Raw genomic sequence first — 57,671 nt, forward strand, 5'->3', positions numbered from 1 at the left:
GAAACACTTTCCCCAACCCACCGCACATAACTCTCCGCCACCTGCTCCGGTTTGAGCGCCACGATCTCCGGCACGTCGTAGGGATGCAGTTCGCGGAGGCGTGATTCGAAGCGGGGCCAGGCGGCGGGCGTGGTTTTGAAGAGGGCCAGCACTTCGGCGGCGGTTTCGACCTTGCCCTCCCAGCGGTAGATGGATTCGACGGCTGGGATGAGATTCACGCAGGCGGCGAGTTGCGATTCCACCAGCGCCGTGCCAGTCTCGCGCGCCTTGCCGATGTCCGGGAAGGTGCAGAGGACGATCAGGATGTCGTTCATGACCGCCAGTGTATGAGATCCGCCTTCATCGACAAGCTCATCAAACGCATGGACCGCCTGGAACCGGGCGAGGTGCAGGGCATTGTTCTGGAACTGGCGCGGGAGAAGAAGTTTCAGGAGAAAGTGTTCGAGGCGCTCCAAGAGGGAGTCATCCTGCTCGATACCGAGGGGAAGGTGACCTATGTGAACCGGGCGGCCTGCACGTTTTTCGGCCTGCAGCAGGTCCAGGTGATCGGCCAGCGGCTGGCGCAGGGCGTGCGCGGGCTGGATTGGAACGAACTGCTGAAGCCAGGTACGGTGGTGAGCCGTGACCTGGAGATTTTTTATCCGGAGAACCGCTACCTCAATTTCTACATCACCAGCATCGATGATGATTCACAGCTCGGCTTCGTGATGCTGATCCGCGACGTCACCGAGACGCGGAAGCGAACGGAGGAGCAGATCGAGAGCGAGCGGCTGAACGCCTTCACGCTGCTGGCGGCCGGGGTGGCGCACGAACTGGGCAATCCGCTCAATTCCTTGACCATCCATCTCCAACTCCTCGAACGCCGCCTGAAGAAGATGGGCGCGAAGGGCGAGGCCCTGCGCGAGCACCTGGATGTGGCCACAGGCGAGATCAAACGGCTGGATTTCATCATCGGGCAGTTCCTCGCCGCGATCCGCCCGACCCAGCCGCAGCTCCAGCGCGTGCAGTTGCGCGAACTGATCGAGGAGTGCGCGCGTTTCCTCCAGCCTGAGCTGGAACAGGGCAAGGTGAAGCTGAAGCTCGATCTCCGTGCCGACCTGCCGATGATGCCCTTGGATGCGAACCAGATGAAGCAGGCGATCTACAATCTCATCCGGAACGCCTGCCAGGCGATGCCGAACGGCGGCGCGCTGACCATCGTCGGCACGTTCACGGACTATGAGGTGCGGCTCAGCTTTGAGGACACGGGCAAGGGCATCAGCCCGGAGCAGATGGGCCGTCTTTTCCAGCCTTTCGCGACCACGCGCAGCACGGGCACCGGTTTGGGCCTGCTGATCGTGCGCCGCATTATCCGCGAGCACGGCGGCGAGATCGACATCGAAAGCCGGGAAGGGCAGGGGACGCGTGTGAGCCTGTGGCTGCCGCTGGTGGAGAAAAGTGTGCGGCTGCTGGAAGGGGGGGGCGACAATAACGAAACCAGAATGAGGAATGACGAATGAATGTCCAATTCGGGTTTCGTCATTTTTGTTCCGTGAAACAGAAAATGCACGGAACCACCTTCAAGGCATCCGGGGTTGACCTGCTGCCTATCAGCCGCCAGCCTCTCATCCCTATGTCCGACTCAACCAATTCCAAACCCGCCCGCAAACTCAATCCCGCCCTCGCCAAGCCCGTCCAGCCCGACGAAGTCCTGGCCGCCGTGGTGGGCTCGACACCGCTCTCCCGTGGTGAACTGACCAAAAAGCTCTGGGACTACATCAAGGCGAACGGCCTTCAGGACCAGGCCAAGAAGACCAACATCAACGCTGACGAGAAGCTCAAGGCCGTTTTCGGCGGCAAGAGCCAGGTGACGATGTTTGAGATGACCAAGCTCGTCTCCGCGCACATCAAGGCCTGAGTTTACAGGCAAAGCAGCAGCGATTAACCGATTGGCCGTCCTCCGGGACGGCCAATTCTTTGTTGCAACAACCCTCCAGCCGTTTCATCTCAGACGAACCCGCCTGTCTCACCGCCTTGGCAACCTCAGACTCCTCCCGCACACTCGTCGCCATACCAGCCCGCTGGGGTTCCACCCGCTTCCCGGGCAAGCCGCTCCACCTCATTGCCGGGAAACCGCTGGTGCAGCACGTCTGGGAGCGCTGCCAGGACTGCAAGCAGATCGACGATGTGATCATCGCCACCGATGACGCCCGCATCGCCGAGGCGGCGGCCGGTTTCGGCGCGAAGGCCGTTTTGACCTCGCCCGACCATCCCAGCGGCACGGATCGCATCGCCGAGGCGGCGGAATCGTTCCCGGATCATCGCGTGGTCATCAATGTGCAGGGTGACGAGCCGCTCATCTCGCCCGCGCTCATCGACGAGCTGGCCTGCACGATGCGCAACGATGCCGGCATCCAAATGATCACCGCCGCCGCCCCGATTCACGATCCGGCGCAGATCACCGACGCGAACGTGGTTAAGGTCATCTTCGACACGCATGGCGACGCGCTCTATTTCTCGCGCTCGCCGCTGCCTTTCGTGCGGAATCCGGCCGCCTGGCCGCGCAGCTACCGTCACCTCGGCATCTACGGCTTCCAGCGCAGCTTCCTCTTCCAGTTCGTCGCCTGGCCGCCGTCGCGGCTGGAGCAGACCGAGTCGCTGGAGCAGCTCCGCGCGCTCGAAAACGGCACGCGCATCCGCGTGGTGCTCACCGACGAGCTCTCACCCGGCGTGGACACGCCGGAACAGGCCGCCGCCATCGAACATCATCTTCAAAAACAATCTTCTTGAACTGGGAACCGGAAACCGCGAATCGAGAACCATCATGAAATACATTTTCGTCACCGGCGGCGTTGTCAGCTCACTCGGCAAAGGCCTTGCCGCCTCCTCCCTCGGCACGTTGCTCGAACTGCGCGGCCTGCGGGTCATCATGCAGAAGTTTGACCCGTATCTGAACATCGACCCGGGCACGATGAACCCCTATGAGCACGGCGAGGTGTATGTGCTCGATGACGGCGCGGAGACGGACCTCGATCTCGGCCACTACGAGCGCTTCACACACACAAATCTCTCCAAGCTCAACAACCTCACCTCCGGCCAGGTTTATCAAAGCGTTCTCGACAAGGAGCGCGCCGGCAAATACAAGGGGCGCACCGTACAGGTCATCCCGCACGTCACCAACGAGATCAAGGCGCGTATCCATGAGGTCGCCGAGAAGATGGGCGGCGACGTCATCATCACCGAGATCGGCGGCACCGTCGGTGACATCGAGGGGCTGCCGTTCCTCGAAGCGATTCGCCAGTTTGCACAGGAGGCCGGTCCGGGGAATGTCATTTTCGTTCACGCCACGCTCGTGCCCTACATCAAGGCGGCTCAGGAACTGAAGACCAAGCCCACGCAGCAAAGCATCGCGAAGCTGCGGGAGATCGGTATCGCTCCGCACATCATCCTCTGCCGCACCGAGCATCCGCTCGACTTGGATGTGCGCGAGAAAATCTCCCTCTTCGGCAACGTGCCGATCGAGTCCGTCGTCGAGGTACGAGACGTGAAGAACACCATCTACGAGGTGCCATTGAAGCTGCATGAGGAGCGCCTCGACGACAACGTGTGCCGCCTGCTCGGCCTGAACACCCCGCAGCCGGATCTCGGTCGCTGGCGCAGCTTTGTGCAGCGTGTGATCCATCCGTCGCATCACGTCCGCATCGGCGTCGTGGGGAAATACATCGAGCTCCAGGACGCCTACAAGTCCATCTACGAAGCGCTCACCCACGCCGGTGCTGCGAACGACTGCAAGGTGGACATCGTGCGTGTCGATGCCGAGAGCATCGAAAAGGCCGGCCCGGATCTGTATCTCGCCGGATTGCAAGGAATCCTCATCCCTGGCGGTTTCGGCGACCGCGGCACGGAGGGGAAGATCAGCGCCGCCCGCTACGCGCGTGAAAAGGGCGTGCCTTACTTCGGCATCTGCCTCGGCATGCAGATCGCGGTCATCGAGTTTGCGCGCAACGTCTGCGGTTTGAAAGGCGCGACGAGCACCGAGTTCGACAAGGCCACGGAGCACCCGGTCATCAGCCTCATGGAGGAGCAGAAAAAAGTGAAGCAACTCGGCGGCACCATGCGTCTCGGCACCTGGGTGACCGATCTCGTGCCTGGAAGCAAGGCGTTCGAGCTCTACCACAGCGCCACCATCACCGAGCGCCACCGCCACCGCTACGAGTTCAACTCCGACTACAAGGAGCGGCTGGAGGAGAAGGGAATGCTCATCTCCGGCACCTCGCCGAAGGGCGACCTTGCCGAGATCATCGAACTGCCCGCGCATCCTTACTTCGTCGCCTGCCAGTTCCATCCTGAGTTCCTCAGCAAGCCGAACCACCCGCATCCGCTCTTCCACGGCTTCGTGAAGGCGGCCGTGCAGCATCACAGCACGCCTGAGCCGGCTTGTTGAGGTAAAGAGGGCGCAAAAGAGGCGGATTGACCGGCCTGCCAGATGTCTTGTAGTCTGCTGGTGAATTCCGAATCAAATCATGCGCACCTCAAATCCCGCACTCAACGAACATGTTTTTGAACGCTCCCGCAGCGGCAATCCTGCCGACGGCGTGATGACGCTCAACGGCACCGTGATTAAAACCGCCATTCTGACCCTGCTGCTCGTCACCGCAGGCAGTTGGAGCTGGAAGCTGGTTTCAGGGGCGGAAGCTCCGTCATGGTTCGGAGCCGCTTTGAAGTTTGGCTGGTTTCTTCCCTTTGGCCTGGCCCTGATCATCGGCTTCGTGCCAAAAACGGCTCCGGTGCTCGCGCCGGTCTATGCGGTGACGAAGGGTGTCCTCGTCGGCCTCGTCTCGGCCATTTTTGAGGCGCAGTTTCATGGCATCGTCCTGACCGCCGTCATGCTGACCTGCGGCATCCTTTTCGCGCTGCTGGCCGCCTATGCCACAGGATTGATCAAACCCACGGAGAACTTCAAGCTCGGCCTCTTCGCCGCCACTTTTGGCATCGCCATCTTCTACCTCGCCACCTGGGTGCTGGGCATGTTCGGCATTCAGATTCCCGGGTTGTTCGGGAATGGCTGGATTGGCATCGCCTTCTCCGGCTTTGTCGTCGTCATCGCCGCGCTGAATCTCGTGCTCGATTTCGACTTCATCGAACATGGCTGCGCCGCCGGTGCGCCGAAGCACATGGAATGGTATGCGGCCTTCGGCCTGCTCGTCACACTGGTGTGGCTCTACCTCGAAATCCTCCGCCTGCTGGCCAAGCTGCGCAGCCGCGATTGAACAACTCTCATCTTGATCTCACCAACCCGACTCCTCACCATGAAACACGTCATTCTACTCAGCCTCGTCCTTGCCAGCGCCTCGCTGCTGCGCGCCAACCCTGAAATTGCCACGGTCATCGACCAGGAATATGGCGCCGCTACCTCCGAGGGCATCCTGCTGCTGCAGTCGCCCGCGTCTTCCGGCGACCCTGATCAATGGACCGTCTATGCGCGTGATCCTTTCCGCCAGGGAGAACTCGTCCGCGCGGTGCTGAACGCTCAGAACCGGAGCTGGGCGCCCAAGGCGAACGGCGCCGGTGCCAAACTGCTCAGCCGCGTGCCGCCGCAGCCGATCGCCTTCAATCGCATCAATTTCCGCTCGTCCGACGCGCGCAAGATCGCCCAGCAGAACGCCGCGCTAGCGAAGGTGAATTTCGTCGCCGCTGCTTATCAGCTTGCCGCCAACGCCACCACCGGCGCGCCGGAATGGGGGCTCGCGCTGAACGACGCGAACGGAGCGGAGGTCGGCTTCATCGTCATTTCCGCCGAAAACGGCGCGGTCATCCACCAGCAATGGTTCAACGGCCTCTCCAGCAACGTGCCCGGCGGCCCGGCGACCTCTTCCCAGCCGGGCACTCCCGGCGAAAAAGCCGCGGATGACGTGAAGCGCACCGCGCGCCGCGCCTGGGAATGGACGGGTGACACCGGTCTCGAAGTCGGCCGCTTCTTCAAGCGCCTCTTCAGAAACGATTGAGGTGAAGCGGGCGGAGCGCCCGCATCACTGATCACAGCTCCACTTGCTGGTTCAGCACAGCCACCTCGACGCTGCCGCCCTGATGCTTCTCGTCGAGCGCAGCCTTGAGCGCCGTGGAGCGCTCCGGTTCGCCATGGACGAGGAAGATGCGGCTCTTCGGCCCCTGCACGCGGTCGAACCATCCGAGCAACTCGTCGTGGTCCGCGTGGCCTGAAAAGGAGTCGAGGATCTCGATGTCGGCATTCACCTCGAACTCGTCGCCGAGGATGTTCACCTGCTTGTACCCTTCCCGCAGCTTCCAGCCGAGCGTGTTTTCCGCGCAGTAGCCGACGAAGAGGATGATGTTGCGCTCGTTCTCCACGTTGTTGCGCAGGTGGTGCAGAATGCGGCCGGACTCCGCCATGCCGGAGGCGGACATGATGATCGCCGCGCCCTTGATGCGGTTCAGGCTCTTCGAATCATCGACGCTGCGTACGAGCTGCAAGCCTTCGAAGCCAAAGGGGTCGTTCCGCATGAAGATGGCCTCCCGAACCGAGGGCTTTAGGTCGTCGATGTGCAGGCGGAAGATTTCCGTGGCCTTCACGGCCAGCGGACTGTCCACAAACGTCGGGATGACCGGGAAGCACTCCTCATGACGGAGATGATCGAGTGTGTAGAGAAGCTGCTGTGTGCGCTCGACCGCAAAGGCCGGGATGATGAGCTTCCCGCGCTGCTGCAGGATGCGGCGGATGATGCGGCACAGATGCTCGCGCGCGTCCGTGGCCAACTCATGCTTCCGTCCGCCATAGGTGCTCTCCATGATGACGAAATCCACCTTCTCGCTCGGTTCCGCGTCGAGCAGGAGGTCGTTGCCTGGACGGCCGATGTCGCCGGAGAAGAGAAGTCGCGACTTTTTGCCCGTCTGCTTGTCGTCGATGTCCAGGATGACCTGCGCGGAGCCCAGCACGTGTCCGGCGTCGATGAAGGTCATCTTCACGCCGTCGGCGATGAACATCGGGCGGTGGTAGCCCACGGAGACAAACTGCCGCATGCACTTCTCGGCGTCCGCCATCGTGTAGCTCGGCTCCAGAAGCGGCAGCTTGTCCTGCTTTCGGTGGCGGTTCAGCCAGGAGATGTCGTTTTCATGAATGTGAGCCGCGTCCGGCAGCATGATGCTGCACAGGTCGCGCGTGGCCGGCGTGGCGAAGATGTTGCCTGCAAAGCCGCGCTTGCAGAGTTGTGGCAGGTTGCCGCTGTGGTCGATGTGCGCGTGCGAGAGCACCACCACGTCGATCTTTGTAGGATCAAAAGGGAAATCATGATTGCGCTCCAGTGCCTCCTTGCGCCGTCCTTGATACAGGCCGCAGTCCAGCAGGATGCGCTGGCCGTTGACCTCGATGAGATGCTTGGAGCCGGTGGTGGTGCCGGCGGCGCCGCAGAAGGAAAGTTTCATGGTGGGTTGGTTGGGTTGCCCGTTAGCTGCACCACTGGTGCTGCGGAATACGCGGGACGGCAAACGCTTTGCCGCCCGTCAGCGCCGGGGTTTCCTGCAAATCCACGAAAGATGCCGGCGCCAAGCTGCTCGATCGTCTTGGTCGTCATCGAGCTGATGATCCGGCCGAGGTAAACGCGTGACCGCCCGCTCGAAATGCGCATTTGAAGATTTTTCAGCCTCGCCACGTTCAAGACATGCGCCTGTCAGGGCCAACTTCAACTCAACTCACCTTCACCACTCCATGAAAACCCTCCTCACCCTCGCCACGCTCGCTTTCGCCTCCGCCACCTTTGCGGCCGAAAAATGCCCTGTCAGTGGCAAAGACGTGGACATCAACGTCAAGAGCAAGACCGCCGACGGCAAAACGGTCTATTTCTGCTGCCCGAAGTGCAAAGTGAAATACGACAAGGCCAACAAGACCAAGTAATCGCCCCTCGTTCTCTCAACTTTCACCCGACGCGGAGCCGGTCATCCCGGCTCCGCTTTTGTTTGGTCCCGACAGCCACCCAACAGGCACTCAGCCAATCGCTGAGTTCCATTCGACCGGATTCCCGCGGGTGTTCATCGGCTTCCTGATGGCGGGGAAAGCCTGGACGGCGTTTTACTTCCAGTGCGGATCGTCCGCCCGCTTTGAACTTCACCTCAAACCCTATGACTACCGAACATCGCATCATCCACCTTGTGGAGAAAAACTGGCAAAAGATCGCTGACCTCGCTATCCGGCGCGTGCAGCAGGATCCCGAGACGCCGAACTACAAGGCGCTGACCGATGAGGAACTCCGCTCCCGGGCGCATGACCTTTTGATCAACCTCGGAAGCTGGCTCGACCGCCGATATGAAGAGCTTGGCCGCGTGCGCCAGCAGGACGGCTTTCCATTGCACGAGGTGGTTTACAAGCTGCAGTTGCTGAAGCGCACCATCCTCGAACATGCGCGGGAGCAGCACCTCGAGATGAACGCCATGGAGCTCTACGCCGAGCAGGAGTTCCTCCAGCGGCTCGACCGCTTCTTTGACCGCATCATCTACCGCGTTGTAAAAGGCTACAGCGAGCAGGCGATGAATGCAGCTCCCGCTGTGAGGTCTGCGTCGGCGAGGCTCGGCACCACGGCGGAGACGGGCAAACGCGCTGCGTAGGGCCTCAGGTGCTCTCCATCGAGAATCAGCCGATGCCTGAGTTGACGTGCGGCGGCTCTGCGCCCATGCGTAGCCACCCCGCATGACTTCCCTCACGTTTCTTTCCTGCCTAGGAGGCCTCTCATGACCTCTGGACTCATCGCCTTGCTCGATGACATCACCGCGTTGGCCAAAGTCGCCGCCACCTCGCTGGATGATGCCGGTGCGATGGCCGCGAAGGCCGGTGGGAAGGCTGCGGGCATCGTCATCGACGATGCGGCGGTCACACCGCGCTATGTCGTGGGCTTGTGCGCGGATCGCGAGCTGCCCATCATCGGGAAGATCGCCAAAGGCTCGCTGAAGAACAAGCTGCTGATCCTGCTGCCGGGTGCGCTGGGGCTCAGCCTCGTCGCGCCGTGGAGCATCACGCCGCTGCTGATGGCCGGTGGGGCGTTTTTGTGCCTGGAGGGCTATCACAAGGTCATGCACCTCGTGCGTCCCGGGCATCATGAGGACAAGGGCGATGCCTCGACGGCCACCACGGCGGAGGAATTGGAGCAGGAACGCGTTTCGAGCGCCATCCGCACGGATTTCATCCTTTCGGCCGAAATCATGGCCATCACGCTCGCCGCGGTGTCCACCTCGCCGCTGTGGATGCAGGCTTTTGTGCTCGCGGTGGTCGGCCTGGGCATGACGCTGCTCGTTTACGGAGCCGTGGCACTCATCGTGAAGGCGGATGATGCCGGTGTGGCGCTGGCACGATCCGGCACGGGCCTCGTGAGCACGCTGGGCCGGGCTCTCGTGCGTGGGATGCCGGTTTTTTTGAAGGTGCTCAGCTTCGTCGGCATGATCGCCATGCTGTGGGTCGGTGGCGGCATCCTTATCCATGGATTGCATGAACTCGGCGTGCATGGACCGGAAAAGGCGGTGCATCACGCGGCGGAGGCCTTCGCGGCTCTCGTGCCCGCGATGCATGGCCTGCTCGTGTGGCTCGGCCAGGCTGGCATTGCTGCGGTGCTCGGCGTGATCGTCGGTGCCGTAGTCGATCCACTGGTGAATCACGTGCTGCAGCCGCTTTGGGCGCGTTTTCGGGCGAAGAAGGCGTGATTCAGAAAGACTCGCCCTTTCCGCCATCACTACCGATTTGCCAATCGACAGGTTTTCAAACACGGCCTAACTTCGGCTCGCGTTTCTCTTTTGTCCCCCCATGCAAACCACTTCTGAAAAGCCTGCCACGGAGAAGAAGGTCGAGAAGACCGAGGCGGGAAACTACTTTGTCTCCAATTACCCGCCGTTTTCCTTCTGGAAGCCGGATCAGGTGCATGTCGTCGAAGAAGTGCTCCAACGGCCTGCGCCGAAGGACATCCCGCTCGGCGTGTATTTCCACATCCCGTTCTGCCGCAAGCGCTGCCACTTCTGCTATTTCAAGGTGTACACCGACAAGAACGCGGGCGAGATCAAGGCCTACATCGACGCCGGCATGCGGGAGATGGAGCGCCTGTCATCGCAGCCGTATCTGAAGGGACGGAAGGCGCAGTTTGTTTATTTTGGCGGCGGCACGCCGAGTTATCTTTCCGTGCCGCAGCTCAAAGACCTCTCGGACCGCATGAAGGCGCTTGTGCCATGGGATGAGGCTGAAGAAGTCGCGTTTGAAGCCGAGCCTGGAACGCTGAACGAGGTGAAGCTCACCGGAATCCGCGAGATCGGCGTGACGCGTCTGAGCCTCGGGGTCGAGAACTTCGACGATCACATTCTGGAATCGAACGGTCGCGCTCATCGCAGCGGGGAGATCGGCAAGGCCTACAACTTCGCCCGCAGTCTCGGCTTTGAGCACATCAACATCGACCTCATCGCTGGCATGATGAATGAAACCGAGGCGAACTGGAAGGTCTGCGTGGCGAAGGCCATCGAGATGCAGCCGGATGCGGTGACAATTTACCAGATGGAGGTGCCCTACAACACCACCATGTATCAACAAATGAAGGCCGAAGGGAAGGTGACGGCCCCTGTGGCCGACTGGCAGACGAAGCGCGACTGGGTGAGCTATGCCTTCGATGAATTCCAGAAGGCCGGCTACACGGTGACGAGCGCCTACACGGTCGTGAAGGATCCGAAGCGCATCAAATTCGTCTATCGCGACTCGTTGTGGGACGGCGCGGACTTGCTGAGCTGCGGTGTGGCCTCCTTTGGCCACCTCGCCGGCGTGCATTATCAAAACCAGGCGGATGTCGGCCCTTACATGCAGGCGGTGGATGCCGGAAAGCTGCCAATCTTCCGCGCTTATGAGACCACCCACGAGGATCGCTTCGTGCGGGAGTTCATTCTCAAGCTCAAGCTCGGCCGCAGCGAGTGGGCGCACTACATTCAGAAATTCGGCGAGGATCCACGGAAGCATTTTGGCCCGCAACTCGACTATCTGGCCAAGGAGGGCTTTGCCACGCTCGACGCGGACGGCATCTCGCTGACGCGTGACGGATTGCTGCAGGTGGACCGTTTGCTGCACGACTTCTTCCTGCCGCAACACCGCCAGTATGCCCGTTACACCTGATGGAATGACGAATGAGGAATGACGAATGACGAATGTGTCCAACGAGGCTCCCAGGCAGGATGAGGACATCCTGGCACCGATCATCTTTTTTTACGGCATCGGCAGCACGCGCCCGAGGGTGACGTTTGTCGAGCCGGACCTGCTCGCCGAGCAGGAGCGCAGCCTGCTCGTGCATGAAAAGGACATGACGCCGCGACTGCGTGAATTCCACGGCTGCGAGATCGACCTCGATGTCGCAGCCCGGGCGCGCATCGGCAACTATCTCGTCCGCGCCAGCGTGCTGCACCGACGCAGCGATGGAAAACCGGTCGAATTCGGCGCGATCGGCATTCATCTCGATCTTCTGCCGGAGGAGGCACAAAGGCTCGTTTTGGAGGGCCGTGTGCCGTTCGGGGCGATCCTCGAAAAATTCGCGGTGCCGCACTCCAGCCATCCGCGCGGCTATTTCCGCATTTCTGTCGATCAACGCCTCGCGGACCTGCTCGGCGCGACGAGCGGGCAGATGCTCTTCGGGCGTTGCAACGAACTGCGCCATGGATCAGGCCGCGTGCTGGCGGATGTGGTCGAGGTTTTGCCGAGAGTGGCTTGAATTTGGTATTGCGCCTAAAAGCTGTTCTGGCTTAAAACGCCGGAAACGTATGAACCTGCAAATCAACTGCCCGTTCTGCCAGATGCTTCTGGCGATTAATCCACGTTTCGCCGGACAGCAGATGCAGTGCCCTTCCTGCCAGCAGTTGTTCATGGTGGCTCCGCCCCCGGTTCCAGTTGTTCAGGCCCGGCAGGTGTCCGCGCCTTCACCGCAGCAACGACCCGCCGCCAATCCACAACCCGGACGTGCTCCTGCCCCGCGCACAGCACCAAAAAGCACGGCCAAAACTCCGGAGGCGGCAGGTGGCGGCGGGATGGCCGCGGCGATCATGATCGGCCTGGTGCTGCTGGGTGTGGGAGTCGTCGGTGGTGGATTTTATTATCTCAACAGCGCGTTGAAAAAGCGTCAGTTGGCTGAAAAAGGCCTGGGATCGGAGATCAAGAGCCAGCTTGAGGCCAAACGTGCCGCCAACGCCAAGGTGAAGGAGGAGGAGGCCGCGAAGCGCACCGCCATGCTCACCGCGCTGCGCAAGTTCCTCACGGAGACGCTGTGCGAGGGGAATGACAAGGTGGCCGGCGAGATTATGCGTGAAGTCGAGGAAGTGGGGAAGGAGGCGGACAAGCTCTTTGCCGACGCGGACTCCAACAACGATCCGAAGGACATGGGGGCGTTCATGGCCGAGAAAATGGAGCCGCGGGTGAGTTCGAACCCGGTCATCTTCAACTGGCTTGGTGGTCGAGCATCTCCGAAGCAGTTCTGCGCCATGCTCTTTGGCCAGGAGCGTGAGACGATCAAGGAACGCGGCAAGGTGGCGGACTTCCTGATGGCCGGAAATTATGCTGGGACCGGGACTGGATTTTACATTTCGCGTGATGGATGGCTGCTGACGAACCAGCATGTGGTCAAGGACGCCACGGAGGTCGATGTGCGCGGGGGCGATGGAGTGATCCGCAAGGCCGTCGTCGTGAAGACTGATCCAGAGGGAGATGTGGCCGTATTGAAGACGAAAGAGCCGGCCTCCAAGTGGCTGTCTTTGGCAGGGACCGAGGGAGCGATGGGCGCGGCGGTCTTCACGGTGGGATTTCCAGATGCCGCGGTCCAGGGGGTGAAGCCGAAGTTCACTGACGGCCGCATCAGCAGCCTCTCGGGCATCCGTGATGATCCAGACAACTACCAGATCACCGTGCCCGTGCAGCCCGGGAACTCCGGCGGCGCTCTTGTGGATGTGAAAACCGGCGCGGTGGTCGGTTTGGTGGCATCGGTTCTGAGAGGGCGTGAAAACGTGACGTATGCGGTCAAAAGCCGTGTGGCCATGGCGCTGCTCAAGACCGTGCCCGGCTATCCTTCGAACACGGCCATCGTTCTGCCCGCCAACACAGAGATGGAGGCACTCGCCGCCGAAGTTGGCGAGGCAACCGTTTTGGTGATGACGCCGGACAAATGAGTTTTGCTTTAACCACGCATTGAATGCCCTCCTTCGGGCGTGGATTGCGCGCCATCGGTTCTCCCCCGGTCAAACCAGTTGCGACACGAGGGGATCACGGCTTGATTCCAATCGTATCAAACCCGCTTTCCACATGAAAAAACCTGTCTTTGCGTCTGCCCTCGTCGGACTGGCCCTCGGAACCCTTAATCTCACTGCCGCGCCGCAGGGCACGAAGGGGGTCGAGGAATTCGATCCGCTCGCTTTTCCGGGCAAGGTGGTCGATGACGTGGTCGTCCCGGTGCCGAGCGAGGTTTTCTCCGTGCTCGACAAGCTTGGGGAACCGAACTGGCGTGCCGAACTGCGCAAGGCTGAAATCCCGACGACCAGCGACCGCACGAAGCTCTCGCTGCTCTTTGGCTACACCGTGGCGGAGGGCTTTGTGGCTGTGGAGGCGGAGGACAAGGACGCGGTGAAAGATCTCGGACGAGATGTGATCGACCTCGCCAAAAGCCTCGGCCTGAGCAAATCCGTGCTGCCGCACGCGCAGAGCATCCTGGACGCCGCCGACAAATCGAACTGGAGCGCCATCCGCAAGGAGTTCGACCAGACGCAGAAAACCGTGCGCGACACGATGGAGCAGATGAAGGACATCGACCTCTCGCAGTGCGTCAGCCTCGGCGGCTGGCTGCGTGGCACCGCCTCGGTGACTTCGGTGGTCAAAAAGAGCTTCTCCGCCGACCGTGCCGAGCTGCTGAACCAGCCGATGCTCGTGGAGCATTTCGTGAGCACCATCGAAAAAATGCCCGCCAGCACCCGCGATCACGACGTGGTGAAGTCCATCCGCAAGGGACTCGGCTCCGTGCTTCAGCAGATGGAGGGCGCGGTGGACGGCTTCTCGAAGGACGCCGTCTCCGAGATCGGCAAGACCTGCGACAGCCTGCTGGCGGAGATCCTCGCGAAGAAATAAACCGTGACCGCCTTTCCCATGAATTCATCCTTTGCAAAAACCGCCTTTGCCGTGCTGGCCCTCGCCCTGGCCACGCTGGTGCATGCGACGGTGGACGAGTCGCATGATTTCGCGATGGAGGCTGCCATGCCGTTTGTCGAGCAGGGCTTCATCGTGCGCGAAGACTACTGGAACGGCGAGGTGAAGAGCGGCCAGAAGCTCATGATCACGCACCAGCTCTTCAAAGGCAACGAATACGCCTTCTGGCTCGGCACGGCGAACGAGGGCGTGGCGCTCGACATGAAGGTTTTCGATGAGAAAGGCCAGCCGGTGCAGATCAACGCGAAGGCGGACAAGTTTTTTATGAGCGTGCGCGTGAATCCGCCGAAGACCGGCACCTACCGCATCGTCTTCGAGCTGAAGTCGAAGAAGGAGCCCAGCGTGATGTGGGCGCTGGCGTATGGATACCGCTGATGCCCGTCGAAACGCTCACCTACGAGACGCCGCAGTTTCTGCAGAAGCTGATTGGCAATGACCTCGGCAGTCTGCGGCTGGTGGCGGAGGTTTTTGGCGTGGCTTTGACCAGCCGTGAAGGTTGGGTGCGGATCGAAGGCGACGCGGACAAAATCGCCTCCGCCCGCGAGGTGTTTGTGCAGCTCGAACGAGTGCGCCGTCAAGGCGGCGAGATCACCCCGGGCATGGTCCGTCTCGTCACCGAAGGAGTGCAACGAGAGACCGGTGACGCGCCTGCTGAGGCGATCATGCAGCTCAAGATGCTCGGTTCCGGCAAGCGTCCTGCGGTTCTGGCGAAAACACGCGGCCAAATCGCTTACGTCCAGGCCATGCGCGAGTGCGAGGTCGTCTTTGGCATCGGTCCTGCCGGCACGGGCAAAACTTACCTCGCCATGGCTCAAGGATTGCACTGGTTGAAGGAAAAAGCCGTGCAGCGGCTCGTGCTGACCCGTCCGGCCGTCGAGGCGGGCGAGGCGCTCGGCTTCCTGCCGGGTGATCTGAAGGAGAAGATCTTTCCCTACCTTCGTCCGCTCTACGACGCGCTCTACGACATGCTCGAACCCGAGGAGGCAGAGCGCCTCATCGAGCGTGGCAGCATCGAGATCGCGCCGCTGGCCTACATGCGCGGCCGCACCTTGAAGAACGCCTTCATCATTCTCGATGAAGCGCAGAACACGACCACCGAGCAGATGCTGATGTTCCTGACCCGCCTCGGCGATGGAGCGCGGTGCGTCGTCACGGGCGACCCCTCGCAGGTGGACCTGCGCCGTCATGTGAAATCAGGCCTCAGGGAGGCCGTCGAGCTGCTTCAGGATGTGGAAGGCGTCAAATTTGTGGCATTTGCTCCAAAGGACATCGTTCGCCTGCCGGTCGTGCAGCGTATCATCGAGGCTTATCAGGCCGGTCGCAGCCAGAATTCTGTGCCACAACGGCCCAAGTCGGGTGAAGGCGAGGGGAAAGCTCCTTGTCCGACCCGGGATGTGTGATAGGCTCAGTTCCACTTTCGCCCACAAATCATGTTCGAGTCCATTCGTCGTGCCCGCTTGCAACGCGAAGGGCTTTCTTGCGGCAAAACCCGCCGGAAGCACCAGGAGGGCGATCTTTTCGACGAGATGCGCACCCATCCCGCAGGGACGGTCGGTGTCTATGTCCTCTTCTTCGCCGGTGTCGCTGTTTTGATGCGCCTGGGAACCTTGGTGGAGGACGGGCTGCCAGCCCTGAGCTGGCTGCATGCCTTATTTGCCGCCGCCATTGGCTTTGCGATGGTTTCGCACGAGCGCGTGGCATTGCGGGAACAAATTTCCGACAACAGCATCCTCCTCCTCGTCCTGGGGATAATCCTGATGCACATCGCCCTGATCGTGCTGATGCTGGACATGTCCGCAGGCCTGAGCTGGGGCAAGACGCTGAAGGCTGTCGTTCTGCCGCATGCCTTTGGTCCGCTCGTGCTTTCGGTGATTCTTGGCCGGCGCATCGGCCTCTTCGCGGCGATTTATGCCACCCTCTTTGGCGTGCTCGTTTGCATCTCAGTTTCAGCGCCGACTTTTCTGGCCACCTCGGCCTTGATCGGTTTCACCGGCGTGCTGCTCACGAAGCGTGTCCGCCGCCGCAACCGTCTCTTCATGGCCGGACTTTATGTGGGCCTTGTCGCGATGGCTTTCTCGCTGCTCCTGCATGAGGCCGCGGGTGTCATCATGGATGAGAAAATCAGCCGCATGGTGGGCCTGCCGCTCATCATCGGCATCGTCACGGGGATGGTGGTCGGTGGACTGCTGCCGGTGCTGGAGAGCGTCTTTGGCGTCACGACAGATGTCACCTGGCTGGAATTGGGCGATCTGAACCATCCGCTTATGCGTCGTCTGAGCATCGAGGCTCCGGGCACTTATCATCACAGCCTCGTGGTGGCGAATCTATCCGAAGCGGCCGCCGAAACCATCGGTGCGGGCGCGAACATGTGCCGTGTGTGCTCCTACTTCCACGACATCGGGAAACTCAGCAAGCCGGAGTACTTCATCGAGAACATGGACCCTGCGGCCAATCCGCACGAGGACCTCACGCCGCGCATGAGCGCGCTCGTCATCATCGCGCATGTCAAAGATGGAGTCGATCTCGCCATCAAGCACAACCTCAACTCGCGCATCATCGACGTCATCGAGCAACATCACGGCACCTCGCTCGCCTACTATTTCTATCGTCAGGCGCTCGATCACAAGACCGAGCAGGAGCGTCTCGTGAAGCTCGGCAAGGTGAAGGAGGACGACGTCCAGCAGGTCAGCGAGGAAACCTTCCGCTATCCGGGTCCAAGGCCGCAGTTCAAGGAATCCGCCATCATCTCCCTCGCAGACGCGGTCGAGAGCGCCTCACGCACGCTGGAAAAGCCCAACGCCTCGCGCATTGAGACGATGATTGACGAGATCGTGCAGGCCCGCATGGCGGACGGCCAGCTTGATGAGTGCGACCTCACCATCGCCGAACTCGCGAAGATTAAGGCCAGTTTTGCCAAGACCCTGCTCAGCATGATGCACGGCCGCATCAAGTATCAGAAGGCCGTGGAGGCCAGGCCGGCTGTCGTAGCCGCCGTCGAGGCCAAACCGCGGCTCGCTGCCGATGACGAGCCTGTGATCGCCGCCAGCACCGGCAACATCGTCGAAGCCTCTTTCTCCTCGCCTTTGACCGAGCAGCCGGCTGTGGTCAAGAAGCCCCGCGGCCGCAAAACTTCCGCTGCGTGATGCTGCCAAAGCTAAGCATCTACAACCGCCAGCGCGGACACAAAATCGCCCTCCCTTGGCTGCGCAAAATTGGAGCCGCCGCGATGCCCGCGTGCGTTGCGGCGATCCGGTCCTCCGAGGCTCCGCTCTCCGACATGCCGTTGGTCGAGGTCTCCATCGTCAGCGACAAGGAGATCGCCCGTGTGCATGGCGAGTTCCTCGATGATCCCACGCCCACCGACGTCATCACCTTCCACCATGGCGAAATCCTCATCAGTGCCGACACTGCGGATCGCCAGGGCAGGGAGCATTCGCAACCCTTCGACCACGAGATCGCCCTCTACCTCGTTCATGGCCTTCTTCATCTCGCAGGATGGGACGATCACGAAAAGAAGGATGCCCGCGAGATGGCCCTGCGGCAAAGCGCGATCCTGCGCGATGCCTTGAAGGCCGTTTGATTACTGCTCCAGCACCTTCAGCGCGTTGCGCAGCAGGGTAAGACCGGCTTCCTGGCTCTTTTCCGGGTGAAACTGCACCGCGACGAGATTTTTCTTCGCGATGCCGCTGATGAAGCTCACGCCGTAATCCGTGCGGCACAGCGCCAGCGATTCATCCTGCACCTCGGGGTAATAGGAGTGAACGAAATAGATGTAAGTCGGGTTTGGCAGGCCGTTCCAAACCGCTGACTGGCTCGTTTCCCACCGTGCCACGTTCCAACCCATGTGCGGGATCTTCAGACCGCTGGCGGCATCGAATTTACGCACTTTGCCAGCCACCGCGCACAAGCCCTCGACACCCGGACATTCCTCGCTGCTCTCAAACAGGAGCTGGTAGCCCAGGCAGATACCGAGATACGGCTTCTTCGCCTTCAACCAGGCCCGCAGCGGCTCCCACAGCCCTGTTTCCTTCAAAATGCGCACGGAATCACCGAACGCGCCCTGTCCGGGAAACACTAGCACGTCGATGCCGTCGAAGTCCTCTGGCTTCGTCACGAGATTCGCATGCGCTCCGATGGCTTCGAACGCATTCAACACGCTGCGCAGATTTCCTGCGCCATAATCAAGCACGCCGAGTTTCATCAGAGAACGTCCTTCGTGCTTGGGATGCCGGTGACGCGTGGATCAAGCTTGGTGGCGGCATCCAATGCGCGTGCGAGGCCTTTGAAGATCGCCTCTGCCATGTGATGAGCATCGCGTCCGCGGCGGATTTCGACGTGCAACGTCGCCAGCAGGCTCGAGGCGAAGGCACGCAGGAATTCCTCAACGAGTTGGTAGCTGAAGCGGTTCACGCCGCCGATCGCTTCGACATTCTCAGGCGCGTGATAGCTCAAGAAGGATCGACCACTAAGGTCGAGCGCGACTTCGGCCAGCGTCTCGTCCATCGGCAGCAGCCAGAAGCCATAGCGCACGATGCCCGCCTTGTTCCCCAGCGCCTCACGGAAACAGTTGCCCAGCACGATGCCGGTGTCCTCGACTGTGTGGTGGTAATCCACCTGAATGTCACCCACGACTTTCACCTTGAGGTCAAACAGGCCGTGCTTGGAGAACAACGTCAGCATGTGGTCAAAGAACGGCACTCCTGTGTCGATCTGCGATTTGCCGTTCCCATCGACATTGAGTTCGATCTCAATGTCCGTCTCGGCGGTTTTGCGGTGCTGCTTGGCGGTTCTGCTCATGTGAAGCGAATGAACACTCTTTACGCGAGAGAGCAAGCGGCACGACGGGTGGAAGAATGACGAAACCAGAATGGCGAATGACGAATGAATGCCCAAGTCCCAAGGACTGCTGGACTTCGGCATTCCTCATTCTGGTTTCGTCATTCTCGCCGTCAGGCGAGCAAACCCTTCACCAGCTTTCCATGCACATCTGTGAGGCGATAACGCCTCCCCTGGAACTTGTAGGTCAGCCGTTCATGGTCGATGCCGAGCAGGTGCATGAGCGTGGCGTGGAAATCGTGGATGTGCAGGCCGTCCTTGACCGTGTTGTAGCCAAATTCATCCGTCTCGCCATACACCGAGCCCGCCTTGATGCCGCCACCGGCAAACCACGCACTGAAGCAGCGCGGATGATGATCGCGGCCGAAATTCGTGCTGATCTTGCCCTGACAATACGCCGTGCGGCCAAACTCGCCGCCCCAGACAACCAGCGTGTCATCCAGCATGCCGCGTTGCTTGAGATCCTTCACCAATGCCGCAGCCGGTCTGTCGGTTTCTTTGCAAAGTCTTGGCAGTGCACCCGGCAGACCGCCGTGATGATCCCAGTCCTGATGGTAGAGCTGGATGAATCGCACGCCTTTTTCCGCTAGGCGACGTGCTTGCAGGCAGTTAGCCGCAAACGTCCCCGGTGTCTTCACATCGGGGCCGTAGCTGTCTAGCACATGCTGCGGCTCGCTACTGAGGTCGGTCACTTCCGGAATGCTCGTCTGCATGCGGAAAGCCATCTCGTAATGATCGATGCGATTCTGAATCTCCGCGTCCGGTGTTCCGGCAAACTGATGCTCATGCAGCTCCTTCAGTCGATCCAGCATTAGCCTGCGACTATCCGCGCTCACACCCGCCGGATTGCCGAGATACAGCACTGGATCCTTCGCCGCACGGAACAGCACGCCTTGGTGCTTTGTCGGCAAAAAGCCGCTGCCCCACAGATGCGATCCCAGCGGCTGCCCACCCTTGCCCTTCGTGATCAGCACGGTGAACGATGGCAGATTCGCATTCTCTGCTCCAAGACCATAACTCAGCCACGACCCAAAACTGGGTCGTCCCGCGATCTGTGATCCCGTTTGGAAAAACGTCACTCCGGGGCCGTGATTGATCGACTCCGTGAACATCGACCGCGCCACGCAGATGTCGTCCGCGATGCTCGCCGTGTGCGGCAGCAACTCGCTGAACCATCCACCCGCCTGCCCATGCTGCGTGAACTTGAAAGGCGATCCCACCATCGGAATCGACGATTGATTCCCCGACATCCCCGTCAACCGCTGCCCACCGCGCACCGAATCCGGCAGTTGCTCGCCGTTCCGCTGATTAAGCAGAGGCTTGTAATCGAACAAGTCGAGATGCGACGGCCCGCCCGACATGAATAGGTAGATGATGCGCTTGGCCTTCGGTGCAAAGTGGGTGCCGCCCAACACGCCATGGTCCGCAGGTGACGCGGCTTTCGCTAGCATCTCATTCAAAGCGATACCGCCGAGGCCCAAACCAAAACGATTCAGGAAGGTGCGGCGGTCGAGATTAAAGTGGGGCATAGCGATTACTCTTTGGCGATTTTAATTTTGCCCATCAGTCGTCGGCCACCAGACTGCGTCGTAGCCAATGGCGTGCCCGTCATTCGCTTTTCTTCATGCTGAATGTTTTTGGTCGAGCTTGAGGCATCCTGCGAAGGTGGTGGCGGAATGGGCGTTCCGGTGGTTCGGCAGCTCGGAATGCAAAGAGAAGTCAGTGCCGCGATAATAGTAGCCAGCCACCGAGGCAGCAATGAAGTCGATTGAATCTTTAGCCATGATTCAGCATCCACATGCCGCGCGTCTATCCGGGCAACGTAGCTGATGCATTTCCGTGTATTGCCTGGGGAAAGAACTTCGTGCTGCTCTTTTGGAGTCATTGCCGAAAGATTGTGGACGTGAAGTTGGCAATGCTCGCAGTAGCGCTTCTTCTCATCGCCTTTCATTTTGTCCCAGCTTGCAGGGCAGGGCTTCTCAATCGCGGGAACGAATCGTGAGTTCATGAATCTGATGATAAATATTTTGTGTTACAAAGCCAAGCTCAACGTTTCACCACGCAGGCGTCATGATTCATCAAAGCCTGCGCCAGAACAGCCGCCGCAGCCGCTTCAGGGACCGGAACAGAGCTGACCCGCTTGGCGTTCCCCGTTTTCAGCAGTTCCTCGGCTTCCTTTGGCACCGCTTTGAAATGAGCGAGCTGTTCCTGGTAAAGCTGCGTGCATATTTGGGCTTCCTTCGCATCGGGCTTGCGGCTCAGGCAGCGCAGGAAGCCGAGCTCGATCATCTTGGGCAGGTCGCCCTTTGTTTCGAGATGCAGCTTCTCGCCGAGCACGCGTGCGGCTTCGACATATTGAACACCGTTGAGCATGATGAGCGCCTGGAGCGGTGAATCGGTGCGCTCGCGCCTCGAAATGCACACGGCACGTCGTGGCGCATCAAAGGCGACCATGGCCGGTGGCGGGCTGGTGCGGCGCCAGCTCAAGTAGAGGCTGCGGCGATAGACGGTGTCGCCAGCGCCAGGAGTCACAGGCTTGAAGGCCTCGGACATTTCATAGGCATGCACGGGTGGGCCGCCCAGCGTGAGTTTGATCAAGCCTGCGGCAGCCAAGGCGTTGTCGCGAATCACCTCCGCGGGCAGGCGGAAGCGTGGACCACGGGCCAGCCATTGGTTTTCGGGATCGTCTGCCATCGTTTTGGCATCGGCGAAGCTGTTTTGGCGATAGACCTGGCTCGTCACGATCTCCTTCACCAGCGCCTTCACATCCCAGCCGCTCTGGATGAACTTCATGGCGAGATAATCGAGCAACTCGGGATACAACGGCCTCTCACCCTGGCTGCCGAAGTCTTCCGTCGTCTTCACCAAGCCGCGACCGAACAGGCTCTGCCACAGGCGGTTCACCGTGACTCGCGCCATGAGCGGATGATCCGGCGCGGTGAGCCATTGTGCGTAGCCGAGGCGGTTCTTCGGCGCTCCTTTGGGAAACGGTGACAGCGCAGCAGGAGTCGTGGGGCCGACTTCTTCGCCGCGCTTGTCATACTCGCCACGCGTGAGCACGTAGGCCTTCTTCGGCTGCGGCAGCTCCTTCATGACCATCAGCTCCTTCTGCGCATCCTGAAACGCGAACAGCTCTGCACGCGCTTTTTGCAGCTCGGTGTTTGTTTCTGCGGTCACATCACGGCCAAAGACGCGAAAATCATCGATCATCCCGCCTTTGAAGCCGCGATCCCGCATGCGTTCGCCGAGGCTGATGTTGTCATGACCGCCGCCAGCGATGGTTTTCGTCAGGTTGTCTTTGATGACATCCACAGCGGCCCGTTTGCCATCGAGGAGGATTTTCAAGCCCTCCGCCCGGCTGCTGCCGTCATAGGTCACGATCACATGCAGCCACTGCTTCAGCGGAATGTTCTCCTTGGTGCGGATGCTGATCGCATTCCCCGGCCAGAAGTGAATCAGCGACCACTTGAGCTTTCCTTCCTCAATCAGCAGTTCGTAGCCGCGGCTCGCTGCATCTGTCCAGGCCTGTGAGCGATGAAATACCACTGCACGCTCCTTCACATCCGGCGTTTGCATCCACAACGACACGCTGAAGGGCTCATGGCGCTGGAAATTGCCGAGCGGCGTGTCCACCGCGTCGTCGCCGGTGAATTGGATCGCGTTGCCGAGCTTGCCGGGCACCAGCTTGTTCTCGCCTTTCAGCACAGCGGCGGGATCAGGCGGCCCTTTGTCCTTCGGGTCCTTCTTGGGCTGCGGTGGAGGTGCGGCATGCAGCGAATCGGCTAGCTTGTTGCCCTTCAATTCATCAAACGTGAAGTGAGCCAGTTGGCCTTCCAGTGATGCGGGCACTCCGGCCCGCAGTTCGAGCGTCGTGCGGGCAGGAGTGCCCGCATCACTTCGAGTTTTCTCCAACTGAGTGACCTTGGCCTTCTGCGCCGCCATTTTGTCCTTGGCGGGCTGATCCATCAGCATCATCGCCGGAGTCGGCGGCGAGGGCGTGAAGAAGGAATACAAGCCGGCCTCGTCGATGTTCTGCAGCATCGAGAAGAGCCCGTAATAGTCCTTCTGCGTGATCGGATCATACTTGTGATCGTGACAGCGAGAGCACTCGAAGGTCAGGCCGAGAAAGGCTGTCGCCACGGTCTGCACGCGGTCGGCGACGTATTCGACGCGATACTCCTCCTCCACGCTGCCGCCTTCGTTTTCCTGCTGATGCAGGCGGTTAAAGGCGGTCGCCAGCACTTGCTCATCCGTCGGATTCGGCAGCAGATCACCCGCGAGCTGCCAGGTCACGAATTTGTCATACGGCAGGTTGTCATTGAACGCCTTCACCACCCAGTCGCGCCAGGGCCAGACCTCGCGTTCGCGATCCACCTGAAAGCCGTAGCTGTCGGCGTAGCGCGCCACGTCCAGCCAGTCCACCGCCATGCGTTCGCCGTAGTGTGGTGATGCGAGGAGACGCGTGATGAGCTGTTGAAGACTCGCGTCTGGATCAAATCGGTGCTCTGCGACGAACGCGGTGACTTCCTCTGGTGAGGGCGGCAAGCCGGTAAGGTCGAAACTCAAACGACGAATCAAAGTCTCCGGTGTCGCTTCGGGTTGGAGCTTCAAACCGCGCTCTATCAGGCCAGCGCTGACGATCTTGTCGATGCTTTGATCCTTGGTCGCCTCTGGCTTCAACGGAATGAAGGCCCAATGCGCCTCATACTCCGCGCCTTCGTTGATCCACTGCTTCAGGATGGCGATTTCATCTGCCGTCAGGTCGCCGAGCTTCGATTTGGCCGGAGGCATGTGGTCGTCGACATCCGTGGTGAGGATGCGCTGGATCATCTCGCTCACCTCCGCTTTGCCCGGCACGAACGCCTTTGCTTCCACGGCTGCGTCGCGCTCATCCAGTCGCAAATCGGCCTCGCGCTTCTTCAGATCGGGTCCGTGGCAGAAGAAGCACTTGTCCGAGAGGATCGGGCGCACATCGCGATTGAACTTCACCTTGGCAGGAGCCGCCGAAAGAGAAGTCGTGAGCGATAACAGGAATAGAGAGACAAAAAGGCCGCGCGTCATGGCTGTTAAGTATCTCACGCAAACACCGCCTTCACCACCTTCGGATTCTCCACGCCGGTGAGGCGCTGATCGAGGCCTTGGAACTTGAAAGTGAGCCGCTCATGATCGAGTCCCGCCGCCGCGAGGATCGTCGCGTGCAAATCGTGCACGCTCACTTTGTCGATGGCCGCTTTGAAGCCGATCTCGTCGGTTTCGCCGTGGTGGTAGCCGCCTTTCACGCCGCCGCCGCACATCCAGACGGTGAAGGCATGCGGATTGTGATCACGGCCGGGTTGCGCGCCCTTTTGCGCGATGGGAAGACGACCAAACTCACCGCCCCAGACGATCAGCGTCTGATCCAGCAGTCCGCGCTGCTCCAGATCACTGATCAGCGCCGCCACCGGCTGGTCGCTCTCATTGGCGAAGCCGCGATGGTTGCCGAGGATGTCCTTGTGTCCATCCCAGCTCTGCTGGTTCTCCATGCCGCCGCTGTAGATCTGGATGAAGCGCACGCCGCGCTCCACCATGCGCCGCGCGGTGAGGCACTGCTTCGCAAAGTGGCCACAATGCTTCTCATTCACGCCATAGAGCTTCTGGATGTGCTCCGGCTCGTCCTTGAGCGCGAAAGCCTCCGGCGCGGCCGTTTGCATGCGATAAGCCAGCTCGAAGCTCTCGATGCGTGCGTTCAGTTCGCTCTCGATAGCCGATCCGGCGAGCGATTCGCGATTCAGCCGCGCCATGAGATCGAGTTGCGCGCGCTGACGCTGCGGAGAGAGCGACGCAGGCACCGCCAGATTGTCGATCGGTGCACCACTCGGCTTCAGCCACGTGCCTTGATACACACTCGGCAAAAAACCCGCGCCCCAGTTTGCCGCGCTGCCTTTGGGCAGGCCGCGATTCAGTGGATCGCTCATCACGACAAAGCTGGGCAGCGAATCGCTCTCGCTGCCGAGGCCGTAGTTCACCCACGAGCCCACGCACGGGTAGCCCATGCGCGTGGTGCCCGTGTTCATCATGAAAAGAGCGGGCGAGTGGTTGTTCGACCCCGTCCAGCAACTGTGGATGAAGCACATCTTATCCACATGCATCGCCGTCTTCGGAAACAGGTCGCTACACCACGTGCCGCTCGCGCCGTGTTGCTTGAACTCGAACGGCGACTTCATCAAGCCACCCACGGAGCCAGGAAAGAAACCCGTCTTCGGATCAAATCCCTCCAGCGTCTGCCCATCCCGCTTCGCGAGTTCCGGCTTGTAATCCCAAGTATCAACTTGTGACGGCCCGCCATTGGTAAAGATCCAAATGATCGACTTCGCCTTGCCTCCGACCTGCATCGGCACCTTCGGCGCGAAGGGGCTTTTCGCCGCTTCGAGCATCGAAGCGAACGCCAGCATGCCAAAACCACCGCCCGCGCGGGCGAGCATGTCACGACGAGAGTAAGTGGATGTGTTCATATCAGTTCACGTAAACGAATTCATTCAGACTCATCACCACCTGGCAGTAATCCGCCAGCGAGGCCCCGCTTTTGAGGAAATCGAGTCCCGTGGCCAGTTCGGCGGCTTTCGGCTCGCGGTGGAAGCAAAGCCGATACGTCATCGCGATCTGCTTCGCGACATCGCCAGCACCTGAAACGCGTTTTGCGAGTCCCTCGGCCCATTGGCGGGCCTGCGGGCTGTTCATCAAGATGAGCGCCTGCGGAGCGACCGTCGTCGTGGGGCGTGCACCTTGGCTCACGAGCGGTTCTGGCTGGTCAAAGGCCACCATGCTGCCGATGAGCTGGCTGCGTTTGATATTGAAGTAGATGCTGCGGCGACGGCTGTTCTCATCGCGAGTGCCGGGGCCAAACATCGTCTTGTCCAGCACGCCGCTCACGGCCAGCATCGAGTCGCGGATGGCCTCGCCTTCGAGGCGATACGGCACGAAGCGCATGAAAAGCCCGTTCGCCGGATCAGCGGCCTCCTTCTTCGCGCCGCGGGCACTGCTTTGCTGCCAGGCACGGCTCGTGAGGATGAGTTTGTGCATCGGTTTGAGCTTCCAGCCGTTCTCGATGAGCTTCGACGCCAGCCAGTCGAGCAGTTCCGGCTGCGTGCAGGCCGTGCCCGTCTTGCCAAAGTCATTCGGCGTCGGAACGAGGCCAGTGCCGAAATGATGCTGCCACAGCCGGTTCACGATCACACGAGCCAGCAACGCGCCCGCTCCGCCATCGACATCCGTGATCCAGTTCGAGAGCGAACGACGTTTGCCGCTCGATTTCGCGCCCGCAGGCGGCTGCCACTGCCAACGTTTGGCGTCGCCAGGCTTGCTCAGCACTTGCAGGAAGCCCTGCGTGGCCTCGCCGTCCTTCATGAGCGGGTTGCCGCGCTTCAGCACATACGTCTTGTCAAAAAACGGCCCGCCCTGCGTGTGCATGACGATGGGATCATAGCCCTCGGCGCAGATCATCATGCGCGTCGCGCCTTTGACCTCCGGCGTGTTCTTTTTGGCGTTCATCGTCGTCACCGCGGAGGTCACTTTGCCATCGGGATGCACGTCCACGTTCATGCGCGTGGTCGTCGTGAAGGTGCTGAGCATCGCGTAGTAGTCGCGAGTGGGCAGTGGGTCGAATTTGTGATCGTGGCAGCGGGCGCAGCTCAGCGTGAGGCCAAGCATCGCGCTCGCCGTCGTGCCCAGCATGTCGTCCATCGCGTCGTAGCGGGAACTTTCGACCTCGTTCGCGGTGATTTGCGAAGGAAACACGCCCGCACCAAGAAAACCCGTCGCCGCCAGCGCCAGCGGGTTCTGCGGCTCGTATTCATCCCCCGCGAGCTGCCACTTCACGAATTGGTCATACGGCATGTCCGAGTTCAGTGCCTTGATCACAAAGTCCCGGTAATGAAACGCAAACGGCCGGTCATAGTCCTGCTCAAAGCCCGTGCTCTCCGCATACCGCGCCACATCCAGCCAGTGGCGTGCCCATCGCTCGCCATACGCCGGGCTGCTCAGCAGCCCGTCAATCAAGTCACTCAGGTCAGCCGTGTCAGAAACTTCCGCAGGCGGCAGTCCGGTGAGATCCAGATGCAGCCTCCTCACCAGCACCGCCTCCTCCGCCTTGGGCGCAAAGGTCATCCCCTTCGCGTTCTTCAAAAGCAGCTCATCGATGCTCTTCGCCTGCATTTTCTTCAGCGGCTGAAACGCCCACCACTGCCGATCCTCGTCCGTCACCACGCTGCTGTCCTTCTTCGGCTTCTTGCCCGCGATCAGCGGCGCGGAATACGGCGCCCCATCATCAATCCACGCCGCGATCTTCGAAATGACCGCCTCCGGCAGCTTCGGACTGCTGTCCGGCATGTTCGGCTCCTTTTCGTGACGAATCAGCGCCATCAAAAGACTGCCCTTCGCATCAAACGGCACCACCACGCTGCCGTGCGAGCCACCGCGCAACAAATCCTCACGCGTCGCCATGTCGAAGTCGCTCTTCACTTTTTCGCCGCCGTGACATTTGAGGCAGTTTTGCTTCAAAAGCGCCGCCACCTCGCTGTCGAAGAGCTTGAGGCCGCGAGCCATGCGCTGGGCATGATCCGGCGGCAAGGCGAGCGCAGAGGTCGTGAGGAATAGAAACAGGAGTCGCATCACCGAAACATACGCTGGACGAACATGCCCTATTCTGCCGTAGTTGTGTCCGATCATGGCCGCCAAGCGCAAATACCTCAATTACACCACCCCGTGGGGCGTGGACCTCGCGCGAGTCGCCACGGCTGGCTGGACGCCGTTTTTGATCCATGAAAGCGGCTACCAGCCTGCTTTGGAGAATTGGAACCACCAGGGCGTCGATTCGCCCTTCTGGCGCTTCTACCACAATCCCAAGCCCGGCTGCCATCTCGTTTTCAAAGGCCGCCAAATCCCACTGGAGCCGAAAAACGCCGTCTTGATCCCTGCGGACACCGTTTTCGACTGCGTCGGCCCCGTGCGTGCCTGCCACTACTGGCTGCACTTCACCACCAACCGACCCGGTGTGTCCTTTCCTGCCGAGCCGATGCCTTTTCCGGTCGATGACACCATGCGCGGCCTTCTTTCGCAGCTCATCGAAACCCATCAAAGCTCCAACGATGGCCATCGCCTGCTCCATCTCGCCTCCGCGCTGCTGCATGTCGTCTTCGCAAAGCTCGACTCACCTGCGCAAAGCCTCCCCGAGCGACTTTCCGAGGTCCTTGCTCTCATTGCTCGTTCACCGCACACGAAGCTCACGAACCACTTCCTCGCCGAGCGAGCAGGCATGAGCGTGGAGCGCTTCATCCGCAGTTTCCGCGAGCACACCGGCCAAACACCCGCCGCCTACGTCCTCGCCACACGGCTCCGGCTTGCGGGCGAGGCTTTGGCCCTCACGGACAAAACCATCGATCAAATCGCCGTCGAAACGGGCTTCCCCAATCGCCACTACATGAGCCGCATGTTCGCCCGGCAAGTCGGCTGCGGCCCCGCCGAATACCGCGCCCGGCAACGCGAGAAGAAAGGCCGCTGATTCGTCCTCGTTCTCGATTCCGATGCGCTGCGTCCTTTCTGTCCTCTTCCTCCTTTCGGTCCCTGCCTTCGCGGAGATCCGCCCGCTGCTGCAAAAATACTGCCTGGACTGCCACAACGCCGACAAACAAAAAGGCGATGTCGATCTCACGCACTTCGGATCACCGCAGAAGGTGCTGAAGGAGTTCAAGCTGTGGCAGACGATGCTACAGCAGGTCGAGGAAGAGGAAATGCCACCGAAGAAACCGCTGCCGAGCCGCGAGGAGCGTCATCAAATCACGGCTTTCCTGCGCAAAGGCATCGACTCGGTCGATTGGAGCCAGCAGAAGGGCATAGAGCACGTCACGCTGCCGCGGCTGACGAAAACGGAATACAACAACACCCTTCGCGATCTCCTCGGCATCGACTTTGAGCCGGGCAAGCTGCTGCTCGATGATGGCCCCGGCCTCTCCGGCTTCACGAATGATCGCGATGCGCTCTTCATCTCGCCCGCGCTCGCTGAGCAGCTTTTCGACGCAGCCGATTACGCGCTGCAATGCATGCTCAATCTGCGCCAGAAGCCCTACGCGAAGCATTTCGAGGCCGAAAACATGCTCATGACTGAGCGCGGATCGAAGCCGGAGGATCTGCCGGGTGGTGGCGTCGGCTACTCGCTGGCTGGAGCAGGTCAGCGCACACTTTATGATGAGGTCATCGTGCCCGCGGATGGCTGGTATCGCTTCACCGTGAAGCACGTCGGCCGTGGTGGCGATGCAGGCATGCGTTTGCGCATCGACAACGAGCCACGAGCACGATTGAAGTGCCTCGACAACACGCCCAAGAAAGAAACGATCGAGCTGCTGCTGCGTGCAGGATCGCATCAGATGACCTGGAATATCGACAACACCGGCCTGCGTGCGCCGACGCCCGTTCCCGTGCGCAAAGCGAAGAAAGCAGCACCGAAGGGAGGCTACCGAGTCTTTGATCAAAAGAAGGCCGCGCCGCTGGTGAAGGATGCTGCCGCGAAAAACGCGCCGAAGCTGCCCGTGCCAGCGGATGCGTCGGATGAGGTCAAAAAACTCACCGATAACCTCAACCGGCATTTTCAAAACATGCAGATGCGCATCGAGTATCTGCGCGCGGTGACGCCCGAGGGCAATCCGAGCGACCTGCGCAGCTTCTACAACCTTCTTCCCGAACGCACGGAAGCCATGGTGGCGGTGAAGCATCTGCTCGCAAAGGCGATGAAGCTCCCTGTGGACGAGTTGGATCGCCAAATCGAAGCCGCAAACGTCGAGAAGCTCGCGAGCAATCGCCAAGTGGTCGGTGATTCGCTCGAAGTGCTCGATCTGCCTTTTGATCCCGCGTCACTCATCGGCAGCGCGGCGGCGCAAAAGGTCGCCAAGCCAATTCAGGTCGGTGCGCCGGGCGTGGACTGGATTTTGATCGAAGGCCCGATTTCGCCCGCAGGCTCGAAACCTCGCGAAATCTTCCAAAGCGATGCCAAAGCCGCTTTGAGTGCCTTTTTACCCAAAGCCTTCCGCAGACCGTTGCGAGCCGGAGAGCTCGAAAAGCACCTCTCTCTATCTGATAAGGCCCAAAAGCGCGGCGAATCGCCTGAACAAGCCCTCAAGCTCGCTTTTGCCGCCGCGTTGACCTCGCCGAGCTTTTTGTTCCGCGATGAACTCCGTGCCGGGAAGCTCGATGATCATCAACTGGCGAGCCGCTTGAGCTATTTCCTCTGGATGAGCCTGCCCGATGACGAACTGCGTGCACTCGCCGATGCCGGAAAGCTGCGCGAAGACGCCACGCTGCGTGCGCAGGTGAAGCGCATGCTCGCCGATCCGCGCTCACGGGCCTTCACGAGCACCTTTTTGGGCCAATGGCTCGGCTTTGCCGGACTCGGCACCGAGCATGTCCCAGATGCGCGGAAGTTCCGCGACTTCACGCCTGCACTCGCTGACGCGATGAAGCTGGAGCCCGTCCTCGTCCTTGAAAATCTCCTCCGCAACGGCGGCAGTCTCACGCGCCTGCTCGATGCCCGCGAAACCTTCGCGAATGACGCGCTCGCCGCGCTTTACGGCCTCGATCTGAGTGGCGATGCCATGCAGCCGGTGAAATTTACCGATGACAAGCGTGCCGGTCTGCTCGGCATGGCCGCCGTGCTCACCGCCTCATCTACACCGAACCGCACGAGCCCGGTGATCCGCGGCAAATGGGTCTTGGAGACACTGCTCGGCCGCAAACTCGCCGAACCACCCGCCGATGCCGGCCAGCTCGACGACAAAGCCGGGGATCGCGGCAAAACGCTACGCGAAGAACTCGCCGCGCATCGTCGCAACGAATCGTGTGCGAGCTGCCATGACAAGATCGACCCCATCGGCTTCGGATTGGAAAACTTCGACGCCATCGGCCGCTTCCGCGACAAAGAGGCCGGCAAACCCGTCGATGCCAGCGGCACCCTGCCCGGCGGCATCGAGATCAACGGCCCCGCCGAACTCCGAAGCGCCATCCAAAAGCACTACAGCGATGAATTCATCCGCAACGTCACTCAGCGTCTCACCGCGTTTGCCCTTGGGCGTGCCTTGAAGCCGCAAGACGAAGGCCTAATCCGTCAGTTGCTCGCCGATTTGAAAAAGAATAACCAGCGCGCGGATGTGCTCATCAAGTCCATCGTGCTCAGCGAGGCGTTTCGGACGCAGGGGAGCGCAAATTGACCTGCAAGCTGCCTTATCAAGACCTCGTTACCCCACCCGTATGTCACACCGTATTGAACGCCGCACTCTTCTTCGTGGAATCGGAGCCACGCTGGCTTTGCCATGGCTTGAAATCATGACGCCGAAGGCTCGCGCGGCTCAAAAACTGCCGCCAAGCCGTTTCGTGACCTTTTTCCAGCCAAACGGGGTGTTTCCGAAGGCTTGGGATGTGACGGGCAAGGGCCGGGATTTTGCGCTGTCGCCGATTTTGGAGCCGCTGGCGGAGTTTAAGAACGACATGGTCGTGCTGAGCGGGATCGACAGCGTGGGCAAAGGGCATGTGAAGCTCACGGGGGCGTTTTTGACCGGCACGGCCATCGAGAACGGCGTGAATGGCATTTCGGTGGATCAGGTGATCGCGCGGCAGATTGGCCAAGGCACACGTTTTGCGAGCATCGAGCTCGGCACCGAGCCGCCGCGTCAGGGGATGGCGGGGGACGATCCGATCGCGCTGGCGAACACGATTTCGTGGAGCAGTGCCACGCAGCGCATTTCGCCGGAGATCAGTCCGCGTGCGGCTTTTGATCGTCTTTTTCGCGATCCGTCGTCGCCGGAGGCTCGGCGGGCGGCGGAGAATCGCCGCAGCGTGGTGGATCTCGTTTTGGAGGATGCGAAGTCGCTGCAAAAGATCGCCAGCGGTCGCGATAAGGAGAAGATCGACGAGTATCTCGAAGGCGTGCGCGGTGTGGAGCAGCAAATCGAGCGCACGATGAATCCGCCTGCGCCCGAGTGGTCGCCGCTGACGCCGCCGGACCTGAAACGGCCGCCTGCGGGCATCCCGATGAGCAAGAACGAGCACATGAAGCTCATGCTCGACTTGATGGTGCTCGCTTTGCAGACCGACACGACGCGTGTGGCGACCTTCATGAGTGCGCACGGCTTCTCGCGGCAGAATTTCACCTTCCTTGATGGCGTGAAGAATGATCACCACGGCATGAGCCATCACAAGAACCAGGAGGCGCTGGTGGCCGAATACACCTCGGTGAGCCGCTGGTATGCGCAGCAGGTGCATTACCTCGTTTCGAAGATGAATGGCATCGACGAAGGAAACGGCTCACTGTTCGACAACAGCGTGGTGCTCTACGGCAGCGAGATGAAGGACGGCAACGGCCACATCAAAGAAGACCTGCCGCTGGTGTTGCTCGGCAAAGGCCAGGGCCGCGTGAAGACCGGTCAGCATGCCGTCTTCACCAAAGGCACGCCGTTGGCGAATCTGCACCTCACGCTCGCGCAGCAGTTCGGCGCGGAGATGACGAGCTTCAACAACGTGAGCACCGGCACGCTGGACGGGCTGTTTGTGTGAGATGCTGACACAGGGTCACGCCAGCACACCCTTGACCAGATTTCCGGCGATGCCGGTGAGGCGCATGTCGAGGCCTTGGAATTTGAAGTTCAGGCGTTCGTGATTGATGCCGAGCAGGTGCATGATCGTGGCATTGAGATCATGCACGTGGACGGGATCGCGGGTGATGTTGTAGCAGTAGTCGTCGGTCTCGCCGTAGGTGGTGCCTTTTTTTACTCCGGCACCGGCCATGAAGAGCGAGTAGCAGCGCGGATGATGATCGCGGCCGTAGTTCGTCGCTGTGAGTCCACCTTGGGAGTAGATCGTGCGGCCAAACTCACCGCCCCAGACGATGAGCGTGTCATCGAGCAGGCCCCGTTGCTTCAAGTCTTTGATGAGGGCTGCCGTGGGCTGGTCGGTGTCGCTGCACTGGCCGCGAATCGCATTAGGAAGGCCTCCGTGATGATCCCAGCCCATGTGGAAGAGCTGGATGCAGCGCACATCGCGCTCGGCGAGGCGGCGGGCCAGCAGGCAGTTCGCGGCGTAGGTGCCTGGCTTCGTCACATTGGGCCCGTAGCTGTCGAGCACGTGCTGTGGCTCTTTGGAGACGTCCACGAGATCAGGCACGCTCATCTGCATGCGGAAAGCCATCTCGTATTGCGAGATACGCGTGCTGGTTTCAGGGTCGCCGAAGGCTTCGAAGTCGCGTTGGTTGAGCGCGGCGAGTTCATCGAGCATGTCGCGGCGCATTGGGCGGCTGACACCGGCAGGATTGGAGAGGTAGAGCACGGGATCGCCCGAATTGCGGAAGCGCACGCCCTGATGCTGCGTGGGCAGGAATCCGCTGCCCCAAAGGCGATCGTAGAGCGGCTGATCGTCACGACGGCCGGTGCCGAAGGAGGTCATCACGACATAGGCCGGAAGATCCTGATTCATGCTGCCCAGGCCATAGCTGAGCCAGGCACCGATGCTCGGACGTCCGGCGAGCTGCGAGCCGGTCTGACAAAACGTGATCGCCGGATCGTGATTGATCGCCTCCGTGAACATGGAGCGGATCACGCAAAGCTCATCCGCCACACCGGCGATGTGCGGCATCAATTCACTCAACCAGATGCCACTTTTCCCATGCTGGGCGAATTTGAAGAGGCTGGGCGCCACTGGAAACGACTTCTGGCCTGAGGTCATCGTCGTGAGTCGCTGGCCCATGCGGATCGACGCGGGCAGATCCTCGCCGCGATGCTTATCCATCTGCGGCTTCGGGTCGAAGAGGTCCATCTGCGACGGCGCACCGGACTGGAAGAGATAAATGATGCGCTTGGCCTTTGGCGCAAAGTTCGGGAAAGCACGCGCTGGAGCAGCTGAGGCCTCTTGATGAAGCAAAGAGCCGAGTGCAGCAGCACCGATGGCGCTGGAGCTGTTTCTGAGAAAGACGCGGCGGTTGAGACGGTCTTGAATTTGAAGAGCTGGAGAGTTCATATCAGTCGCGGGTGACAACGCGGTCGAGGTTGAGCAAAACGGAGGCGGTGGTGGTGTAGGCGGCGAGTTCGGCGGGATTCAGCGAGGCGTCGGCTTTCGAGGCGCCTTGGGCGAGCAGGGCGGTTGCCTCCTCGGGCTTCGCCTTGAATTCAGCTAGACGTTTGGCGACGCCAGCGACGAGTGGCTTGAGCGCTGCGGCTTCGATATCGCGACCTGTGGCGCGCTTGAAGCCAAAGGCGATGCGTTGCTCTGGCGTGGTGCCGCCGTGCAGCATCATTTGCTGGGCGAGGCCACGAGCCGCTTCGACGAAGGTGACTTCATTGAGTAGCGAGAGCGCCTGGAGAGGTGTGTTCGTGCGGCTGCGCTTCACGGTGCAGATCTCACGCGTCGGTGCATCGAAGAGCAGCATCGTGGGTGGTGCGGCGGTGCGCTTCCAGATGGTGTAGAAGCTGCGGCGATACAGGCCTTCGCCGGTGTCGGCCTTGTAGCCGCGGAGATCGCCGTATTTGCTCGTTTCGTCCCACACGCCTTCCGGCATGTAGGGTTTGACCGAAGGTCCGCCGATCTTTGGCACCAGCAGGCCACCGATGGCGAGCGCCTGATCGCGCACGACTTCACCGGGCAGGCGGAAACGGGGTCCGCGGGCGAGCAGACGGTTCTCGGGATCTTTTTCGAGAAGAGCTGGCGAGATCTTCGATGACTGGCGATACGTGGCGCTCATGACGATGAGTTTTTGCAGCGCCTTCATGTCCCAGCCGCTGCGCACAAACTCTGTGGCCAGCCAGTCGAGCAACTCGGGATGCACGGGATACTCGGACTGCGTGCCGAGGTTCTCCGTGGACTTCGAGAGACCGTAGCCGAAGAACTTTTCCCATGCACGGTTCACCCAGACGCGGGCCGTGAGCGGATTGGAAGGATCGACGATCCACTTCGCGAGACCGAGTCGATTCGCTGGCGCGTCCTTTGGCATCGGCGGCAGCACGGCGGGCGTTGTCATGCTCACCTTGTCGCCGGGCTTGTCGTATTCGCCGCGTTTGAGCACGAAGGCATCACGCACGGGGCCTTCCTTCATGACCATGACGGAGGGAACGGTGCGCTCAAACTTCTCCAGTTCGGCCTTCGCAGCGGCAAGCGCGTAGTCCGCATCACGCAGCGGGCTGTCCACGCTGGCGCGGTAGTATTTTTCGAGTTCAGCGCGTTGCTTCGGCGTGCGGTTCTCGGTGGGCGTCTTCATGATGGCCAGGACGGCGGCAGGCGGCCCGCCGGTGCCATCGAGACTGGCCAGCGTGGGCTCTGAATCCGTCGCCGAAAGACGGAAGCGGCCGATGTTATGACCATTGAAGCCGCCCTGATGCACGAGGCGCACGGTGAGCGTGGCGTTGGCGGGAACGGAGATAGCTTTGTCCACGATGAACATGGCTTTGCGGTCCACCTTCTTTTTCGGGTCGTTGCCGTCGATGGCCCAGCCGTTCTTCGGATTCGCATCGAGCAAGAGCTTCACGTCATAGCCCTTCTGTGAGTAATCGGCCTCGGCGCGAGTGAAGGTGACCTTGGTCGGTTTTTTCAATGTGGGAGCCGTGATCTCGGCCTCGATGCCGGTGAGCACAAAGTTGCCGTTCGAGGCGCGGCCCAGGCTCTGCGCTGGAAGAGAGGGGTCTGTCAGCGCCTCCAGCAGGATGCCGCTGAAGGTGCCGGCGGCCAGCGGTGAAGTGACGGTGTAGGTGTCTGCGTCAGGATTGCGACCACCAGCGATCCAGGAGCCGTCGGGCAGCTTGCGCAACGATGCGCCTCCTTTGGATTTGGCCTCCGTGACCGGCAGTGGCTCCCACATCTGCTTCTTCGCCGCCTCGGGATTCTCCATGTCCGCTTCCCAGCTTGCCACGAGGTTGGGCAACTGGAGCTGCGTTTCGGTCACTTTCGATTGGGCGGCCTCGATCTTCTTTTTCAACTGGGCGAGCTGCTGCTCTTCTTCTTTGTCCGGCACTTCGATGACGGGCTCGGAGTTGCCGCCGCTGCGGTTCGACGCGCCCTGGATCGTGCCGCTTTCCGGCACGTTGTTGAAGAAGGCAAAGAGCGAGTAGAAGTCCTTCTGCGTGAAGGGATCGTATTTATGATCGTGGCAGCGGCAGCAGTTCAGCGTGAGGCCGAGCCAGGTGAAGCTCATCGTCTCCACGCGGTCGATGATGTTCTCGATGCGCCACTCCTCGGCGATGATCCCGCCCTCGCCATTGAGGCGATGGTTGCGGCTAAAACCGGTGGCCACGACTTGATCACGTGTGGCGTTTGGCAGCAGATCGCCGCCGATCTGCTCCAGCGTGAACTGGTCGAAGGGCTTGTTGTCATTGAAGGCCTTGATCACCCAGTCACGCCACGGCCACATGGCGCGGCTGCTGTCCGTCTGGAAACCGTGGCTGTCGGCGAAGCGGGCGAAATCGAGCCACTGCATGGCCATGCGCTCGCCGTAGTGCTCGGACTTCAGCAGGCGATCCACCACGGCCTCGTAGGCCTTCGGCGATGTGTCTTTTTCAAACGCGGCGATCTCCGCCAAGGTCGGCGGCAAGCCCGTCAGATCGAGTGTCACCCGGCGCAGCAGCGTGGCGCGATCAGCCTCGGGGGATTGGGCAAGGTCTTCTTTGATTAGGCGTCCGGCGATGAAGGCGTCGATGTCATTGTGGATGGTGAAGGCGGGATCTGTGATCTTCGGCGTGGGGGCGCGTTCAGGTTTCAAGAAGGCCCAGTGGCCCTGATACTCGGCACCTTCGCTGATCCAGCGCTTCAGGATGGCCTTTTCCTCGGTGGTGAGAGGCTTGCCGCTTTTTTCCGGCGGCATGACATCGTCGTCGTGGTTGTCGAGTTCGACGCGGGCGAGCAACTCGCTCTTCTCCGGGCTGCCGGGCACGAGGGCGATCTCGCCGGACTTGGCGGGCTTCATCGCCTCCTCGCGCACATCGAGTCTCAAGTCGCCTTTGCGATGGGACGCGTCGGTGCCGTGGCAATGAAAGCACTTTTCATTGAGGATGGGCCGGACGTCACGGTTGAACTTCAGCTTGGCAGGCTCCGCGGCGAAGAGGGCGGGGCAGGCCAGGAGGATAAAAAACGAGCGTTGCATGGTCGGAATCATCTTTCGTTTCAAACGTGCGCCCGACCATGCCTTTTTGCGGGTTTGTTGTGTCGTATCCTGTTCAGGCGGGCAGTTGATCCGCGATCTCCTCGGCGGGGTAGGTCCAGATCTCGCTCAAAGTCGGATGGTAGTGCGGGATGGTCATGAACTGCTGGACGGTGGCACGGAAATTCATGGCGATGACGACTTCGTGGATCAATTCGGTGGCCTCGGGGCCGACGACGCAGGCGCCGAGGATTTCGCCGGTTTCCGCGTGGGCGAGCATTTGCACGAAGCCGTCGGTTTCGCCCATGACCATGGACTTGCCGTGATCATTGAAGGGATAGCTGGCACTGAGGAAGGGGATGTCGTCACGTTTGAGTTTTTCGGAGGTGGCTCCGACCACGGCGACCTGCGGATGCGAGAAGACGCCGAAAAGCATGAGGCGGTAGTCGATGGTTTCATCGGCTTCCTTGCCACTGAGCAGCCTGGCCGCGTTGCGGGCGGCGATTTCTCCCTGCTGGATGGCGATATGCACGACATCGAGCGGGCTGCACACATCGCCAGCGGCGAAGATGTGCGGCTGGGAGGTCTGCATGCGGTCGTTGACTGTGATTTTGCCTATATGGGTGGAAACAGTGGCCGATTCCAGGCTTAGGCCGCGTGTCGCGGGCTGGCGGCCCATGGCGAGCAGGATTTCATCGACGACGATGGCGTGATTGTGGCCGTCTTGGGTGAACTCGATGCGCTTGCGGCCTTCGTGAGATGAGACGCTGCTCAAATGCGTGCCGAGATGCACCGCCATGCCACGTGTAGTGTAGGCTTTGGCAATGACATCGCTGCATTCACGGTCGAGGCCGGTGAGGAGTTGGGAGTTGCGCTGAATCAGCGTCACGCCGCAGCCCATGGCTTCGAGATAGTGCGCCATTTCGAGTGCGATGGCTCCACCGCCGAGCACGGCGATGGTTTTTGGCAGGGCTTCGGCGTCGAGGACGTCATCGCTGGTCCAGAAGCCGGTTTCGGCGAGTCCGGGCACATCTGGAACGAACACCTCCGAACCTGTGGCGATGCAGAAGCTGCGTGCGGTGACTTGGAATGAGGATGAGCCATCGCGTGGCAGGACTTCGAGCGTGTGCTTGTCGAGAAAGCGGGCGTGGCCGCGATACAGCGTGAACCGGCCGTCTTCGAGTTGTCCTTGACGATAACCAGCAAAGTCGGCGATGAGCGTGCGTTTGCGGTCGCGGATCGTGCGGATGTCCACGCCTTGTGAGGTAGCGTTGAGGCCAAATTCAGCGGCGTGGCGGATGTGAAGCTGGCGGTTGGCGGATTCGATCAGCGTTTTGCTCGGCATGCAACCACGCAGGATGCAAAGGCCGCCGAGTTCCTTCGCACCGTCGATGACGGCGACGCTCAAACCGGCGCTGTGTGCCGTGCGTGCCGCAGCATAGCCGCCACTGCCGCCGCCGATGACCACGAAATCAAAATTGGGTTCCTTCATGTGGAGAAATGGCCGGAGGGGATGTCTCGCGCAAGCTGAGGTGTTGCCAAAACGGGGCCGAGTTCGCTAGGCTGGATGAATTCATGAAATCCCGGCGCTCATTCATCTCGCAAGTTCTCGCCACCGGCATCACGCCTGTTTTTGTGCCCGCGCATGTGTTGCGGTCCCAAACAGCGCCATCGAACAAGATCACGCTTGGCGTCATCGGCGCTGGGGCGCAGGGCACGGGGGACATGCGGGCGTTTTTGAACCACGACGACGTGCGTGTGACGGCCGTTTGCGATGTGAACACGAAGAACATCGAGCGTTCTCGGGGGCTGATTCAGGAGCGCTACGGTAGCGCGGATGTGAAGACGTTCCGTGATTTTCGTGAACTGAACCGCGACAAGTCGATCGACGCGGTGCTGATGGCTCTGCCGGTGCATTGGCACAGCATTCCGGCCACGGATGCGATTTTGAACGGCAAGCACATCTATCACGAGAAGCCGATGGGAATGTCGATGTCGGAGTCGAAGCATGTGCGTGCCGCGGTGCGCAAAAAGGGCGTTGTGTTCCAGTTCGGCACGCAGCAGCGCAGCGACATGAAGTTTCGCTGGGCCTGCGAACTCGCGCGCAACGGGCGCCTGGGCAAGATCAAGGAGATCCAGGTCGGTGTGCCGGGCGGGAAGACCGGGCCAGACTTTCCTGAGCAATCTGTGCCGGAGCATGTGGACTGGGAGAGCTGGGTCGGGCCTGCGCCTATGACTTCGTTCAACATGGAGAAGCTCAGACGGGATAATCACGAGAACATCACGAACTTCTCGCTCGGCATGATCTCGTGCTGGGGCATTCATCACCTCGACATCGCACAGTGGGGCAATGGCACCGATGAAACGGGGCCCGTCAGGATCGAAGGCGAGGGGACTTATCCCGAGAAAGGCGGTTGTGACGCGGTGCTGGGCTGGAAGATGCGTTTTGAGTATGCTGGCGCGGCTCCCATCACGTTTGTGAACCAGGACAGCGCCGGCATCGGCCACGGCACACGTTTTATCGGTGAAAACGGCTGGGTGCATGTGCTGCGCGGAAAGATCAGCGCCAGTGACGAGGGCATCCTGCGCGATCCAGCGAACAGAGCGGGAACAATGCCGGTTAAGCTCATCGAGAGCCCCGAGCACACGCGCAATTTTGTGGACGCGATCAAAAACATGCAGCGGACGATCTGCGACATCGAGACCGCGGTGCGCTCCGACACGCTCTGCCAGCTCGCTGCGATGGTGCTGAAGGCCAAACGCAAGCTGGTCTGGGATCCGAATACTGAGTCATTTACCAATGACGAGGCTGCGAACGCCTTGATGAACGCGCGGCCGTTTCGGGGCGAGTGGAAACTGCCGGAGATCGTATGACAGTCCGGTGTTTGTTTCACATGCGGCGCTGCCTCAGTGCCTCAAACAGGATCGCGGCCCCGGCGGAGGCGACATTGAGGCTTTCCACCGGTTCATGAAGCGGAATGCGAACGCGGACATCGCAGGCGTTCATGATTTCAGCACTCGCGCCGCGGCCTTCGTTGCCGAGGATCAGCAGCGTGGGCTGGCGCCAGTCGTAATCGTAGTGATTTAGAACCGCTTCACCAGTTGCGACGACTGTTTTCAGGCCTCGGGACCGACACGTTTCGATGACACCTAGCCCGGAAACATCCGGCATGATGGGAAGGCGAAATGCCGAGCCCATGGAACTGCGCAGTGTTTTCGGCGCAAACGCATCCGCCGAACCGGCGAAGGAGAACAGGCCGTTCACACCCGCAGCCTCGGCTGTGCGGACGAGGGTTCCGAGATTGCCTGGGTCTTGGACACGATCAAGGCCTAGAACGAGTGGGGAACTGCCCTCAAACAGACTCTCAACGGATGGAAAGGGACGTTCAGCAATCACGATGATGCCCTGGGTGCTGGTAGTGTCACTCAGTGATCCAAGCACTGAGTCCGAGAGTTGAAGCACAGGGCAGGCGACGCGCTCCAGCAAACTTAGCTGCGTGGTGGACGGTGAGTGGCTGGTGAAGCAGGCGTGCAGGTTCAATCCTGAAGAGAGGCATTCCGCCACGAGGCGATCACCTTCGACGAAGATCAACTCACGCTCACGACCTTCGCGCACACGGCGGGCATGTTTGACGCGTTCATTGGAGGAACTGGTGATGAGCATGTCGAGGACTTTCCTTCGGATCCCTCCTTTGCCAACCTCTTGTAAATCCATTTGCCGAATCAAGTCGCTCGTTTAGTATCGCGGCCCTTCGCGATGCCAGCATAGCTCAGCGGTAGAGCAGCGGTTTTGTAAACCGCTGGTCGTCGGTTCGATTCCGACTGCTGGCTCCATTAATTTTAATGAGCAAAGTTTGGGGAGCGATGATGAACGAGGTGATGGGATGAATTGAATGTATCGAGTCATCGAAAATGCCCTTTGGCATGGTAATTTTAATATATTCTTACAATTATTGAGGCGTGTCGGGAGAATATCCGAATATCTTCATTGTGATTAGGTAACAAATCATGCAATGATATGAGCGAATTGACTCAGAGTCCGATGAAGTCTTTCTGTCGCGCCCTCCTACTTGTCTTTTGCGGACAAGTGATGTTGTTCGCGGCTGAGTCAGGCGGTGTGGTTTCTATCGCCGTAGGAACGGTGACGATGATACCTGCCAATGGTGGTGCTGAGCAGCCGCTGAAGGTCGGGGATGCGGTGCCTGTAGGCGCAACCGTGAAGACTGGCGCCTCCTCGCGGGCCGTTATCAAAACCACCAAACAGTCCGCCGTTCGCATCGCCGAGAATTCTCAGGCGGTGATGTTGGAATTGGTGGAGTCTGACGTAACTCCGAAAGTGCTGATCGATTTGAAGTCGGGCAGCCTCGGTGCGCTAATCCAGCCGCAGGCCCAAGGTGCCATGGATTTCAAAGTCAAGACACCCACAGGGATCGCGGCTGCTCGCGGGACGATGTATGCCGTCGCTGTGGAGGATGGAAAAGGCTATGTCAAAGTCGAGCATGGCAAGGTGGATGTGATTCCGCTCAATGTGCAGAAGCAGGTGCCGCAAACGGGCAAGGTGACAGCCGTGGCTGGCACGGTGAACGAGACGCCGCTCGGCGCAGCTGTCCGTCCTTTGAAGGAAGGCGACATCGTGAGCACGGGCAGCACGATCAAGACCGGGCCTGACTCAAAGGCAACGGTGACGATGACCACGACATCCGCCGTGCAGATCGGCCCGAACTCGGAGGTTTTGGTGTCTGAGATCGTCGAGTCGCCGGAAAATCCCAAGGTGCTGCTGGATCTAAAAAACGGCACGATAGGCGCGCTGGTGAATCCCGGTGGCACCGGCAAGATGGACTTCAAAATCAAAACTCCAAGCGGAGTCGCGGTGGCGAAAGGCGCGTTTTACTCGGTCGCCGTCGAGAACGGCAAAGGTTATGTGCAGACCAAGGAGGGCGAGGTGGTGGTGACGCCTCTCGACGCCTCCAATGGTGCCTCCACCAACAAGCCCTGACGAACGATCATATTCATGTCGTCTGGGCGTCCATGGTCATGGAAGAGCCACGCATTCTTTTTTCAGAAATGCGTCTCGATGTGCGTGCTCTTCGCGCGAATGACGTGCTTCGCCAATCCGACAGGCGGTGTTGTCATCAATGGAGATGCAATCATACAAAACGGCATGCCAGGCCTCACGACGATCACGCAGAGCACAGATCGTGCGGTGATTGACTGGCAGTCGTTTTCGATCGGGGCTGGCGAACGCACCAATTTCATCGTTCCGAACGCCACCTCGGCTACGTTGAACCGCGTGCTGGGCGGTGATCCTTCGATCTTGAACGGATCGCTGACCTCAAATGGTCATCTCTTTCTGATCAACTCGAACGGCATTGTGTTCGGCAGCGGGGCGATGGTGGATGTGGCTGGCCTGACTGCCTCCACGCTGAACATCGGGAACGAAATGTTCATGTCCGGTGGTGACATGGTATTCGCCGGTCATTCGCAGGCCGGGATTAAAAATGCCGGCACGATTAAGGCGTCCTCGGGTGATGTTTTCCTCATCGGCTATCAAGTATCGAATTCAGGAACTATTCGCGCGCCAAATGGCACGGTGGGGCTGGCGGCGGGTTCCGAAGTGCTGATCCGTGCCGCGGGCGATGAACGCGTGGTAGTGCGCACTGCCACCGGCGCACAAAAAAAATACGGGGTGAGCAACAGCGGCGTGATCGAGGCCAATGTGGCGGAACTCAAAGCGCACGGCGGCAACGTCTATGCGATGGCGATTCGCAACACCGGCCGTGTGGCCGCGACCGGAGTGACCACGCAAGGGGGGCGCATCCTGCTCACAGCGGATGGAGGGAAAATTCAGAACTCCGGCTCGCTCGTCGCCCGTCGTCAATCAGGCAATGGAGGGCTGATCACCGTCAATGCGGGTAATAAGGGCAGTGTGGACATCAACGGACGTGTGGATGCTGATGGCCCCGATGGCGCTGGTGGCAAAATCATAATCTCAGGCGAAAAGATCGAGGTTCGTCGTGCCATCGCGGTCACTGCCGACGGAAAAAACGCAGGAGGTCAGATTGAGATCGGGTCCACCGCCTCGCCTGGTACGGAAGAGGCGGAAGCATCACAAACGTTGGTCGCAGGACTCATCAGCGCCAGCAGCAGCCAGGGTTTCGGCGGGGAGATTCGTCTTGGCGGAAACTTGCTCACCCTTCAATGTGGAGCGGAGATCAATGCGAATGGCTCTAGGGGCGGTGGACAAATTTTCGCCGGTGGTGGATGGCCGGAAGTGGGAAGCAGTGTGCTGGATTCGACTTGTGTCACAGTTGAGGATGGCGCTTTGCTCACCGCCAGCGCGCTTTGCAATGGAGATGGCGGCAAAATCGTGGTGTCCGCCAAATACGGCCTCGATTTCCAAGGTTTGTTGCAGGCGCTTGGAGGCTCGGATGCTGGCAACGGCGGGGCTGCGGAACTGCGAGCAGGCGGGGAATTGGGCATCACTCATATCAGCGGTCGTGTGGATTTGAGCGCGGCCGACGGACGGGCGGGCACCCTGCTCTTGTACTCCAATGAATGGGAAATCTCCAATCGTTGCCTCGGAGCGTCTGAGACGAATTCGTTGAGTGCCGAAGACATTGGAAACTTCCTCAATTCGGCCAACCTCACGATCCAATCCGCGCTGGGCAACGCCGGAGGTGGAGGCAACATCGTTCTGAGCGGGACGGTCACATGGTGTTCGGCGAATTCTCTCACCATCAACGCCGCTTGTGACTTTCTATTGATCGACCAGGCCGGGGATGCCGGGGTGATCGACGCACAGGGCGCGGGCGGGGTCACTATCAATGCCGGACGATTCGTTTCGCTGGAAACAGGAACGAGAATCGGAACGACTGGTGGCGACGTGCTCATCAATGCGAATCGGGAGGTGAATTCCTCCGGGGCGCAGGCGGGAATTACCTTGGGCGGAGACATCACAACAGCGGGTGGCAATGTCAGTCTGTCGGGAGTCGGAGTCAGAAGCACCGGAGGATCAGTGGACGCGGATGACGGCATGATCTTGGTCGATGGCAATGATGGCTTCATCAATCTGGCGGGAGCATTGAGGACGACGAACACATCGGCCACGGCGGTGCGCGTCATTGACGCGTCATCGGTGACCTTGGGTGATGTCACCTCCGCAGGCACCGTCGTGTTGGGTGGTGCCAATGGCGACAATGTAAGCGGAACGGTGGCACAGACAGGCATCATCAGCGCGGATACGCTCACAGGAAATACTGGCGGCGCGGTGTTTCTTGACGGCAAGAACCTGGTGGCAAACCTGGGGCCGTTCGTCACCACGGGAGCGTTCACATTCAATGATGCTGCGGGCGGCTTGAACGTGGCTGGCGGCGTGGAAACGCGTGGCGGAGCGGCGACGATTTCGACGGCAGGAGGCGCGCTGGCTTTGGGCGGCAACAATATCTCGACCAATGGCGGCAATGTCAGCCTCACAGGGACTGGGGTAACAAGTAACGGCGGCACGGTGAATGCGGGCGGCGGCACGATCTTGGTCGATGGCAATGACGGTGTGGTCGATCTCGCCGGGACTTTGACGACGACGAACGAAACAGCCACGGCGGTGCGAATCATTGACGCGACGACAACGAGGCTGGGAAACATCACGACGGGTGCCGCTGGCGTGGTGCTGCTGGGCGGGAATGGTGGCGACAACCTGAGCGGTGCGGTGACGCAAGCCGGGGCGATCAATGCCGGCACGGTCACTGGCAACGGCGGAAGCACGGTCACGCTGGATGGCAGCAACACGGTGGTGAATCTGGGTGAGTGGAAGAGCGCGGACGCTTTTGTCTTCAAGGATACAGGCGGCGGTCTGAATGTGACCGGCAACGTGGAGACGAATGGCGGAACGGTCTCGGTTTCGACGACAGGGGGACCGCTTGCACTGGGAAACAGCAGCATCACAACGAACGGCGGCGATGCGAGCCTCGCTGGAACAGGCGTGATGAGCACTGGCGGCGCGGTGAATGCGGGTGGCGGCAAGATCTTGGTCGATGGCAACGATGGCGAGGTGAATCTTGCGGGCGCTTTGACGACGACCAATGACACCAATGCGGCCGTGCGCGTCATTGACGCGACGACGGCAAAACTGGGCAACATCACGACCGGAGCCGGGGGCACCGTCGTCCTGGGTGGTGCCGGTGCCGACAACCTGAGCGGAGCGGTGACGCAGACGGGAGCCATCAAGACCGGCACGCTCACGGGGAACACCGGTAGCACCGTGATGCTTGATGGCAGCAACACGGTGGTCAATCTGGGGAAATGGAAGAGCGCCGACGCGTTCGTGTTCAAGGACACGAGCGGCGGCCTGAATGTGACCGGCAACGTGGAGACTCGTGGCGCGTCAATTTCAACGACCGGAGGAGCGCTGGCGCTAGGCGGGAACAATGTCACAACCAATGGTGGGAATGTGAGCCTCGCCGGAACCGGCGTGACGAGCACAGGCGGCACCGTGGATGCAGGCGGCGGCACGATCTTGGTCGATGGCAACGACGGCGCGGTAAGTCTCGCAGGCGCGCTGAAGACAACCAACCAAACTGCCGCGGCCGTGCGGGTCATTGACGCCAAGTCGGCGAGTTTGGGCGACATCACGACCGGGGCAGCAGGCGCGGTAGTGCTGGGCGAGGCCGGAGCGGATGGTTTGAGCGGAGCAGTGGCGCAGACGGGAGTCATCAAAGCAGCCGGCGTGATCCTGGCGGGAGATGGTGATTTCACGCTGACCGCGCCAGCCAACGCCATTGGCAACGTGGCCACGCAAGGTTCCGTTGGCTCTCTCTCGCTGGAGAACGGCGCAGCCCTGACGATCGGCCGTGTCGGCACCGCCGGTGGTGTGAGCGCGACAGGAGACATCCGCATCTCCAGTTCGAGCGGCATGGTGGTCCGTGAAAACATCACCTCGCAGGGCGGTGTGATCGCGTTGAGTGCTCCCGGCATCGAGGTGAACAGCGCGACGATTTCCAGCACCGGAACTGCCGCAGTGACACTCACGGCGGGGCAGTTTTTGCTGGCCAATCAACCCGTCGTCAATGGTGTGCTCGTCGGCACCGGCACTGCGGCCCAGATCAGCCTGAACGACTCCAGCCTCACGAAGGGTGAGAGCTACACCATCTCCGCGGACAAGATCATCGCCGGCGTCCGCTCTTACGCTTTCCAGAATGTGTCCGTGATTCGTCTCGATCTCGGCGCGGGTGATGATCGCAGCGATACGAACTTCTTCAGCTTCGACCAGTTTCTCAACGCGGGCCAGGGGGCCAACAAGCTCTTCGTGGGCGGCTTCCAGCCTGCGAACTCTCCTCTGACAAAGCCCGGATTCGGCACCATCACCTACAGCGGCTTCGCGGCGGGCACGACCATCCTCATCGACGGCACGCCCTTTGGCTCTCTGCTGCTGCAAAGTGTGCAGCCGCCTGCCGTGGGCGGCAGCAATGGATCACAGACGAATAATTTCAACGTGACCTCGATCGGCGGCGCGGCGGGACTTGCCGGGGCGCTTGGAGCGGCGGGCGGCAGTGGCGGACTCCTCGCGAATGTGACGAATACGATGGGCCAGAGTCTTGGCTTTAACACGGCTGGTGGTGGTGCGCCACCAAGCCTCAATGCGCAATCCCAGTTGAACGCCGCGACCTCCGCATCGGTGGAAAGCGAGCTGAACGCCGCACTCGGGGGAGACGGCAGGATGGGGGTGCGCTCCAGCACCGGGCTGGTGTTCGTGGATCCTCAGGGACCGCCGCCGAGCGTGGCCACTGTGGCGCGGCTGGATTCAGGCATGGGATTGGAGGCGTTGAGCGAGCTGTCATTCGGCGTGTTCGGCGTCAGCCAGGTGACGTTGAACAATCAGTTCGGAGCGCAGGCTCTGAACCTGGGCGGAGCACCACCTTCATCCAGCGTTCAGCAGAAAATGGCACTAATCGCGAGCCCGCAGTCCTTCAGCACGCTTTCAGCGAGCCTGGGCGGGGACGGTGTCGCCCGCGTCGAGAACCTCTCGGGCTTCATCGCTTTGGATTTGCAGGACAGGGAGGTCCCGGCCGACTTGCAGGCCCGTTTGAACGGCATCATCTCCATCGGTGCGCTTGGAGAACTCATGCTTGCTCTCGGAGGCACCGGGGAAGCAATCGTCACGGACTCGCTGGGACTCGTGAGCATGCACGCTTCTGGCACCGCTCCTGGAGCACAGGTGTCTTCCGCCATTCTTGCCATGCTTGCAGCACCGCGCATGAGCCAGATGTCTCTCGTGCTTGGCGGAACCGGCGCGGGTGTGATGAAGCCGGAGGATGGCATCCTGAGCACCGCCCTGAACGCGGAACTGCCCGGCCCCTTTGTGAAAGCACGCCTGGCTGACGCCACCAGCCCGCAAAGTGTGGAGGAACTCGATAATTTCACCCGCTGAACACGCTCACCGCTTTATGAAAATGCCATCAAGCCTTCACCTCATCGTGCTCGTCATCACCATGCAGGCGCTCGTGGTTTCCGGCATGGCCCAGTCATCCGCTGCATCAGGCGCGGGAAATTTGGTGGACCGAATCCGCCCGCAGGAGCGCCAGGTTCCGCAAACATCCGCATCCGAAGGCAAAACAGGATCTCCGGCCGCGAAACCTGGTGATGAGGGCGACCCGAAGCCTCTTGGCGTGAATTTGCATGGTTTGCAGTTGATCACGAAAAAGACCAAGCCGCTGCCGAAGGACATGCGCGGCACAGTGGTCGTCGATCCGGCGCTGCATCTGCCGAAAAACCTCACCACAGAACTGGAGGCCGAGTTTCTCGGCCAGCCGATCAGCATGCTGCTGCTGAATCGAATGGTGAAAAAGATCAACAAAGCCTACCAGGCCACCGATTTTCCGCTCGTGGACGCTTACCTGCCGGAGCAGGACATCACCAGCGGTCAGGTGCAGGTCATGGTGCGTGAGGCCGTGCTTGGCGAGGTGAGGGTGGAGGGTGCGAAGCGCTCTTCGCCAGAATACATGCGCGGCCAGGTGAGCGTGCCGCCCGGGGCGCGCATCGACACGCGCATGATCTCGCGCGATATCGCCTGGCTGAACGAAAACCCCATCCGCAACGTGAACGTCATCTACGAACGAAGCAAAACGGAGGGTGCCAGCGACGTGGTGTTGAAGACGAAGGAGGTCAAGCCAGTTCAGGTCTATGCAGGTTATGCAAATTCAGGCCTGGCCGCCACCGGGCTGAACGAGGTCACCGGCGGCCTCAATTGGTATCAGGTCCTCGGCACGGAGCAGTCCCTCAGCTATCAGTTCTCCGGCAATCAGGAACTCGACCGGCTCAAGGCGCATGCCCTCGTGTGGAGCGTGCCGTTTCCCTGGCGGCATCGTCTCCAGTTCATCGGCGTGATGGCGGATAACGCGGTGCAGTCCGCCGCCACCGGCTTCCCGCTCGACATCACGGGCAAAAGCCGGCAGTTTTCCGCCGCTTACACGATTCCGCTGGCCAGCGCGTGGAGCCGGGTGAAGCACAAGGCCGTCCTCGCCGCCGACTACAAGAGCACCACGTCGGACATCCTCTTCGGCGGCCAGTCGCTGGCCACCAGCGACGCGGAGGTCATGCAGTTCCGCCTCGGTTACGACCTCACGGTCATGGACAAGGTGGGCTACACGCGCCTCAGCCTCGCCGCCGTCCACAGTCCCGGCAATCTCCTCTCCCGGAACAACTACGCGGCCTTTGACCAGCTCCGCGCGAAATCACAGGCCGACTACTGGTATGGTGTGGCGGAGCTGGAGCGTCTGATTCGCCTGCCGCGCGGTTTTTCTATCGCTGCGCATGTCATCGGGCAGTACACCCGGAACCGCCTGCTGCCGACCGAGCAGATGCTCGCCGGCGGCTACCGCACTGTGCGCGGTTATGCGGAGAGCTCTGCCCGTGGCGACTCCGGGCTGCGCGGCACCATTGAGCTGAACCTCCCTCCGTTTCATCTTTTCGGCGGGGAGAAGGACACGCTGCAGAGCTTTCTTTTTTGCGACGGCGCTTACTTGAAGAGCACGGATGACTTCGCCTCCGAGCCGGATCAGAATCTGCAAAGTGCCGGCGTCGGCCTGAGGTACACCGTCTCGGATCTCCTCGACCTGCGTCTCGCTTATGGCTGGCCTCTCCGTCACTCGGACGTCACCAATGTGCCGCAAAATGGCCGGCTTCACTTCGGCATGATCGTGAAATACTGAGCGGGCCACCTGCATCAGGCACTTTCCATACCTCACGTTCCGCCATGAAAAAAAAGAAGCTCGGCAGTCTGGGATTTGTCCTGAAACTGCTGCCCGTCGCGCTGCTGCTCTCTCTGGCGCTCGACCACACGCGGTTGGGGGAGGAACTGGAGAACCTCACGCTCGACTGGCGCTTCCAGGCACGTGCCGCCTACGACCCGCCGGCGCATCCGCAGGTGCTCATGGTGGCCATTGACGAGGACGCGCTGGCAAAGTTCGGCCGCTGGCCATGGCCGCGTGAAGTGCATGCCGCCCTGATGGCGGGGCTGTCCACGCGTCCGCCCGCCGCCGTGGCCTTCGACCTGCTTTTCACCGAACCCAGCGCCGATCCGGCCATGGATCAAAAGTTTGGCGATGGTCTCGTGCTGCTCAGTTCCTCCATCACCGCCGCCGCCGCGGAGAATCTGGAGCACACGCAAAAATTCACAGCCGAATACGCCGGCAACACCAAGGCCATTGCTCATTTCACAGGCGATGTCTCCCGTCTCGTCGGCAACGACACCGGTCTGCTGCCCGTGCGGATTCTTGCCGAGAGCTCGCACACCGGCTTTGTGAACTCGCCGCCAGGAACTGATGGCGTGCGCAGGCGATTGCCGCTCGTCGTGCGTTGCGGCACGCGGGTTTTCCCCAGCCTCGTCCTCCAGGCCCTGCTGCAAAGCAAAGGACTCGACACCGATGCTGTGGAGGTTGTGCTTGGACAACACATTCGTGTCAAGGGCACGCAAAAGACCTGGGACATCCCCATCGACGACCAAGGGCGCATGATCGTGAACTACCGCCGTCCGGATAGTTTCACCGTCTTTCCATATGCCGCGCTCATGGCGAAGCTCGGCGAGCATCAGGGCAGGGAATGGCCGAAGGATTACCCGCCTGTCGAAGGCCAGGTGCTTTTCATCGGCCAGACCGCCGCAGGTCTGTCCGACCTCGGACCCACGCCTTACGATCCGCTCACGCCGCTCGTGCTCATCCATGCCAATGCCCTCAGCGGCATCCTGCGCGGGGACTACATCACGCGGCCGGACGCGCTTGTCGTCATCGCCGCGTGGACGGTCATCGCGCTCGTCACCATGCTGCTGCTGCGCTACGGCTCCATCACGGTCTCCATCCTCGTGCCCGCGCTGATGATCGCCGCCTACGTCGGCGCGGCGTTTTACTTTTTCCAGGCCCACAGCCTGCATCTCCCGCTCGCATGGCCCGTGCTCGGCTTCGCCCTGGTGGAAGGCGGCGCGCTGCTGCACCGTCTCGTGCTCGAACTGCGCGCCAAAAGCCGCATCAAGGGCATGTTTGGCACTTATCTGGCCCCGCAGGTGGTGGAGCAGATGATCGCCTCCGGCGAGGAGCCGAAGCTCGGCGGCCAGCAGTCCGAGATCACCGCCTTTTTCAGTGACATCGCCGGATTCTCCTCCTTCTCCGAAAAACTCACCGCCGAGCGTCTCGTCCACCTGATGAACGATTACCTCACCGAGATGACGGACATCCTGCACGACAATGGTGGCACGCTCGACAAGTTCATCGGTGACGCCATCGTCGGCATGTTCGGCGCGCCGCTATATTTCCAAGGCCACGCTTACCACGCCTGCCGCGCCGCCTTGCTCATCCAGAAACGTCAGATCGAACTGCGTGAGAAATGGCGCAAAGAAGGCGGCTGGCCGGACATCGTCTTCGAAATGCAGACGCGAATCGGCCTTAACTCCGGCCAGGCCATCATCGGCAACATGGGCTCCCGCCGCCGCTTCAACTACACCATGATGGGCGACACTGTGAACCTCGCCGCCCGCAGCGAGAGCGGCGCGAAGAGCTACGGCGTCTATACCATGCTCACCGGCGAGACGAAGACGCTCGCCCAGGCGTTCAAGGACGACATCACCTTCCGTTTCCTCGACCGCATCGTCGTCAAAGGCCGCAGCACCCCCGTCGAAATGTACGAACTCGTCGGTTTCGATGCCGAGATCACTCCCGAAACCCAGGAATGCCTTTCCCTGCACAAACGCGGCATGGAGCGCTACCTCGCCCAGGACTGGGCGGCTGCCAAAGCCCTCTTCCAGCGCGCCGCCGTCCGCGAGATCCATCAGGATTCCAACCCCTCCCTCGTCATGCTCAAACGCTGCGACGAACTCAATGCCAACCCTCCTCCTGCCGACTGGGACGGTGTTTATGTCATGAAGACAAAGTGAGTTCAGTGATTCGTCTTATACCAAAAAACTTACTTTGTGGACTCTTGGGTTTGGCATAAATATCAGCGAAAGAAGACCGATTCAGAACGCTGAAACCCGATTCGTTGTGGAAAATTCAGAAAAGACATCCATCAACCCATTGTCACCTGCCTCGGAGCTTCCTGTGGCAGAACGGGTGAACCCCTTCGCGGAAGATGTTTGCGTGGGTCCGTTCTGTGTGGATGAGAACCGCTCGGTCCCGGGCCTGAACGCGGACATCTTGGGGCAGTTGACCGCGACGATCGACGAGCGTCAAAGCAGCGCGGGTCGTGCGGGCGGGCAGCCGCTGCTGCTCCTCACGGCTCCGCGTGCTGGTTATGGCAAGACGCATCTGCTTGGCCGTCTGGCAGCCGCCGCAGGCGGGCAGGTGGTGCTGGTGCCGCTGGCGTTCCGTCTGGAAGATGAAATCGGCATCTCAGCAGTCGCCGTGCGCGGTCTGGAGTCCATGGCGCGCGCGGAAACATCCCGCGAGGGCTGGACGAAGCTGCGCGAGGCCTGCGCGGGTGTGTGCGCGATGCTGGTGCGGCGTTTGATCGAGACCGATGTGCTGCCATGTGCGAACAAGGAGCAGGCGCTGCGCGTCTTGGGCGGTGATCCGGTCGAAGTGTTTGATGAAAAAGGCAGCGCGCGCCTCATCGGCGAATGGGTGCGGCGTTTCGACACGCAACTGCGCAAGCCGATGACCGAGCAGGCGATGAAACGCGTGCCGGCGATCCCCGCCGCTCTCGAAGCCTGGGTGGATGCCATGTTGAATCACGCGCTCGACGGCGGCATGTCAAAGATGGCCGTGCTGCGCACGCTGGCGGCGGATGAAGCGAACGAAGGCCCGGTCACGTGGCTGCGTTTGCTCGGCCTGTGGCGGCCCGTGGTGCTGCTGGTGGATCATCTCGACGCGTATTATCGCAATCCCGAGGCCGGGCTGCGCATCGCTTCTCTGCTGCTCGACATGTCGGAGATGGACGGCGTGCATGTGGTGCTGAGCTTGAACCAGGACGTCTGGCAGGCGACGTTCGGTCACCATCTGCCGAGTGCGATGGAGGACCGCCTCACCGCGTCGCAAATGCTGCTGCGCGGCATTGGTGAAAGCGAGGCCGCCACGCTGCTGCGCATGCGTCTGCAGCATGCGGGAGTGAAAAACGATGAGTTGCGCGAGTTCGAGGCATTCGTGGATGTGAAGCGTTATTTCCTCGGCAGACCACTCGGTTCCGTGTCGGCGCGCACCTTCCTGCGTCACGCTGCGAAGCAGTGGGACTTTTTCCAGCAAACGCTTGCGTCACCGCCGCCAGCAGCGCCGATTGAGCCGGTCAAAGCCGAGCCTGAGGAACCCGGAGTGCTGCCGCTGATGACGGACATGGTGACGGAGAACGAAACTCCCGCCGAGATTGCCATTTTTGACACGGGCACCACGGCGGATGTGAAACGCATGGCCGAGGGGCTCGCCGAGCCCGAGCCTGCGCTGCCGCAGCAGTTGGAAAAGCCGCTTATGGCCGTCAATGGCACGCATTTGCCGCCGCCGAGTTCGCCGGTCGTGGAGAAGACCGCAATCCAAGCAGTGAACGAGCCCAAAACGCAGGCGCAAACGCAGTTCTCCCCGAGTTCGGCCAGCGCCTTTGAAAATCTGCGCGAAATGCTCGGCAAGCTGCGCCAGCCAAATGCTTCGGCGGCGGCCTCTTTGGAAGGCAGCACACATGCCGTCGCCACCAAGCTGGCCAGCGTGATGAGTGCCGCCGCGCCCGCCACAATCGTCGCTCCAGCCGCCGCAGCACCTCCTGCTGCCGTCATGGTCGCGGCCCCGGATGCGGAACGTGACGCCCTGCTGGGTCGTTACGAGGCGCTGCGGATGCAAATGTCGGCTGAGGCAGTGTCGCTGCCGCTGGATTACACGAAGCTGGCGGAGTTGATCCGCCTCGCTGGCCGCCGTTTCCCGCTGGTGCGCTTCAGCGAGCATGAACTTCCCGGCATGACCGGCCGCTTTGCGATGTGCTGGTCGCTGCAAGGCCTGGAGATCGTCTTCGGGCTCGCGAATTTCGCCGACGGCTCCTACTGGCGCACGCTGGCCGGTTTCGCCGCCGGTCGTCTGGCTGAACTCAGTGCGCACGCGGTCGATGGCACGCCGAAGCTCAAGATCGCCACGTTCAAAACGGAGCGCGAGCAGCAGAGCTGGGCCATTCTGCAGCACAGCACCTCGTTTCCCGAGGTGCTGCGCGCGCATGTCGATGCGATCCACCTCGACACCGCCAGCGTGGCCTCGCTCTATGCGATGCAACGCATCATCAAGGAGTCCGAATCCGGCGCCCTCCAAGCCACACCCGCGCAGGTGATGAGCGTGCTCGCACGTGAACTCGATTTCTTCTGGAAACGTGTGACGCGTGCGGGGTGATCACTTCGCATTCTCCGCCTTCACCGGTTCGCGAACCTGGAACTGCTTCTCCTTGCCAAGGTTCTTCGTGAGCGTCGCGGGATAGTCCCACGCCTCTTTTTTGTCGGAGTAAATCACGACGCGGCCGCGAGTGGCGGCCATGGCGGCGGCCTGGGGGATGTCGAGGTATTTGAGCACGTTCAGCATCGCTGGGCCGACGGTTTTGGGATCGCCATCGACAGTGCCGTTGTGGGTGAGGGGCACGTCATGGAGGTCGAGTCGCTTGATGTTGTCCTCGAACAGCGAGGCGTAGAGCGAATCGACGGCCATGTCGCGGTGAGCTTGGATCCACAGCGGAGTTTCCTCGAAGCCGGGGATGGCGCGGATGGTTTGCAGCGTGCGGCGGATATCCCAGACACGCATGCCGTCGAGCGTCTGGCCGAGGAGGTAGAAGCGGCGCAGGCGCTGTGTTTGTGCCTTCTCGCTGCCGGTCCACGCTGTGGGGCCGATGCCGCGAGGGCAGATGTAGGCCATGCCCCATTTGAAGCTCGTGAACATTTTCTTCTCCTGCTCGAAAGCATCGTTATTCTTGGGTGTGCCGGGAAAAACCTCGATCAGCTTGCCGAAACGCGAATGATAGGTGGCGCAGAAGTCATCCCAGCCGGGTTCGTCGAGCACGTTGAGCGCGACGAGTTCCAAATCCTGCGGGCGGAGGCCGTCGCGATGCACGACATAGAGCCGCAGGCGGTAGGGCGATTGGCTTTCAAAATCATAGGCAGTCATGCGGATGCCATCCACTTCGGCGCTGTTTTCCTTCTGCGGATTGACGGAGGCGATCTCCTGTGGCCATCCGGCGAAGACTTTTTCCTTGAGCGCTTTCATCCATACACCGCTCTGTTTGCTCCAGTCGGCCTCGTTCGTCGCTGGAGCGGGCGTTTTGGCGACGGGGACGAAGGTCTCGTCGATTTTTGTGTTGAGCTGATCTTTGGGCAATTCGGTGAAGACACGCAGCGATGACGGTTCGAGGGTTTTCTTCGCGCCTTCGTCGATCACCTGCATGGGATCGGCTTTTTTGAGGAAGCGCTCGAACCAATGGAACGCGCCCATGTTCAGGGGCTGCAAGTCCTTGTGCGGACCTTCGGCCACTTGCAGGCCGATGTTCGTCTCCTTGCCGAGGAGCGCGTAGAGCTTGCGCACGTTCTGGTAGATGCGGAACACGCCGTCGATGGGGAAGATCGTGTCCTTGTCGGTGTTCACGATCAGCAGCGGCCGCGGCGCGGCGAGCGCGACCATGCGCTCAAAATCCCAGCGGTAGGTGTTCTGGAAGAACATGCAGTCGCAGTGGCCTTCGACACAGCCATCGATGACCTGGTTCTGCATGTCGGTGACACCCGCGGTCGGGGCGCTGGCCTTGATGCGTTCATCCAGCGCGGTGATCCACCAGGAGTAGGCGCCGCCGCCGCTGCGGCCGGTGACGCCGAAGCGCTCCTTGTCCACCTCCTTGCGTGTTTCGAGGTAATCGAGGGCGCGGATGCAGTTCCACGCCTCGAGTCCGGCGGGTGTGTAACCGCGCGACCACCACCAGAAACGGCCCTTGCTGTAAGTGCCATGATGCTCGCCACGGATCTCGCCGAGCTGCACGGTGTCGATGATGAGGCAAACGTACCCGTGTTTCGCGAACCAGGCACCGTGGTGCTCGTAGCCGGCCTTGTTGCCCAGGCTGACACCATCTTTCATCATCACCGCATGGCCGCACACATAGAGGATGGTCGGCAGCGGCTGCTCGACTTTCTCCGGCCGATACAAATTGGCCGTGACATACAATCCGGGCATCGACTGGAAGTGCATCTTTTCGACGACGTAGCCTTCCCCCTTCACCTCGCCGGTTTTCGTTGCCTTTAGAGGTGTTTTTTCCGGCATGGGATCAAGTCCGAGCATCTCGGCGAGCTGACGGCGGTATTCCGGCGCATGCTTTCCCCACTCCTCCGCACTGGTGATGTGCCCGACACCATGGCTCATGCTGATCTCACGCGTCTGCTCGGCAAAATAGCGGTCGAGGAGCTTATTGCCTACCGTGTCCGGAGTTTTCTCCGGGTATGGGGCCGCGGAGGCGAGGGTGGCGGACAGGCAGAGGAGCAGGGGAGTGCGCATGAGGAGTTATGCTGTCTCAAACGGCGAGCGGAGGCAGGATTGATCGCCGTCGGCAGGCATGGGCAAGAACTTTGCAAAAAGACAAAACAGCGGTTGCATAAAAACCGGGGCGTCTATATTCGCGGCCCTGTTTTCCACAGACCCTGCTCGGGTGGCGGAATTGGTATACGCGCAAGACTAAGGATCTTGTGCCGAAAGGCTTAAGGGTTCGAGTCCCTTCCCGAGCACCACTCTTTGATAATCAAGGAAGTGGCACGGTCTGGAGTAGCGGTTTTGACATGCCACCCAGTGCCATGCATGACAAAAGCATGACAAAACCGGGGTTTATTGCCCGGAAAAAGGGACAATCAACGCTGCGGATCAAGCATGGAAGCGCCGTGGTGCCGATCTACCACGGTAAAGTGCATGATCGAGATCGCTATACCGTGGCTTTTCACCTGAACGGCCGCCGGGTCAGACGAACTTTCGGCACCCTTGAGCGCGCCAAAAGCGAGGCAATGCTTGTGGCGCGGCGCATCCAGAGCGGTATGGCTTCGACGAATGACATCAGTCCGGCCCAGCGGGAGTGTTACCTGGCGGTGGACCGGCTGGCATCGTCTTTCAACATTCCTGCCGTTGCGGCCATGGATGAATACGCAAGATGCCGCAACCTTCTGGGTGAGGTTCCGCTGATGGTGGCGGTTCAGGAATTTGTGCGCCGCACGAAAGGGATGACCCTCGGCGTCAAGGTTCCTGACATTGTCCCTGAAATGATCGAGGCCAAGAAGCAGGATCAATTGAGCAGCAGTTATCTCAGCCAGCTTGCTATCACAGCCCGGCGGTTTGCTGAGGCATTTCCAGATGAGATCAACTCCATCGGCTCTGGTGACATAGACCGCTGGCTTCGGGGGCTTGGCGGCTCGCCGGTGACGCGAAACTCAATCCACCGCTGCATCAAAGTACTGTTTTCTTTTGCGAAGTCGCGTGGTTACCTGCCGCGTTCTGAGGCAACTGCCGCTGAGATGCTGCAGCTTGCCAAGGTCGGTGAAACAGTGACGGAGATATTTCAACCGCATGAGGTTCAAAAACTGCTGGAAGCTTGTCCGGCGCACCTTTTGGGTTTTGTCGCGATTGGTGCATTTGCCGGGCTGCGGGTGGCTGAAATTGGCCGGCTGGAATGGTCGGCGGTTGATCTCGACCGCAGGATCATCATGCTTAGGGCGGATCAAGCAAAGACTGCCTCCCGTCGAATTGTTCCCATCACCAGCAATTTAGAAACCTGGCTACGCCGCCTCACTCGCCGTGGCTTGGTGGCACAAGGAAGCAAGACGGGAGTTGAAGTCACCGCCTTGGCCAAAAAACTTGGCATCAAGTGGCCGCATAATGGCCTCCGGCACTCCTTCATCAGCTATCGCATCGCCGAGATCAAAGATGCGGCGCGTGTCGCGCTGGAGGCGGGCAACTCGCCGGAGATCATCTTCAAGCATTACCGCGAGCTTGTAACAGAGGATGAGGCGCGTGAATGGTTTTCCATCACGCCGCCCGAAGGCTGGGTGCCCCCGCCATCCGGCAAACGACA

The 57,671-nt window shown here is 60.7% G+C and carries 41 protein-coding genes and 2 tRNA genes (2 of these 43 only partly in view); 29 read left to right on the forward strand and 14 right to left on the reverse strand.

Going from position 1 to position 57,671, the window contains the following annotated elements; all coding sequences use genetic code 11:
- Positions 1-314: the 5' portion of a divalent-cation tolerance protein CutA gene (gene cutA, locus ACILSE_RS15085; protein WP_395718241.1), read on the reverse strand. It extends 4 nt beyond the left edge of the window; only the first 314 of its 318 coding nucleotides appear in the window; it begins with the start codon at positions 312-314; its stop codon lies off the left edge, out of view.
- Between the two features lie 12 nt (positions 315-326).
- Here cutA and ACILSE_RS15090 point away from each other — a divergent pair, with 12 nt between their 5' ends.
- The 6 genes from ACILSE_RS15090 to ACILSE_RS15115 all read left to right on the forward strand — a co-directional run bounded on the left by ACILSE_RS15090 (position 327) and on the right by ACILSE_RS15115 (position 5,984).
- Positions 327-1,499 (forward strand): nitrogen regulation protein NR(II), encoded by a 1,173-nt coding sequence (locus ACILSE_RS15090; protein ID WP_395718242.1) that lies wholly within the window; start codon positions 327-329, stop codon positions 1,497-1,499.
- 113 nt (positions 1,500-1,612) lie between these two features.
- Positions 1,613-1,897: an SWIB/MDM2 domain-containing protein gene (locus ACILSE_RS15095; RefSeq protein ID WP_395718243.1), complete on the forward strand. Its 285-nt coding sequence runs from the start codon at positions 1,613-1,615 to the stop codon at positions 1,895-1,897.
- A gap of 116 nt (positions 1,898-2,013) precedes the next feature.
- Positions 2,014-2,769 carry a 3-deoxy-manno-octulosonate cytidylyltransferase gene (kdsB, locus tag ACILSE_RS15100; RefSeq protein ID WP_395718244.1) on the forward strand — a complete coding sequence of 252 codons (756 nt, stop codon included), beginning with the start codon at positions 2,014-2,016 and terminating at the stop codon, positions 2,767-2,769.
- A 34-nt stretch (positions 2,770-2,803) separates the two neighbouring features.
- Entirely contained in the window at positions 2,804-4,423 is a 1,620-nt protein-coding gene (locus ACILSE_RS15105; protein WP_395718245.1) for a CTP synthase, read from the forward strand.
- Positions 4,424-4,502: 79 nt separating this feature from the next.
- On the forward strand, positions 4,503-5,249 hold the full coding sequence (locus ACILSE_RS15110) for a Bax inhibitor-1/YccA family protein (RefSeq protein WP_395718246.1): 747 nt from the start codon (positions 4,503-4,505) through the stop codon (positions 5,247-5,249).
- A 39-nt stretch (positions 5,250-5,288) separates the two neighbouring features.
- Positions 5,289-5,984: a hypothetical protein gene (locus tag ACILSE_RS15115; RefSeq protein WP_395718247.1), complete on the forward strand. Its 696-nt coding sequence runs from the start codon at positions 5,289-5,291 to the stop codon at positions 5,982-5,984.
- Between the two features lie 31 nt (positions 5,985-6,015).
- On the opposite strand, the gene ACILSE_RS15120 is transcribed toward ACILSE_RS15115, so the two are convergent.
- Entirely contained in the window at positions 6,016-7,416 is a 1,401-nt protein-coding gene (locus ACILSE_RS15120) for an MBL fold metallo-hydrolase RNA specificity domain-containing protein (protein WP_395718248.1), read from the reverse strand.
- Between the two features lie 283 nt (positions 7,417-7,699).
- Between ACILSE_RS15120 and ACILSE_RS15125 the strand changes: the two genes are divergently transcribed.
- From ACILSE_RS15125 to ybeY, 11 genes are all read left to right on the forward strand, one after another.
- Complete coding sequence (locus ACILSE_RS15125) at positions 7,700-7,885, forward strand: hypothetical protein (protein WP_395718249.1); 186 nt, start codon at positions 7,700-7,702, stop codon at positions 7,883-7,885.
- A gap of 224 nt (positions 7,886-8,109) precedes the next feature.
- Positions 8,110-8,592 (forward strand): hypothetical protein, encoded by a 483-nt coding sequence (locus ACILSE_RS15130; protein ID WP_395718250.1) that lies wholly within the window; start codon positions 8,110-8,112, stop codon positions 8,590-8,592.
- 123 nt (positions 8,593-8,715) lie between these two features.
- The gene (locus ACILSE_RS15135; RefSeq protein ID WP_395718251.1) at positions 8,716-9,678 is read left to right on the forward strand and encodes a DUF808 domain-containing protein; all 963 of its coding nucleotides are present in this window, start codon (positions 8,716-8,718) and stop codon (positions 9,676-9,678) included.
- A gap of 100 nt (positions 9,679-9,778) precedes the next feature.
- Positions 9,779-11,119, forward strand: a complete 1,341-nt coding sequence (locus ACILSE_RS15140; protein WP_395718252.1) for a coproporphyrinogen-III oxidase family protein — start codon at positions 9,779-9,781, stop codon at positions 11,117-11,119.
- A 25-nt stretch (positions 11,120-11,144) separates the two neighbouring features.
- Complete coding sequence (locus tag ACILSE_RS15145) at positions 11,145-11,708, forward strand: hypothetical protein (RefSeq protein ID WP_395718253.1); 564 nt, start codon at positions 11,145-11,147, stop codon at positions 11,706-11,708.
- Between the two features lie 49 nt (positions 11,709-11,757).
- Positions 11,758-13,152 (forward strand): serine protease, encoded by a 1,395-nt coding sequence (locus ACILSE_RS15150; RefSeq protein WP_395718254.1) that lies wholly within the window; start codon positions 11,758-11,760, stop codon positions 13,150-13,152.
- Positions 13,153-13,285: 133 nt separating this feature from the next.
- The gene (locus ACILSE_RS15155) at positions 13,286-14,101 is read left to right on the forward strand and encodes a hypothetical protein (RefSeq protein WP_395718255.1); all 816 of its coding nucleotides are present in this window, start codon (positions 13,286-13,288) and stop codon (positions 14,099-14,101) included.
- An 18-nt stretch (positions 14,102-14,119) separates the two neighbouring features.
- Positions 14,120-14,554 (forward strand): hypothetical protein, encoded by a 435-nt coding sequence (locus ACILSE_RS15160; RefSeq protein WP_395718256.1) that lies wholly within the window; start codon positions 14,120-14,122, stop codon positions 14,552-14,554.
- A complete protein-coding gene (locus ACILSE_RS15165; RefSeq protein WP_395718257.1) occupies positions 14,554-15,579 on the forward strand; it encodes a PhoH family protein in 1,026 nt (341 codons plus the stop codon). The genes ACILSE_RS15160 and ACILSE_RS15165 overlap by 1 nt, the downstream gene beginning before the upstream one ends.
- 30 nt (positions 15,580-15,609) lie before the next feature.
- Positions 15,610-17,322 (forward strand): HD family phosphohydrolase, encoded by a 1,713-nt coding sequence (locus tag ACILSE_RS15170; RefSeq protein WP_395718258.1) that lies wholly within the window; start codon positions 15,610-15,612, stop codon positions 17,320-17,322.
- On the forward strand, positions 17,322-17,759 hold the full coding sequence (ybeY, locus tag ACILSE_RS15175) for an rRNA maturation RNase YbeY (RefSeq protein ID WP_395718259.1): 438 nt from the start codon (positions 17,322-17,324) through the stop codon (positions 17,757-17,759). Before ACILSE_RS15170 ends, ybeY begins: the two co-directional genes overlap by 1 nt.
- Here ybeY and hisH read toward each other — a convergent pair whose 3' ends face one another.
- From hisH to ACILSE_RS15210, 7 genes are all read right to left on the reverse strand, one after another.
- Positions 17,760-18,380 (reverse strand): imidazole glycerol phosphate synthase subunit HisH, encoded by a 621-nt coding sequence (gene hisH / locus ACILSE_RS15180; RefSeq protein WP_395718260.1) that lies wholly within the window; start codon positions 18,378-18,380, stop codon positions 17,760-17,762.
- A complete protein-coding gene (hisB, locus tag ACILSE_RS15185) occupies positions 18,380-18,976 on the reverse strand; it encodes an imidazoleglycerol-phosphate dehydratase HisB (RefSeq protein WP_395718261.1) in 597 nt (198 codons plus the stop codon). Before hisB ends, hisH begins: the two co-directional genes overlap by 1 nt.
- Before the next feature lie 152 nt (positions 18,977-19,128).
- Positions 19,129-20,544: a DUF1501 domain-containing protein gene (locus ACILSE_RS15190; protein WP_395718262.1), complete on the reverse strand. Its 1,416-nt coding sequence runs from the start codon at positions 20,542-20,544 to the stop codon at positions 19,129-19,131.
- 5 nt (positions 20,545-20,549) lie between these two features.
- The gene (locus ACILSE_RS15195) at positions 20,550-21,023 is read right to left on the reverse strand and encodes a hypothetical protein (RefSeq protein WP_395718263.1); all 474 of its coding nucleotides are present in this window, start codon (positions 21,021-21,023) and stop codon (positions 20,550-20,552) included.
- Positions 21,024-21,061: 38 nt separating this feature from the next.
- Positions 21,062-24,076, reverse strand: coding sequence for a DUF1553 domain-containing protein (locus ACILSE_RS15200; RefSeq protein ID WP_395718264.1), 3,015 nt, complete (start codon positions 24,074-24,076; stop codon positions 21,062-21,064).
- Positions 24,077-24,090: 14 nt separating this feature from the next.
- On the reverse strand, positions 24,091-25,506 hold the full coding sequence (locus ACILSE_RS15205) for a DUF1501 domain-containing protein (protein ID WP_395718265.1): 1,416 nt from the start codon (positions 25,504-25,506) through the stop codon (positions 24,091-24,093).
- A 1-nt stretch (position 25,507) separates the two neighbouring features.
- The gene (locus ACILSE_RS15210; RefSeq protein ID WP_395718266.1) at positions 25,508-27,661 is read right to left on the reverse strand and encodes a PSD1 and planctomycete cytochrome C domain-containing protein; all 2,154 of its coding nucleotides are present in this window, start codon (positions 27,659-27,661) and stop codon (positions 25,508-25,510) included.
- Between the two features lie 55 nt (positions 27,662-27,716).
- Here ACILSE_RS15210 and ACILSE_RS15215 point away from each other — a divergent pair, with 55 nt between their 5' ends.
- Genes ACILSE_RS15215 through ACILSE_RS15225 form a run of 3 tightly spaced genes read left to right on the forward strand, consistent with a single transcriptional unit; the run spans position 27,717 to position 32,587 of the window.
- Complete coding sequence (locus ACILSE_RS15215; protein WP_395718267.1) at positions 27,717-28,550, forward strand: helix-turn-helix domain-containing protein; 834 nt, start codon at positions 27,717-27,719, stop codon at positions 28,548-28,550.
- A gap of 22 nt (positions 28,551-28,572) precedes the next feature.
- Positions 28,573-31,245 carry a DUF1592 domain-containing protein gene (locus ACILSE_RS15220; protein WP_395718268.1) on the forward strand — a complete coding sequence of 891 codons (2,673 nt, stop codon included), beginning with the start codon at positions 28,573-28,575 and terminating at the stop codon, positions 31,243-31,245.
- Positions 31,246-31,285: 40 nt separating this feature from the next.
- Entirely contained in the window at positions 31,286-32,587 is a 1,302-nt protein-coding gene (locus ACILSE_RS15225) for a DUF1552 domain-containing protein (RefSeq protein WP_395718269.1), read from the forward strand.
- 15 nt (positions 32,588-32,602) lie between these two features.
- Here ACILSE_RS15225 and ACILSE_RS15230 read toward each other — a convergent pair whose 3' ends face one another.
- The 3 genes from ACILSE_RS15230 to ACILSE_RS15240 all read right to left on the reverse strand — a co-directional run bounded on the left by ACILSE_RS15230 (position 32,603) and on the right by ACILSE_RS15240 (position 38,640).
- Positions 32,603-34,042 (reverse strand): DUF1501 domain-containing protein, encoded by a 1,440-nt coding sequence (locus ACILSE_RS15230; RefSeq protein ID WP_395718270.1) that lies wholly within the window; start codon positions 34,040-34,042, stop codon positions 32,603-32,605.
- 1 nt (position 34,043) lies between these two features.
- Entirely contained in the window at positions 34,044-37,151 is a 3,108-nt protein-coding gene (locus tag ACILSE_RS15235) for a PSD1 and planctomycete cytochrome C domain-containing protein (RefSeq protein ID WP_395718271.1), read from the reverse strand.
- Between the two features lie 73 nt (positions 37,152-37,224).
- A complete protein-coding gene (locus tag ACILSE_RS15240) occupies positions 37,225-38,640 on the reverse strand; it encodes a dihydrolipoyl dehydrogenase family protein (RefSeq protein ID WP_395718272.1) in 1,416 nt (471 codons plus the stop codon).
- Positions 38,641-38,723: 83 nt separating this feature from the next.
- Here ACILSE_RS15240 and ACILSE_RS15245 point away from each other — a divergent pair, with 83 nt between their 5' ends.
- On the forward strand, positions 38,724-40,022 hold the full coding sequence (locus ACILSE_RS15245; RefSeq protein WP_395718273.1) for a Gfo/Idh/MocA family protein: 1,299 nt from the start codon (positions 38,724-38,726) through the stop codon (positions 40,020-40,022).
- Between the two features lie 16 nt (positions 40,023-40,038).
- Here the strand turns inward: ACILSE_RS15245 and ACILSE_RS15250 are convergent, their stop codons facing one another.
- A complete protein-coding gene (locus ACILSE_RS15250; protein ID WP_395718274.1) occupies positions 40,039-40,812 on the reverse strand; it encodes a TrmH family RNA methyltransferase in 774 nt (257 codons plus the stop codon).
- Between the two features lie 95 nt (positions 40,813-40,907).
- On the opposite strand from ACILSE_RS15250, the gene ACILSE_RS15255 reads away from it, so the two are divergent.
- From ACILSE_RS15255 to ACILSE_RS15280, 6 genes are all read left to right on the forward strand, one after another.
- Positions 40,908-40,982 (forward strand) — tRNA-Thr (locus tag ACILSE_RS15255).
- 313 nt (positions 40,983-41,295) lie between these two features.
- Positions 41,296-42,144 carry a FecR domain-containing protein gene (locus tag ACILSE_RS15260; RefSeq protein ID WP_395718275.1) on the forward strand — a complete coding sequence of 283 codons (849 nt, stop codon included), beginning with the start codon at positions 41,296-41,298 and terminating at the stop codon, positions 42,142-42,144.
- Between the two features lie 99 nt (positions 42,145-42,243).
- A complete protein-coding gene (locus ACILSE_RS15265) occupies positions 42,244-47,571 on the forward strand; it encodes a filamentous hemagglutinin N-terminal domain-containing protein (protein ID WP_395718276.1) in 5,328 nt (1,775 codons plus the stop codon).
- Between the two features lie 22 nt (positions 47,572-47,593).
- Complete coding sequence (locus ACILSE_RS15270) at positions 47,594-49,351, forward strand: ShlB/FhaC/HecB family hemolysin secretion/activation protein (RefSeq protein WP_395718277.1); 1,758 nt, start codon at positions 47,594-47,596, stop codon at positions 49,349-49,351.
- 44 nt (positions 49,352-49,395) lie between these two features.
- Positions 49,396-51,564: a CHASE2 domain-containing protein gene (locus ACILSE_RS15275; RefSeq protein WP_395718278.1), complete on the forward strand. Its 2,169-nt coding sequence runs from the start codon at positions 49,396-49,398 to the stop codon at positions 51,562-51,564.
- A gap of 139 nt (positions 51,565-51,703) precedes the next feature.
- Complete coding sequence (locus ACILSE_RS15280; protein ID WP_395718279.1) at positions 51,704-53,983, forward strand: hypothetical protein; 2,280 nt, start codon at positions 51,704-51,706, stop codon at positions 53,981-53,983.
- Here ACILSE_RS15280 and ACILSE_RS15285 read toward each other — a convergent pair whose 3' ends face one another.
- Positions 53,984-56,113, reverse strand: coding sequence for an alpha/beta hydrolase family protein (locus ACILSE_RS15285; protein ID WP_395718280.1), 2,130 nt, complete (start codon positions 56,111-56,113; stop codon positions 53,984-53,986).
- Between the two features lie 145 nt (positions 56,114-56,258).
- On the opposite strand from ACILSE_RS15285, the gene ACILSE_RS15290 reads away from it, so the two are divergent.
- A tRNA-Leu gene (locus tag ACILSE_RS15290) sits at positions 56,259-56,343 on the forward strand.
- A 63-nt stretch (positions 56,344-56,406) separates the two neighbouring features.
- Positions 56,407-57,671 carry the 5' portion of a tyrosine recombinase XerC gene (gene xerC / locus ACILSE_RS15295; RefSeq protein WP_395718281.1) on the forward strand. It continues 73 nt past the right edge of the window, so 1,265 of the gene's 1,338 nt are visible here — the first part of the coding sequence; it begins with the start codon at positions 56,407-56,409; its stop codon lies beyond the right edge, outside the window.

Origin of the sequence: Prosthecobacter sp. (assembly GCF_044236155.1) — a bacterium.
Lineage (GTDB): Bacteria > Verrucomicrobiota > Verrucomicrobiia > Verrucomicrobiales > Verrucomicrobiaceae > Prosthecobacter.

Bases quoted from the DNA above. Each gene is read 5' to 3' on its own strand.
- ACILSE_RS15190 (WP_395718262.1), bottom strand. From the start codon at position 20,544: ATGCCCCACTTTAATCTCGACCGCCGCACCTTCCTGAATCGTTTTGGT.
- ACILSE_RS15140 (WP_395718252.1), top strand. From the start codon at position 9,779: ATGCAAACCACTTCTGAAAAGCCTGCCACGGAGAAGAAGGTCGAGAAG.
- ACILSE_RS15270 (WP_395718277.1), top strand. From the start codon at position 47,594: ATGCCATCAAGCCTTCACCTCATCGTGCTCGTCATCACCATGCAGGCG.
- ACILSE_RS15215 (WP_395718267.1), top strand. From the start codon at position 27,717: ATGGCCGCCAAGCGCAAATACCTCAATTACACCACCCCGTGGGGCGTG.
- ACILSE_RS15265 (WP_395718276.1), top strand. From the start codon at position 42,244: ATGACGTGCTTCGCCAATCCGACAGGCGGTGTTGTCATCAATGGAGAT.
- ACILSE_RS15120 (WP_395718248.1), bottom strand. From the start codon at position 7,416: ATGAAACTTTCCTTCTGCGGCGCCGCCGGCACCACCACCGGCTCCAAG.
- ACILSE_RS15195 (WP_395718263.1), bottom strand. From the start codon at position 21,023: ATGAACTCACGATTCGTTCCCGCGATTGAGAAGCCCTGCCCTGCAAGC.
- ACILSE_RS15250 (WP_395718274.1), bottom strand. From the start codon at position 40,812: ATGCTCATCACCAGTTCCTCCAATGAACGCGTCAAACATGCCCGCCGT.
- ACILSE_RS15145 (WP_395718253.1), top strand. From the start codon at position 11,145: ATGACGAATGTGTCCAACGAGGCTCCCAGGCAGGATGAGGACATCCTG.
- ACILSE_RS15165 (WP_395718257.1), top strand. From the start codon at position 14,554: ATGCCCGTCGAAACGCTCACCTACGAGACGCCGCAGTTTCTGCAGAAG.
- ACILSE_RS15095 (WP_395718243.1), top strand. From the start codon at position 1,613: ATGTCCGACTCAACCAATTCCAAACCCGCCCGCAAACTCAATCCCGCC.
- ACILSE_RS15220 (WP_395718268.1), top strand. From the start codon at position 28,573: ATGCGCTGCGTCCTTTCTGTCCTCTTCCTCCTTTCGGTCCCTGCCTTC.
- ACILSE_RS15275 (WP_395718278.1), top strand. From the start codon at position 49,396: ATGAAAAAAAAGAAGCTCGGCAGTCTGGGATTTGTCCTGAAACTGCTG.
- hisB (WP_395718261.1), bottom strand. From the start codon at position 18,976: ATGAGCAGAACCGCCAAGCAGCACCGCAAAACCGCCGAGACGGACATT.
- ACILSE_RS15090 (WP_395718242.1), top strand. From the start codon at position 327: ATGAGATCCGCCTTCATCGACAAGCTCATCAAACGCATGGACCGCCTG.
- ACILSE_RS15260 (WP_395718275.1), top strand. From the start codon at position 41,296: ATGATACCTGCCAATGGTGGTGCTGAGCAGCCGCTGAAGGTCGGGGAT.
- hisH (WP_395718260.1), bottom strand. From the start codon at position 18,380: ATGAAACTCGGCGTGCTTGATTATGGCGCAGGAAATCTGCGCAGCGTG.
- ACILSE_RS15230 (WP_395718270.1), bottom strand. From the start codon at position 34,042: ATGAACTCTCCAGCTCTTCAAATTCAAGACCGTCTCAACCGCCGCGTC.
- ACILSE_RS15160 (WP_395718256.1), top strand. From the start codon at position 14,120: ATGAATTCATCCTTTGCAAAAACCGCCTTTGCCGTGCTGGCCCTCGCC.
- ACILSE_RS15125 (WP_395718249.1), top strand. From the start codon at position 7,700: ATGAAAACCCTCCTCACCCTCGCCACGCTCGCTTTCGCCTCCGCCACC.
- ACILSE_RS15115 (WP_395718247.1), top strand. From the start codon at position 5,289: ATGAAACACGTCATTCTACTCAGCCTCGTCCTTGCCAGCGCCTCGCTG.
- ACILSE_RS15130 (WP_395718250.1), top strand. From the start codon at position 8,110: ATGACTACCGAACATCGCATCATCCACCTTGTGGAGAAAAACTGGCAA.
- ACILSE_RS15235 (WP_395718271.1), bottom strand. From the start codon at position 37,151: ATGCAACGCTCGTTTTTTATCCTCCTGGCCTGCCCCGCCCTCTTCGCC.
- ACILSE_RS15240 (WP_395718272.1), bottom strand. From the start codon at position 38,640: ATGAAGGAACCCAATTTTGATTTCGTGGTCATCGGCGGCGGCAGTGGC.
- ybeY (WP_395718259.1), top strand. From the start codon at position 17,322: ATGCTGCCAAAGCTAAGCATCTACAACCGCCAGCGCGGACACAAAATC.
- ACILSE_RS15135 (WP_395718251.1), top strand. From the start codon at position 8,716: ATGACCTCTGGACTCATCGCCTTGCTCGATGACATCACCGCGTTGGCC.
- ACILSE_RS15210 (WP_395718266.1), bottom strand. From the start codon at position 27,661: ATGCGACTCCTGTTTCTATTCCTCACGACCTCTGCGCTCGCCTTGCCG.
- ACILSE_RS15105 (WP_395718245.1), top strand. From the start codon at position 2,804: ATGAAATACATTTTCGTCACCGGCGGCGTTGTCAGCTCACTCGGCAAA.
- ACILSE_RS15110 (WP_395718246.1), top strand. From the start codon at position 4,503: ATGCGCACCTCAAATCCCGCACTCAACGAACATGTTTTTGAACGCTCC.
- ACILSE_RS15225 (WP_395718269.1), top strand. From the start codon at position 31,286: ATGTCACACCGTATTGAACGCCGCACTCTTCTTCGTGGAATCGGAGCC.
- ACILSE_RS15245 (WP_395718273.1), top strand. From the start codon at position 38,724: ATGAAATCCCGGCGCTCATTCATCTCGCAAGTTCTCGCCACCGGCATC.
- ACILSE_RS15150 (WP_395718254.1), top strand. From the start codon at position 11,758: ATGAACCTGCAAATCAACTGCCCGTTCTGCCAGATGCTTCTGGCGATT.
- ACILSE_RS15170 (WP_395718258.1), top strand. From the start codon at position 15,610: ATGTTCGAGTCCATTCGTCGTGCCCGCTTGCAACGCGAAGGGCTTTCT.
- ACILSE_RS15200 (WP_395718264.1), bottom strand. From the start codon at position 24,076: ATGACGCGCGGCCTTTTTGTCTCTCTATTCCTGTTATCGCTCACGACT.
- ACILSE_RS15155 (WP_395718255.1), top strand. From the start codon at position 13,286: ATGAAAAAACCTGTCTTTGCGTCTGCCCTCGTCGGACTGGCCCTCGGA.
- ACILSE_RS15285 (WP_395718280.1), bottom strand. From the start codon at position 56,113: ATGCGCACTCCCCTGCTCCTCTGCCTGTCCGCCACCCTCGCCTCCGCG.
- ACILSE_RS15205 (WP_395718265.1), bottom strand. From the start codon at position 25,506: ATGAACACATCCACTTACTCTCGTCGTGACATGCTCGCCCGCGCGGGC.